Origin of the sequence: Mesorhizobium sp. M0571, assembly GCF_040320985.1 — a bacterium.
Taxonomy (GTDB): domain Bacteria; phylum Pseudomonadota; class Alphaproteobacteria; order Rhizobiales; family Rhizobiaceae; genus Mesorhizobium.
Genome location: NZ_JAMYQT010000030.1, coordinates 1 through 55,171 on the forward strand (window position 1 = coordinate 1; position 55,171 = coordinate 55,171).

The 55,171-nt window shown below is 60.3% G+C and carries 47 protein-coding genes and 2 pseudogenes; 14 read left to right on the forward strand and 35 right to left on the reverse strand.

Annotated features, from left to right (window positions below; translation table 11 throughout):
- Nucleotides 1-62 precede the first annotated feature (62 nt).
- Nucleotides 63-1,199 carry a serine/threonine-protein kinase gene (locus NKI85_RS26910; protein ID WP_502900730.1) on the reverse strand — a complete coding sequence of 379 codons (1,137 nt, stop codon included), beginning with the start codon at nt 1,197-1,199 and terminating at the stop codon, nt 63-65.
- 5 nt (nt 1,200-1,204) lie between these two features.
- Entirely contained in the window at nt 1,205-1,978 is a 774-nt protein-coding gene (locus tag NKI85_RS26915; protein WP_352778884.1) for a PP2C family protein-serine/threonine phosphatase, read from the reverse strand.
- A 265-nt stretch (nt 1,979-2,243) separates the two neighbouring features.
- Between NKI85_RS26915 and NKI85_RS26920 the strand changes: the two genes are divergently transcribed.
- Both NKI85_RS26920 and NKI85_RS26925 read left to right on the forward strand, forming a co-directional pair.
- Nucleotides 2,244-2,849 carry a helix-turn-helix domain-containing protein gene (locus NKI85_RS26920; protein WP_352778885.1) on the forward strand — a complete coding sequence of 202 codons (606 nt, stop codon included), beginning with the start codon at nt 2,244-2,246 and terminating at the stop codon, nt 2,847-2,849.
- A gap of 5 nt (nt 2,850-2,854) precedes the next feature.
- Nucleotides 2,855-3,490: an RES family NAD+ phosphorylase gene (locus NKI85_RS26925; RefSeq protein WP_352778978.1), complete on the forward strand. Its 636-nt coding sequence runs from the start codon at nt 2,855-2,857 to the stop codon at nt 3,488-3,490.
- 132 nt (nt 3,491-3,622) lie between these two features.
- On the opposite strand, the gene tssM (NKI85_RS26930) is transcribed toward NKI85_RS26925, so the two are convergent.
- The 3 genes from tssM (NKI85_RS26930) to tagH (NKI85_RS26940) all read right to left on the reverse strand — a co-directional run bounded on the left by tssM (NKI85_RS26930) (nt 3,623) and on the right by tagH (NKI85_RS26940) (nt 10,055).
- Nucleotides 3,623-7,183: a type VI secretion system membrane subunit TssM gene (tssM, locus tag NKI85_RS26930; RefSeq protein WP_352778887.1), complete on the reverse strand. Its 3,561-nt coding sequence runs from the start codon at nt 7,181-7,183 to the stop codon at nt 3,623-3,625.
- A 22-nt stretch (nt 7,184-7,205) separates the two neighbouring features.
- Nucleotides 7,206-8,711, reverse strand: a complete 1,506-nt coding sequence (gene tssL / locus NKI85_RS26935) for a type VI secretion system protein TssL, long form (RefSeq protein WP_352778890.1) — start codon at nt 8,709-8,711, stop codon at nt 7,206-7,208.
- A 300-nt stretch (nt 8,712-9,011) separates the two neighbouring features.
- Nucleotides 9,012-10,055, reverse strand: coding sequence for a type VI secretion system-associated FHA domain protein TagH (gene tagH / locus NKI85_RS26940; RefSeq protein ID WP_352778892.1), 1,044 nt, complete (start codon nt 10,053-10,055; stop codon nt 9,012-9,014).
- A 294-nt stretch (nt 10,056-10,349) separates the two neighbouring features.
- Here tagH (NKI85_RS26940) and NKI85_RS26945 point away from each other — a divergent pair, with 294 nt between their 5' ends.
- The 3 genes from NKI85_RS26945 to NKI85_RS26955 are packed head-to-tail and all read left to right on the forward strand — an operon-like array spanning nt 10,350 to nt 14,199.
- A complete protein-coding gene (locus NKI85_RS26945; RefSeq protein ID WP_352778894.1) occupies nt 10,350-12,677 on the forward strand; it encodes a type VI secretion system Vgr family protein in 2,328 nt (775 codons plus the stop codon).
- Between the two features lie 8 nt (nt 12,678-12,685).
- On the forward strand, nt 12,686-13,114 hold the full coding sequence (locus NKI85_RS26950) for a DUF6484 domain-containing protein (protein ID WP_352778896.1): 429 nt from the start codon (nt 12,686-12,688) through the stop codon (nt 13,112-13,114).
- A gap of 44 nt (nt 13,115-13,158) precedes the next feature.
- Nucleotides 13,159-14,199: a HEAT repeat domain-containing protein gene (locus NKI85_RS26955; protein WP_352778898.1), complete on the forward strand. Its 1,041-nt coding sequence runs from the start codon at nt 13,159-13,161 to the stop codon at nt 14,197-14,199.
- 28 nt (nt 14,200-14,227) lie between these two features.
- On the opposite strand, the gene NKI85_RS26960 is transcribed toward NKI85_RS26955, so the two are convergent.
- Genes NKI85_RS26960 through tssA form a run of 17 tightly spaced genes read right to left on the reverse strand, consistent with a single transcriptional unit; the run spans nt 14,228 to nt 34,395 of the window.
- The gene (locus tag NKI85_RS26960; RefSeq protein WP_352778900.1) at nt 14,228-15,097 is read right to left on the reverse strand and encodes a hypothetical protein; all 870 of its coding nucleotides are present in this window, start codon (nt 15,095-15,097) and stop codon (nt 14,228-14,230) included.
- 8 nt (nt 15,098-15,105) lie between these two features.
- Entirely contained in the window at nt 15,106-16,188 is a 1,083-nt protein-coding gene (locus tag NKI85_RS26965) for a DUF4150 domain-containing protein (protein WP_352778903.1), read from the reverse strand.
- Between the two features lie 13 nt (nt 16,189-16,201).
- The gene (locus NKI85_RS26970; RefSeq protein WP_352778905.1) at nt 16,202-17,209 is read right to left on the reverse strand and encodes a hypothetical protein; all 1,008 of its coding nucleotides are present in this window, start codon (nt 17,207-17,209) and stop codon (nt 16,202-16,204) included.
- Nucleotides 17,206-18,294 carry a DUF2169 family type VI secretion system accessory protein gene (locus tag NKI85_RS26975; RefSeq protein ID WP_352778907.1) on the reverse strand — a complete coding sequence of 363 codons (1,089 nt, stop codon included), beginning with the start codon at nt 18,292-18,294 and terminating at the stop codon, nt 17,206-17,208. The genes NKI85_RS26970 and NKI85_RS26975 overlap by 4 nt, the downstream gene beginning before the upstream one ends.
- Entirely contained in the window at nt 18,294-18,854 is a 561-nt protein-coding gene (tagF, locus tag NKI85_RS26980; protein ID WP_352778909.1) for a type VI secretion system-associated protein TagF, read from the reverse strand. The genes NKI85_RS26975 and tagF overlap by 1 nt, the downstream gene beginning before the upstream one ends.
- Nucleotides 18,836-22,372 (reverse strand): type VI secretion system membrane subunit TssM, encoded by a 3,537-nt coding sequence (gene tssM, locus NKI85_RS26985; RefSeq protein ID WP_352778911.1) that lies wholly within the window; start codon nt 22,370-22,372, stop codon nt 18,836-18,838. Before tssM (NKI85_RS26985) ends, tagF begins: the two co-directional genes overlap by 19 nt.
- Nucleotide 22,373: 1 nt before the next feature.
- The gene (gene icmH / locus NKI85_RS26990) at nt 22,374-23,696 is read right to left on the reverse strand and encodes a type IVB secretion system protein IcmH/DotU (protein ID WP_352778913.1); all 1,323 of its coding nucleotides are present in this window, start codon (nt 23,694-23,696) and stop codon (nt 22,374-22,376) included.
- 4 nt (nt 23,697-23,700) lie between these two features.
- Entirely contained in the window at nt 23,701-25,035 is a 1,335-nt protein-coding gene (tssK, locus tag NKI85_RS26995) for a type VI secretion system baseplate subunit TssK (RefSeq protein ID WP_352778915.1), read from the reverse strand.
- A gap of 39 nt (nt 25,036-25,074) precedes the next feature.
- Nucleotides 25,075-25,530 (reverse strand): type VI secretion system lipoprotein TssJ, encoded by a 456-nt coding sequence (gene tssJ / locus NKI85_RS27000; protein WP_352778917.1) that lies wholly within the window; start codon nt 25,528-25,530, stop codon nt 25,075-25,077.
- A gap of 3 nt (nt 25,531-25,533) precedes the next feature.
- Complete coding sequence (tagH, locus tag NKI85_RS27005; protein ID WP_352778920.1) at nt 25,534-27,009, reverse strand: type VI secretion system-associated FHA domain protein TagH; 1,476 nt, start codon at nt 27,007-27,009, stop codon at nt 25,534-25,536.
- Entirely contained in the window at nt 27,006-28,073 is a 1,068-nt protein-coding gene (tssG, locus tag NKI85_RS27010) for a type VI secretion system baseplate subunit TssG (protein WP_352778922.1), read from the reverse strand. The genes tagH (NKI85_RS27005) and tssG overlap by 4 nt, the downstream gene beginning before the upstream one ends.
- Nucleotides 28,037-29,911, reverse strand: coding sequence for a type VI secretion system baseplate subunit TssF (gene tssF / locus NKI85_RS27015; protein ID WP_352778924.1), 1,875 nt, complete (start codon nt 29,909-29,911; stop codon nt 28,037-28,039). Before tssF ends, tssG begins: the two co-directional genes overlap by 37 nt.
- Before the next feature lies 1 nt (nt 29,912).
- The gene (gene tssE, locus NKI85_RS27020) at nt 29,913-30,668 is read right to left on the reverse strand and encodes a type VI secretion system baseplate subunit TssE (RefSeq protein ID WP_352530219.1); all 756 of its coding nucleotides are present in this window, start codon (nt 30,666-30,668) and stop codon (nt 29,913-29,915) included.
- Complete coding sequence (locus tag NKI85_RS27025; RefSeq protein WP_352778926.1) at nt 30,655-31,116, reverse strand: Hcp family type VI secretion system effector; 462 nt, start codon at nt 31,114-31,116, stop codon at nt 30,655-30,657. Before NKI85_RS27025 ends, tssE begins: the two co-directional genes overlap by 14 nt.
- 46 nt (nt 31,117-31,162) lie before the next feature.
- On the reverse strand, nt 31,163-32,668 hold the full coding sequence (gene tssC / locus NKI85_RS27030) for a type VI secretion system contractile sheath large subunit (RefSeq protein WP_352530169.1): 1,506 nt from the start codon (nt 32,666-32,668) through the stop codon (nt 31,163-31,165).
- A 2-nt stretch (nt 32,669-32,670) separates the two neighbouring features.
- Nucleotides 32,671-33,210 (reverse strand): type VI secretion system contractile sheath small subunit, encoded by a 540-nt coding sequence (tssB, locus tag NKI85_RS27035; protein WP_352778929.1) that lies wholly within the window; start codon nt 33,208-33,210, stop codon nt 32,671-32,673.
- Between the two features lie 6 nt (nt 33,211-33,216).
- Complete coding sequence (gene tssA, locus NKI85_RS27040; RefSeq protein ID WP_352778931.1) at nt 33,217-34,395, reverse strand: type VI secretion system protein TssA; 1,179 nt, start codon at nt 34,393-34,395, stop codon at nt 33,217-33,219.
- A gap of 337 nt (nt 34,396-34,732) precedes the next feature.
- On the opposite strand from tssA, the gene tssH reads away from it, so the two are divergent.
- Nucleotides 34,733-37,486, forward strand: coding sequence for a type VI secretion system ATPase TssH (gene tssH / locus NKI85_RS27045; RefSeq protein WP_352778933.1), 2,754 nt, complete (start codon nt 34,733-34,735; stop codon nt 37,484-37,486).
- A 261-nt stretch (nt 37,487-37,747) separates the two neighbouring features.
- Nucleotides 37,748-38,043: pseudogene (locus NKI85_RS27055) on the forward strand (nucleotidyltransferase family protein).
- Between the two features lie 34 nt (nt 38,044-38,077).
- Here the strand turns inward: NKI85_RS27055 and NKI85_RS27060 are convergent.
- The 3 genes and pseudogenes from NKI85_RS27060 to NKI85_RS37970 all read right to left on the reverse strand — a co-directional run.
- Complete coding sequence (locus NKI85_RS27060; RefSeq protein ID WP_352778935.1) at nt 38,078-38,929, reverse strand: thermonuclease family protein; 852 nt, start codon at nt 38,927-38,929, stop codon at nt 38,078-38,080.
- Between the two features lie 839 nt (nt 38,930-39,768).
- Complete coding sequence (locus NKI85_RS27065; protein WP_352778937.1) at nt 39,769-40,407, reverse strand: ribbon-helix-helix domain-containing protein; 639 nt, start codon at nt 40,405-40,407, stop codon at nt 39,769-39,771.
- 10 nt (nt 40,408-40,417) lie between these two features.
- A pseudogene (locus NKI85_RS37970) lies at nt 40,418-40,700 on the reverse strand (beta-barrel domain-containing protein); the annotation flags it as partial.
- A 227-nt stretch (nt 40,701-40,927) separates the two neighbouring features.
- On the opposite strand from NKI85_RS37970, the gene NKI85_RS27075 reads away from it, so the two are divergent.
- A complete protein-coding gene (locus NKI85_RS27075; protein ID WP_352778941.1) occupies nt 40,928-41,353 on the forward strand; it encodes a hypothetical protein in 426 nt (141 codons plus the stop codon).
- Nucleotides 41,354-41,513: 160 nt separating this feature from the next.
- Here NKI85_RS27075 and NKI85_RS27080 read toward each other — a convergent pair whose 3' ends face one another.
- From NKI85_RS27080 to NKI85_RS27125, 10 genes are all read right to left on the reverse strand, one after another.
- Nucleotides 41,514-42,101, reverse strand: a complete 588-nt coding sequence (locus NKI85_RS27080; protein WP_352778943.1) for a hypothetical protein — start codon at nt 42,099-42,101, stop codon at nt 41,514-41,516.
- 2 nt (nt 42,102-42,103) lie between these two features.
- Nucleotides 42,104-42,688, reverse strand: coding sequence for a L,D-transpeptidase (locus tag NKI85_RS27085; RefSeq protein WP_352778946.1), 585 nt, complete (start codon nt 42,686-42,688; stop codon nt 42,104-42,106).
- Complete coding sequence (locus NKI85_RS27090; protein ID WP_352778948.1) at nt 42,672-43,835, reverse strand: CpaE/TadZ family protein; 1,164 nt, start codon at nt 43,833-43,835, stop codon at nt 42,672-42,674. The genes NKI85_RS27085 and NKI85_RS27090 overlap by 17 nt, the downstream gene beginning before the upstream one ends.
- The gene (locus tag NKI85_RS27095) at nt 43,832-44,491 is read right to left on the reverse strand and encodes a TadE/TadG family type IV pilus assembly protein (RefSeq protein WP_352778951.1); all 660 of its coding nucleotides are present in this window, start codon (nt 44,489-44,491) and stop codon (nt 43,832-43,834) included. The genes NKI85_RS27090 and NKI85_RS27095 overlap by 4 nt, the downstream gene beginning before the upstream one ends.
- Complete coding sequence (locus NKI85_RS27100; protein WP_352778953.1) at nt 44,478-45,050, reverse strand: TadE/TadG family type IV pilus assembly protein; 573 nt, start codon at nt 45,048-45,050, stop codon at nt 44,478-44,480. Before NKI85_RS27100 ends, NKI85_RS27095 begins: the two co-directional genes overlap by 14 nt.
- Complete coding sequence (locus NKI85_RS27105) at nt 45,025-46,506, reverse strand: pilus assembly protein TadG-related protein (RefSeq protein WP_352778956.1); 1,482 nt, start codon at nt 46,504-46,506, stop codon at nt 45,025-45,027. Before NKI85_RS27105 ends, NKI85_RS27100 begins: the two co-directional genes overlap by 26 nt.
- 71 nt (nt 46,507-46,577) lie before the next feature.
- Nucleotides 46,578-46,841, reverse strand: a complete 264-nt coding sequence (locus NKI85_RS27110; protein ID WP_352778958.1) for a hypothetical protein — start codon at nt 46,839-46,841, stop codon at nt 46,578-46,580.
- Nucleotides 46,842-46,845: 4 nt separating this feature from the next.
- Nucleotides 46,846-48,291, reverse strand: coding sequence for a type II and III secretion system protein family protein (locus NKI85_RS27115; RefSeq protein WP_352778960.1), 1,446 nt, complete (start codon nt 48,289-48,291; stop codon nt 46,846-46,848).
- A 45-nt stretch (nt 48,292-48,336) separates the two neighbouring features.
- On the reverse strand, nt 48,337-49,377 hold the full coding sequence (gene cpaB / locus NKI85_RS27120; protein WP_352778963.1) for a Flp pilus assembly protein CpaB: 1,041 nt from the start codon (nt 49,375-49,377) through the stop codon (nt 48,337-48,339).
- 94 nt (nt 49,378-49,471) lie between these two features.
- Entirely contained in the window at nt 49,472-49,684 is a 213-nt protein-coding gene (locus NKI85_RS27125; protein ID WP_352778965.1) for a Flp family type IVb pilin, read from the reverse strand.
- Between the two features lie 536 nt (nt 49,685-50,220).
- Here NKI85_RS27125 and NKI85_RS27130 point away from each other — a divergent pair.
- The 6 genes from NKI85_RS27130 to NKI85_RS27155 all read left to right on the forward strand — a co-directional run.
- The gene (locus NKI85_RS27130; protein WP_352778967.1) at nt 50,221-51,606 is read left to right on the forward strand and encodes a TadA family conjugal transfer-associated ATPase; all 1,386 of its coding nucleotides are present in this window, start codon (nt 50,221-50,223) and stop codon (nt 51,604-51,606) included.
- Nucleotides 51,606-52,577 carry a type II secretion system F family protein gene (locus tag NKI85_RS27135; RefSeq protein WP_352778970.1) on the forward strand — a complete coding sequence of 324 codons (972 nt, stop codon included), beginning with the start codon at nt 51,606-51,608 and terminating at the stop codon, nt 52,575-52,577. Before NKI85_RS27130 ends, NKI85_RS27135 begins: the two co-directional genes overlap by 1 nt.
- A gap of 12 nt (nt 52,578-52,589) precedes the next feature.
- Nucleotides 52,590-53,546 carry a type II secretion system F family protein gene (locus NKI85_RS27140; RefSeq protein ID WP_352778972.1) on the forward strand — a complete coding sequence of 319 codons (957 nt, stop codon included), beginning with the start codon at nt 52,590-52,592 and terminating at the stop codon, nt 53,544-53,546.
- Between the two features lie 55 nt (nt 53,547-53,601).
- The gene (locus NKI85_RS27145; RefSeq protein ID WP_352778974.1) at nt 53,602-54,153 is read left to right on the forward strand and encodes a tetratricopeptide repeat protein; all 552 of its coding nucleotides are present in this window, start codon (nt 53,602-53,604) and stop codon (nt 54,151-54,153) included.
- A 9-nt stretch (nt 54,154-54,162) separates the two neighbouring features.
- Nucleotides 54,163-54,672, forward strand: a complete 510-nt coding sequence (locus NKI85_RS27150; RefSeq protein WP_352778976.1) for an A24 family peptidase — start codon at nt 54,163-54,165, stop codon at nt 54,670-54,672.
- A 387-nt stretch (nt 54,673-55,059) separates the two neighbouring features.
- The coding region (locus NKI85_RS27155; RefSeq protein WP_352778981.1) for an RES domain-containing protein at nt 55,060-55,171 on the forward strand (112 nt) is incomplete at its 3' end.

Here is a 55,171-nt window from a genome sequence, read left to right on the forward strand (position 1 = left end):
GTCGTCTAAACACACCGTCCCATACCGCGGCGCCCCGCCGGGTTCCGCCGCGGCGGCCGATCCTAATCCCGTGTTTGGTGTGGTTTTTTGTTTTTTGCGCGGCCCCCCCCGCGGGGCGGGGGGGGGGGCGGGCTGGCGACTGCTGAAGGCCGCGGTTCGGACAACAGCGCGGGCCGGACATGCGGGACGAAGCGCTGCCCACCTGAACCTGCCGTCACAGGCGCGTCACGCCCCAAATCATAGGAAGGCTGGGCCTTGGGCTCAGGCGCAAGGGTTTGCCCCGCTCGTGGCAAACCCGGCCGATCGCGGGTCGGCATGAACGTTGGCGGCGTTGTCCCTTCGTCCTCGTCACGCGTCATTCTGGCGATTTCCGCCATGCTCGCCGGGCGGTCTCGCGGATCCGGCTGCAGCATGGCTTCAACAATGCCACGAAAATCGTCGTCGATGTCGGACAGGTCGGGCACGGTCCGGCGCTTTTCGATGATCTCGAATTGGGACCCGCTCATGTCGATCGGCTTCCCGCGCAGAGCGGCAACCAGCACCAGCCCCAGGCTGTAGATGTCGGATTGCTCGCTGACATCGCCGCTGTAGAGCCCAAGCTGTTCGGGCGAAACGTAGTTGTACTTTCCCGCGAATTTTCCGCCGATCAGGGTCTCCCCGCCGACGGTCGCCGATCGCGCAATACCGAAATCGATGATCTTGGCGCGGTCGACTCTACCCCCTGGCAAGATGATGTTATCGGGGGAGAGGTCGCGGTGAATTGCTCCCGCTTGATGCACGGCGCTCAGACCCGAAGTGAGGCGATGGCAGAGCTTGCGTACCTCTTCAGTCGGCATCGGGCCACGTCGCATGATGTCGTGCAGCGACTCGCCGTCGACAAATTCCATGGCAAGGTAGGGACGGCCGATCCCGGGATCGATGGTGAAGACGTGATATCGCACGACCGCATCGTGCGACAGGTGATTGAGGATTGACGCTTCCTTGCGGAACAAGGACAAGATCGTCGGGTCGCGGGCAAATTCGGGCAGGACGATCTTGATCGCGACGTGGTCGCCAGTCTGGATGTTGTGGCCACGGTAGACCTCGCCCATGCCACCGAATGCGATCCGCTCGTCAAGTTCGTAGATGCCGCTGAGTTGCGTGCCGACGGCGGTGTTGGCCAGCTGCGGCGATATTCGCGTCTTGTCGTCGGCGCTCATCAGCCTCAACCCTCCGCTCTGGACAGATCAGGGTAGGGGGGATGTCTGTTGTGCCCGTTTGCGAACTTCACCAGCACAATGGTGACATTGTCTGTTCCGCCCCGCGCCAGCACCATTTGCAGCAGATTTTCGCAAGCCGCCTGAGGCGTCGCGGACACCACCGCGGCTCCGATCTCGGCGTCGGTCAAATGCGCCGTCAGCCCATCTGTGCACAACACAAAGATGTCTCCCGGCATGATTTCGCCTTGCTGGAAATCGATGACGATTTCGTCGCTGACGCCTACCGCATGCGTGATGACATTGCGGCGCGGCCAGGTGAGCGCCTCGGCTGCGCTGATCATGCCGCGATCGAGAAGTTCCTGAACTTCGGTGTGGTCCCTCGAGATCTGCGAGATCGAGGCGTTGCGGACCAGATAAACCCGGCTGTCGCCCGCCCACAGGCAGGCAAATCGCCCATCCATCGCCAAGAGGGCGGCAACGGTGGAGCCGATGGTTATGCCGCGGGATTCGGAGATCCTGCGGATCTCGGCGTTGGCGCGGCTCAGCCTGTCCTCGAAGCGCGCCCGAAGATCTGGGGCGGAGCTGGCAATGCCGATCGTGGCCAGATGATCGACAATGCTGGCTGAAGCGACCTCTCCGGCTTCATGTCCACCCATTCCGTCGGCCACCACCCACAGGCCGGTTCGTGGCTCGACCAGATAGTTGTCTTCATTATGCTCACGGACACAGCCATTGTGGCTCACGCCGAAGCTTTCAAAGGAAAGGGCGACATCGCTCACCTTGCCACCAAGCGCTTCTCAAAGCGTCCTCTGCGGCGCACCTTCAGGCGCTCGCTGCCGCCACTTTGCCACAGGCTGGAATATTAAAGTATCGAAATTTCTGGAGGGCGTCACTGCAAGGAAAAACCCAAGAAATGGTTTTCACGACGCGACGCGGCTGTCAGCTGCCCCTACTGCGATCTCCCCGGATATCGCGGCGTCGCAAGCTGGTTGACTTAGGCAATACCGTATCTATATGTTCCTCATGTAAACCAATGAGGTCATCATGGCTCGGACAGTGCCAAACACAAGTGTTCTCCGGTCTGATAGCCTTCAGGCGATGTTTCTTCGACGCGCCACGTCAGCGCTGGAGCGCATAGCAGCCACTGCCTCTTCGAAGGTTCTCTCTGACGCTTTGTCAGCCCCGACCGATGCCGGTTCGCTCGCCCGGCTTCTCAGCCAGTCTGACGTCATCGGGTCAGCTGTCATAGAACTCGACCCACTCGTTCCCGCCCTTGCAAGGAAGGTCGAACACCGCAAGATTCTGATCGAGCGTGCGGGTGGCACCTTGTCGGCCGAGGATGCTGGACGGCTGCTCGGCATTTCGCGACAGGCAGTGGACAAGCGCCGGCGGGCCGGGTCGCTGCTTGCCGTTCGGGAGGGAAGCGACTGGCGATATCCTGCTTGTCAATTTGACGAAACAGATGTGGTCGCCGGCATCGCGGACGTTGTGCGGGCCTACACTTCAGCCGGACCGTGGATGGCGCTGGACTTCTTGCTCGCCCCAGACTCGGTGCTTGGAGGGCGCACGCCACTTGAGGCGTTGAGGGCCGGCGATCGAGATTCAGTGCTGCGCGTTTTACGCAGTGAGGCTGCGGATGGGTTTGCGTGATTTCCATGGAGCGGGCAGCACGCCGAGGTCCACTAGGTGTGGCGCCTGCTCCTCCCGTTTGGCTTGACGATATCTCGCTTCCTATTGATGAAATAGAAGCCGGTCAGGTGTTGCACCGTATTCACCGAACTTGGCTCGACCCGATTTTTTTCGGTCCGGGACGAGGCGTGCCGCCGACCAGTCGTTTTGACAGCGCGGGCGGGTGGTTCGGAGTCATTTATGCCGGGTTGACGCTTCGCGGCGCGCTGGCCGAAACACTGCTCCGCAATCCGCAACGCCTCATGGTCAGCATGGCAGATATACTGGAGCGCTCCGCATCGGGGTTGGTCTCGGACCGGCCGTTGCAGGTTGTGCGTTTGTATGGACCGGGACTTCAAGCCGTGGGCACGGACAACGCGATTTCGACCGCGCCTTATGAGTCTTGCGGACTTTGGTCTGACGCGCTGTGGCGTCATCGAGATCAGCCGGACGGATTGGCCTACCAATCGCGACACGATTCCAGCGAGATCTGCCTCGCTCTCTTTGAGAGACCTGACTTTCAACTTCTGCCGCAGGAAACCCGATCCTTGTCGAGCATGTTCGACGAAGTTGCAGCGGTGCTCGACAGTTATGGAAAATCCATTTCGCTACCCACCGGATAGGGCATCAGCTAGCGCTGCCAGCGACACACGCTTGTCGGGGGCCTGGCGCGGCGGTTGCTTGCCTGGATTGCTGGCGGACGGTCTGGGCATGCGCACAAACCAGGCGCTTTGGACTTTGAGCCGCTACCAATCTCAAAACGCCTTCGGACAGCTAAATGCCGAAAGTGCCGGAAGGAAGAAGGGAGTGGGACCGGAACCGGCCTGAATCGTGTAGGCCACGTCACGTCCGCCGATTACGAAGCGGGCTTCAACAGTGCTGTCCTTGGTGGTGATCGTGGCCTTGTCCAGCAACCGTTTCAGCGACCACGGCCCTTCGAACTTGATGGCGGATTCGCGGCCCGGCATTTCCGGGGTCAGTCTCAGACTGGCAGATCCCGCGGCCATGCCGTTCGGCCAGGACACAGTGCTTGGCGCATTACCCGCCTGCTTGCTCTGGACGATCTGGCCATCGACATCGAGCACCGCAGCATCGGCATCGCCGTGCAGCGAGAACGGGGTAAAGGTTAGGTCGACCGAGGGCACTGACCCGCCCGAGGGAAAAAATGCGCCGCGGATTTCCGCAGCCAGCTGGAAGTCTTTCAGCGTTGGCTTCGAGAGGTCGCGCCCGAAGCGCGCATCCTGTTTCCAGCTCCAGTCCTGGCCGCTCATGTCGATCAACGATGCGAGATTTTGTGCGAAGAACCGGTCCATCAGGCCGCCCGGAGCGAACAACTTTGCAAAATCCGCCATCGCAATATCCTCGGTGGCGTCGCTGGCGAAAGGATAGCGGCCGTTGACCGCCTCCTCGCAGGGCTGTGTGACGGCCTGGTCGAGCATCTGGTTCAAATTCGCCACCGAAATTTCGGCCGCGTTGCCCTCAAACTCGTCTGCCGTTGCATTGACCATTCTGCCGAGTTGCTTGGGCAGACGCGATACATTGGCGCGAAGGGTGGCTATCTGCAGCTGCAGGTTCGTGTTCACGCGTTCCGTCTGTGAAGGGACCTCCGTCGCCAGTTGCAGGCTCTGGTAGATATCACGAAAATTCTGGGTCAATGCATCGATCGGACGGTGTCCGACAGGACCGCTCACCAGAGCCTGGAACGACCTGAACTGCGCTTCGATGTTTGCCCCGGGACTCTGGCTTTGTGAGCTCGCCGACCCCGTACCGGCGCGGCTTTGCGATTTTGCGGTGCCGATTTGAATGCCGATGCGAGCCAGGCCTTTGGCCATGTGCGCAGCGTCCTGGGACGGGCTCTGGGCGATGCCTTCTGCCCCGGCGTCCGAGTCTCTGCCGGACACCGGGTCGCGCGTCAGAGCTGTTTCGTAGGCGATCGCCGTAAAAAGCTGTTCGATCGGCGAGGTTGGTGAGGCGACGGCGGAAAGCGCGACATAGTGCGGCTCGTCGTTGAGCATTGCTTTGAATTTCAAGCCGTCGAGAACGCTGTTCCACGCGGCTGCAAACTCCTTGCCGTAGCCATCGAGAAGTTCGGGGCCGAGCTTGAGCAAATCCTGATCGATACTGCCTTGCTCGCCGCCACCGCCCAGAACCCACTGATCGTCGACGAGCATCTGCGCAACGTCCGAAAGTTGTCCAAGATAGAAGTTGTTGAAGCCGGCATAGGTGTAGAGACCGGGAACACGAAGTTTCGACAGATCGCCGCCATCGACGCGCTCGAACACAAACTGCGCTTCCGGCCCACCTTTGAGGGAAACAGCAAAATCGTCCAGCGCAGCCGCGTACACCGCCGACTTGATCAATGCGGACGCACGATCGGCAAGGCTCATGCGCCCGAGTGAGCGTTGGGCCGCTTCGACAAGTGGCTGGTTGAGTTCGAAAACCGGATCATAGGCGTCGTCCAACGCAAGCATGGCGCGCAGGTGCTTTTCGAGCTGCGCGCGTCCTTCGCGGTTGCTCTCGCCCGGATACCGGTGCTGCTCCCAATCCTGCTTCATCCAGGAAATGATCAAGGCGTCATCGACCTTGGGTGCCTTGCCGCCGAGCATCAAATAAATCTTCAGCGGTTCATAGAGCTGGGCCGGGTCAGCCATCGTCGCTTGGACTGTCCGCTCAGCCTGAATCAGCAGACGCGATCGGAACATTCGTTCCAGTGCTTGCCGGTAAGCCGTTTTGGATGCTGAAAGAAGCCTTTCCCGCTGGCTTAGGCCGAACGCTTCCTCAATCGGCGTCGGTAAGTCACTGCTTTCGAAGCCGGCCGGCAGGTTGCGCAGATGATCGAGCGGCCCAATGACATTTTCGAGGTCGACATCGGTGACCGTGGTGCTTTTGAGCAGGGCGTCCGTCGTCTCGCGATACTGGCTCGTGGCCTGCATCGTAGAGGCGATCAGCGAGCGGTTGGCCGTAAAGCTCAAGCCGAGGGTGCCAAGCGCCGCCGCGGTGAGCAACGCTATGATGCCAAAGCCGCCATATCTGATGGCCGCTGCCCGCCTCTCAGCCGACCTGTCGTACGAAACCCATCCGGATTCGGCGAAAATGACCTTAGTCAGAAGATCATGCAAAAAAAAGCTTTTGCCGGTTCCTGACAGATGGTCGCGGGAATTGTTGCCGAAACTGCGGCCGATTGCGCCCAGCAGCTGATCAATCGGCGTTCCCTCTTGGGTGCCTGACGAAAAATAGAACCCACGCAAGCTGACATTCACCTGGCTGCGGACCGGATCGAACAGGCTGGTGACGAAACTGGCAATTCGGCCCCTCATCGCGCCAAACTGCGCCGGGAAGCCAAAGATCGATATCCGCGCGACCGGATCAGCCTCCTCCTGCAGACGGTCAGCCATCTCTTCCGCCAAACGTTTTGCCAGTGCATCGAATTCGGCCGGAGCCTCACCAGCCATATTCTTGTTGCGGTCTGTGGTCTGGAATGTCGCGCCCCAGACCTTGCGCCTGCGCGGCTCGTCGAAACCGCCGAAATAATCCATGAAGCCGGAAACAAGATCAGCCTTGGTGAAAAGCAGGTACACCGGAAACTGGATTTTCAGCGTTTCGTAGATTTCCCTCAGGCGACTGCGTATTTCCAGGACGTGGGCGTCGAGCTGCTGGTCGTCGAGACTGATGAGGTCGACAAGGCTGATGGCCAGGATGACCCCGTTTATCGGGTGCCTGGCGCGGTATTTCTTAAGCAGGGACAAGAAGGCGAGCCAGCTCTTGCTGTCGCTTCCGGCATTGGAATCCTGCGTCGTGTAGCGTCCTGCCGTATCGATCAGCACTGCCTCTTCGGTGAACCACCAGTCGCAGGAGCGGGTGCCGCCGACACCGGCCACCGGCTGGGCGTTTCCCGAACCGGCAAGCGGAAAATTCAGGCCCGAATTGACCAGTGCCGTCGTCTTGCCTGCGCCAGGCGGACCAATGATGACGTACCAGGGGATATCGTAGAGGAAATTGCGCTTGCCGCTCGACCGCTTCAACGCTGCGATGGCCTCATTCATGCGCGCCTCGAGCACCGGCGAATCGTCATTGCTGCCGTCGGCGCGAGCGACGACCGTCTCGAGCGCTTTTTGGGCCTTTCTCCTCTGCCAAAAGCGCACTCCGTAAAAGAGGGCCGCCATCGCCACGATCGTGCCGATGATTGTGGCGCGCAGCCAGACGGATCCCAGAGGCCGGGTATCGGCGAAGCGGATCAAAGGTCCGGCAAACCAGACCGCGGCCGCGAAACCGGCCAACGCGACCGTGCTGAATATCCGCAGCAGCCAGCGCGTCATGGGCGTTTCCGACCGGCGGTGTTCACAACGTTTCCTCCTTGGGGATCATCACGTCGACACGGCGGTTCTTGGCGCGGCCTTCGGGCGTCGCGTTGTCGGCAATTGGCTCGTCTTCGCCCTTGCCGTCGGTGGTTATTCGCGAGGGATTGCTGAATTTCGGGGCGATCATTGTTTCAACGGCCTTCGCCCGGGCGACGGAAAGGTCGAAGTTGGATTTGAACGGGCTCGATTTCCGTGGCTTCACATTGTCCGTGTGGCCGACGATCCTGATTGGCCCGGGCTCGCGCTCCAGGGCTGCGGCGATCTCTGCGGCTAGTGGCTGAAACTCAGGCTTCACTTCGGCCTTGCCAGGCTGGAACAACACGAGATTGTTGATCTCCACCACGATGAAGTCGCCCTTAGTGCCGATGGTCAGCCCGCCGCGCTCGATTTGCGTGACCAGCGCCGAACGGATGCGATCGATCTGCGTGGTTGCGGCCGGCGGGACGACTTTCGCCGGTTCGGCAAGCGGCGCCACGCTGGTGCGCTCGATGGTCAGCGGCGTCGATGGGTTGAGCGCCAGCAATTGGCTGGCGGCAGCATCGCCCTCGTCCGTCATGAAGACCCGCAACGTGAAGAACGCCGCCGTCAGCAGGGCCGACGCCGTTGCCGCAACGACCCAGAGCGGCAGGCGGGCCGAAGACGGCACCATCGTCGCCGCCATGCCTTGCCAGCGCGGTGAGATGTCCTCTCCGGCGCGGGCCCTGAAGTAGCGGAGCGTCTCATAGACATCGCCCCGGACACGTTCAAGACTGGTGTCTTCGCGCGCCAGGCCCCGATACTGGCCCTCAAATCCCAGGGACAGGCAGACATGCATCAGCTCGAGCAGATCGTAGTGCGGCTCCGGATTGGCCAATACCTTGTTCAGTGCTTCGAAGAAGCCCGCGCCAGTGGGCTCAACGTGAAAGAACTGTAATAGCATGCTGTGCTGCGCCCAGGCGTCTTTGCCGGCCCAGGGCAGGTTGCCGATAAGATCGTCGGCGGTTTCGCAAAGAGCGAATTTTGCGATGCGTGCGTCCTCTTCGGCAACGCCTGACTTTTCCAGTGTCCGGTCGAACCTCTCCAGCGCCTCGGCGATATGTTCCGCCAATGGCTCTGCTTGCCTTTCGACGGAGATAAGCCTGAGTTGGCCGAACAGCATGAGCAGCGGTGCTGACGCGGCGAGTATCGGATTTGCCGCAGAATATTTGACGCCGTCCGCGGCCTCGAGAAGGATCTCCTGCTGGATCGCCGGCCTTGATGCGACCGCCCCGGTCTTCGCCGCAGCACCGGATGGTGCTCCTAAATAAAGAACGGTTCCGGATGTCCAGCCCGGCGGCGCATGGCGGCCGATACCGGGATCGAAAACCGTCGAGTCCTTGACTTGCGAGGGACTGACACTGTCCGCAGTGGGCTCCTTTGGGGTTAGGCCTGGAGTCTGCGCGCGCCGGGGATTGGCGCGAATGACAGTCTTGCCCGCTGGGCCGAAAGGACCGTCCTTCGAGCTCATCGTCGGGGTTCCGTCGCCATGCGGTGTCGGCATCTGTGGGTGAGAGGCGCCAGACGTTTCCTGGCCGGACCGGGCAAGCAAGGGGCCTGCCGGCGAGAGTGTGCTCCGGACGAAGCCTGCCTACAGGATGCTATGCCGCCGTAACATGACATTTGCCGCGACCCCCAGGTCAATCAGGCTTACCCGCTTGGCGAACTGTCGTAGGTGATCGTAGTCTCAGATATTGCCGATTGGAACATGATGCGGCACGCCAACGATTTTTTCTTGGTCAGCTGCAGCGCCGCGGTCCCTTGGATTGTTTTATTTTTGCTTGTCGGCTTTGGCATAGGCCTCGCTGAAATGAGCCAGGAATATGTCCAGCATACCGTTTTCGTGGCCCTCCTCCATCGTCCGCCATGTCGTGACAAAGGCGTCCCATGCCTGACTTTTCTTGGAGGTAAACGATGACGGCGGGAGCTTTTTGCCGATCGCTTCCGGCGACAGGTCGTCAAGCAGTCGCGACAGCGCAGCTTGCATGGCGGCATAAGTCGCAAATTCGTGCGTCTTGAGATCGCGGAACGCGTCTTCGATACTGTTCCTGGCATTGAGATAGCCGGCTCTGCGCCGTGCAAACATGATTTCGAGTATGTCGTCGACTCCCGGCACGAACTTCAGGGGGTTGTTGTCGGCCGAGCTTATCATTGTTCGGTGTGGGCTCTTGGCCAATGTCTTTGCAGCCGCACGTGCCTTCAGCAGCAAGGCCAGTTGCTCGACCACGACCCGAAGGACCGAGCCGATTTCGGCCGCAACTTCGTGCGGGTCCCGCGACTGCAGCAGTTCCGGGGAAATACCCGCTCCAATCGCGATTTCCCGCAGCACCTCGTCTCTCGTCGAAGGAACGGACGCGGGCAGCGACGGTGCTTGTTGCCCGAGCCATCGCTCTGCCGAACCCAAGAAAGGCTCGCCTCCAGAGTCAAGCTGCCGATCGACCACGACGGGCATGTGTCGTTGCGTCGAACCTTGGTTGCCTTGCGGATGAGTTGGCGTGGCGCGCTCGTCAATCGATACAGAGATGACGTAGCGGCCGACCAGGAGCCTGTCGCCGTGGTCCAGCCGGTGCGGACCGGTGATGCGTTGGCTCGATCCGTTAATGAAAGTGCCATTGCGCGAGATATCGTGAAGCCAAAACGCGCCTGCCTCGTATCGGATCTGGCAATGCCGGCCGGAGATGAACTTGTCAGGGTCGGGTAAGATCCAGTCGCAATTTTCGCGCCCGATTTTGAAGCTGCGATCACGCGATCTGTAGCCGGGCGACACGCCAGCGGGCAGGGCATCGACATTGCTGATCTGCAGACTGATTAACATGCGAAATCGCCTGTGTGATCGCTGGCGGCCTTGTCGGCACGATACTCCATGTTTTTAGCGTGGCTAATCCAAATTCGCATCACTTTGGCGCAAGGCAGCGGGCGAACCCCGGATCTTGCAGATTCGCCCAGCTCTGCATGGGCTCTTGGGCCGGCGCAACAACATGTGGTACGCTCAACACGGACTAGCAACCCAGCGAGAATTGGTGTGGGCTTTGAGTTCCTGAACCTGATGTCGTTAATATAGCAGGACCTTCAAATCCACTGGCGGCCGGGTCCAGGAGGGGCACGACCAATGCCGAATGAACGTGCCACGGTTGTGCAGACGCCGCTTGGCGCCGAGCTGTTGACCTTCACGCATCTTGTCGGGCGCGATGAGATAAGCCGTTGTTTCGCCTATACGGTTGGGTTCGTAAGCACCGACCACGACATCGATCCGCTGAAGATGCTGGGTGGGGCTGTCTCGATCGAAGGTGAATCCGATCCGAAACGTTGGTTCAGCGGCCTTGTGTCCGAGTTCAGACTTACCCGGATCGAGGACCGATTGGCCTATTACGAAGCGGTCGCCAGACCATGGCTCTGGTTTCTCGGCAACACGACCGATTGCCGTATTTTTCAAAACATGAGCGTTGTCGAAATCGTCGAAGAAGTGTTTTCGAAATACAGCACGGCAAAATTCGAGAAGCGCCTGCAAGGCTCCTATTCATCGCGCGAATACTGCGTGCAATATGACGAGACCGATCTCGATTTCGTGCAGCGGCTGCTCGAGCACGAGGGCATCCTGTATTTCTTCGAGCATGGCGAGGGCAAGCACACGCTTGTGCTCGCCGATGCGATGAGCAAGCTGAAGCCGGCGCCAGGTTATGAGAAAGTGCCCTACCACTTTGAAGGGCAGGGCTCCCGGCGCGATGTCGAATATATCACCGAATGGATCCCGGGCAGTTCGGTGCGGCCCGGCGCCTACGTCCATACCGATTATGATTTCAAAAAGCCGGGCGCCGACCTGATGGCCAAGTCGGCCCAGCCCTTTGGTCACAAACTCGCAGCGGGTGAGAACTATCGCCAGCCCGGTGCGCATCTTGAGGTGGGACGTGGTGATAGTTTAGCGGCGATCCGGCGCGAGGAAATCCAGGCGGTACACCAGCGCATCGCCGCGGTCGGAACCGTGCGCGGCCTGTATTCAGGCTGCACGTTCAAGCTGGACGGTTTTCCGCGCGAGGACCAGAATCAGGAATATCTGGTGGTCAGCGCCGAATACAGGCTGTTCGATCCGGGCTACAGAGCCCATGCCGACGTCGAAAGCGAGAATTTCAAGGTGATCCTCGGCGTGGCACCGACTGCCTTGCCCTATCGTCCGCCGCGGGTCACGACACGGCCGATCATGCGCGGCCCGCAGACGGCGACGGTGGTCGGCCCATCCGGCGAGGAGATATTCACCGACAAATATGCACGGGTGAAAGTGCAGTTCCATTGGGATCGGCTGGGCAAGAAGGACCAGAACAGTTCCTGCTTCGTGCGGGTTTCGCAGACCTGGGCCGGCAGCGGCTGGGGTTTTATCCAGATACCCCGCATCGGGCAGGAGGTCATCGTCGACTTTATCGAAGGTGATCCTGACCTGCCGATCATTACCGGCAGGGTCTACAACGCCGCGCAGATGCCGCCCTACGGACTGCCCGGCAATGCCACGCAATCCGGCTGGAAATCCGATTCATCGAAAGGCGGCGGCGGCTACAACGAGCTGATGTTCGAGGACAAGGCCGGCTCCGAGCTGGTCAATTTCCAAGCGCAGAAGGACCACCACCTTCTGATCAAGCACGACCGCAACAAGCTGGTACAGCATGACCAGTCGGACCGCATCGATCACGACGCCAAGCACTCCGTCGGCCACAACCTCGACGAGGACGTCGGCAACAACAAGACGGTCAAGGTCGGCGTCGACCAGACAACGAATATCGGCTCGAACGACACCGAGACGGTGGGCGTGAACCGTTCGCTGACAGTCGAGGCCAACGAAACCATCCATGTAGTGTCGAACTCGACAGAGAATATCGACGCCAATCATTCGCAGACAGTAGGGATTGTGCAGACCATCACGGTGGGTGCTGCTCGCGTCGATACGGTCGGGGCGGCCGAGACGCGAAGCGTCGGCGGTCCGCAGGTGAATACAATCGGCGCGACAAGGTCGGTGACTGTTGGCTCCGCTCAAAGTCACAGTATCGGGGCCTCCGACACTTGGACCATTGCCGCCGATCAGAGCGTAAGCATCGGTGCCGGACAGACCATCGCAATAGCCGCCTCACAGGCAATCGACGTAGGGGCCTCGCGCATCTCGAACATCAAGTCCAATGACAGCACTGACGTCGGCGGCGGGTACATACTGAAAGTCGCCAAGGGAAGCTTGACGGACGTGAAGGAAAGCGGCGTCGTCAATATCGGGAAGGAATTTACGCTCGAGGCAGCGGATTCAATCACCTTTAAATGCGGCAGCGCCAAGATTGTCATGAAAAAAGATGGAACCATTACCATCGACGGCAAGGACATCTTCACGAAGGCGTCCGGCAAGATCAACACCAAAGCCTCGGGTGACATCGTCATGAAGGGCTCGAGCATTAATCAAAATTGAGGTTAGCTATGAGCAAGGTGAAGCAGAGCATCGACGGCGTCGTGATTGGTGTTTTTCTCGGCTACGGTGACGATGGCCCACTTGTCGTTTTTCCCGGCAATCCGCAAGAGCAGGCGCTTTCGGCGCGCGCTCTCGTTGAGCTGACCCTGGATATGGTCGGGTCCGAAGTGGCTCTTCTGTTCGAGGATGGCAATCTGCTGCGTCCTTTGATCATGGGGCGTATCGTCGATCCCGCGCGCAAAGCAGCTGCCTTTACGCAGGTCCTGAGCGATGGTGAATATGTTCGGGTGAAAGCCCAGAAACGAATCGAGCTTCGATGCGGCAAAGCAAGCATCATCATGGACAGCGACGGTCATATTGTCATTCGGGGGACTTACGTCGTTAGCCATGCCAGCGGTGCTAACAACATTCGCGGCGGCTCGATCAATCTGAATTAATGTCCGCCTCCGAGCATCGCACCAGGGCGTGGCCCAAGAGACGTGTGGCAACGGATATCGTTCGCCAGCATGCGGAGCGGGCTGCATTCCTCTGGGCGCAGCGTGACAATTTGTTGGCAAGTGATCCCCCGGACCCAAAAGCTATCGACAGCGTAGGTCAGCGTCTGGCAATCAACTTAGACGGATTGCGAATCGCAAGTGCGAGTGCCTGGCCGTTTTTGCTGAAGCAATATGAAGACTTCTCTGAAAAGGGCGAGCTGTTTGCCTTGGGCTGGGCTGCGCTCGAGCTGATGGACCACGGGCGTGTCGGCCAGGTGGTCGAATTTGGACGTCTCGCTCCAGACAGTACGCCTGGCCTGTTGGGAGCTCTCGCCTGGCATGATGCAATGACGATTGCTCCCTTTGTGCGCGAATGGATAGGCAGCGGCGATGCCTTCAAACGCCTGCTGGCCGTTTCGGCTTGCCAGGAACATAGCGTGGATCCTAAGCACATTCTTGTACGATTGGTTCGTGATTCAGATGCCAAGGTTCGTGCCACGAGCGCACGATTGGCCGGCACGCTGAAACGGACGGACCTCGCACGCGAGCTCTTCGATCGACTTGTCGATCGCGACGAATTCGTGCGTTTGTGGGCGGCTTGGGCTCTGACGGAACTTGGCTCCGGCGATGCCGCACGCGACAACCTCAAGAAGGCTGTGCCTACTGCTGGAGTAAATGCGCTAGTTGCTATGCGCGCCGTTGTGAAGGCAGGCCCCGAAAAGGAAGTTCGTGCATGGATGGGCCGAATGATGACTGCCCCCGTGACGGCACCGCTTGCGGTGCGCGGCATCGGAATGCTGGGCGACCGCAGAGTATTGAATTGGCTGGTTGATCGCATGCGCGAGCCGCAGCTGGCAATTGCTGCCGGCGCCGCGTTTCTCGAGCTGTTTCCCGAGGCGAGGGAAGATGGCGATCTCTTCACCATCGACGCCACAGAGGCCGGAAAGCCCTTTCTCGCATGCTTTGTCGACGGCATGGCGAAAGTGCCTTTAGCGGACAAGGTCGAAGCCTGGGGCAGGGCAGCCGGCCTGCTGGTCACGCGGTAGAGCACGGAGGGTCAACCCGCTGGAGTTTTCAGGTCGCAATCGGATGGCCGAAAAAGTAACGCTGACCTGATGCAAATTTGTGTACGTCATTGCTCTCGAGGAACGTCTCAAGAATGCCGGCGGCCTGAAGCGGATTCAGGTCGGCCTCCTCATTGAAGAAACCCGAGCAGTTGACGCCCGTCGTCGCTTCGAAGAGCAGTCGTTCGCGATAGAGCCGCCCCAATTGAAAGTCACCAATCCCCGAGCGTATTCTACCAAGCATGCTCTTTGCAATATTTACAATATCAAGTATTTCCCCCCCGAAGATGGGCACTTCGGGTGACGCAATCTTCTGGATCAGGTTGCCGCGCGAACTTGCAACGCGAGGAAAGTATGCCTCGCGATTGATCCTCTCCCCATCCTCGAGCTCCTCAGTGGCGCCAGCCATGATTGCGTTGTCATCTGCTTCGAGCAAATAGGAGAGTTCACGTTCTATCTGGCGCCTCGGCTCGATATCTAAGGCTCTATTGTGGAGGTCCAAGAGACGATCAATCGCCCTAATATTGGATGTAGCACCCAATGCCATCGCCAAAAAGTACAAGTAATTATCGGAGTCCTTGTTTTCTATATAGTTAAAAACGTCCAAAACGATTTCAATTGTTCCTGCATATCCAGAAAGTGTGGATGCGGCATGCCAAACCACGTATAGGGGATTTTCCCTTATTAGCGGCCCGAGTTTCGAGAGGTCTGTAAATCTTCCTCGTTCACAGGCGAGGAATTGGCCGGCAATTCTCTCCCAAAGCCTGTTGCTGGAGAGAAGTTCTGCCAAATCAAGTGATTGAAGATCGAGCTTGTTGATGTGAAATCCAACAGCCAGGTCCTGGAAGTCATAGTCAGAAATTTTCGGGTATTTAGCCATATGTACGCCTACGGAAGAAGATCATTTACTTTTTCGAGCTCACTCTGTAAGTTTTCGATCTCATTGCATTCCGGGTAGTCCATGAAATGCTGCGGAACGACATTGCCTTTGTTGTTGCAGCCGCCCGCCATCCTCGGGGTTTTGTGATTGAGTTTGCCCGGATTGGGTGTACCTGGCGGGCTTCCTGCTGGTGGGGCTGCCGGAACTGTTTGTTTCGTAACTCTTTCCCATGCTCTTGTGACCTGGGTTTTCTTAAGAGGCGTGAATGCATCATAAGCAGCCTGTGCGGGCGTCGGACCCGCCGGCTTGGCTGGGGTTGCAAGAGAAGGTATTCGCGCACCTTTGGGAATGTCAAAGTACAAGGCGCAACCTTGATTGTCTGCCTTGTGCACATTCGGACAACTGGGCTTTCCTTCTTTGGCCAGACGCCTGTTTTTCGCTTTCAGCCTATTCATCTTTTTAAGAACGCCTGATAAATGGGCCTGTTCGGTGGCCTTAGTTGGCTTGATACTCGCGACCTTCTTCTTCCAGAAGTCGTTTTCCTTCATCACAGGGTAGGCCTTGTTGGTTGCAGGGTCTTTCTGCCAGGAGTGGAGATTAAGACCACAGCAAGGGCACTTACCAGCCTCGACTGCCTTCTTCGCTTGCTTAAAATTCTGCGTCTCTCTTGAAGGCTGAGGCGGTGTGGCTCCAACATGTGATGCGTGGTTGCTCGTTGTCAGGTCGATGTGACGACAAACGTTCTTGTCCTCGAATTTCACGCTCATGCACCAGGATTGGAAGTAGGTCTTTCCTGTGATCTGGTGCGTAATGACCGATGCCCCGAACGTGCGGGTTGCGGCCTCGTTTCCGAGCGGGGATGTTTTGTAGTAAGATTTCTGTGCCAGCGCGACGGGCTTGCCTCCGATATAGACGGTTTCGGAGCCTTCCTTCAGGTCACTTGAAAAGGACGTGTTGGGGTAAGGAACGGGAATTGGACCCGCCGGCGGCGAGGGCGGTGACATGCAAACATCTGGGAACCGGGCGATGGACTGGTTCATGCCGTTCTTGCCGGCAATTTCCCATTTTTCCGCGAAGACGTCTTTCGTCACCTGTTGCCCCGCCCTACGCTGTCACAATGGCGGCGGCCCGGCCACCGAAGCTTGAGCTTCCATGCAGCGCTGCGATTGCTCCAGGAGCATAGTTTCTCTTATAGGCCTGCTCCGCCCAGGCAAACTGGATAAGGCCGGCAGCCGCCCCGCTGTCGCCGATACAGTCGGCCGCATGCCACACCGGTTGTTCAGGCCGGGTTTTTCGCATCGTTCTCATCTGGGCAAGAACGAGCTCTTCGAACGCATAAGACTCGCCCGCGACATCGGACAGGCGGAATGCCACGTCATGCATGTGCACGCCGGCCTCTTCCAAGGCGATCTTCAGCGCTGCGGTAAGGCCATTGGCGCGGAGAGGCTCCTCGTTGTAAATTGTTGCTGTTTCACGACCGAGCCCAAGACCCCTTACGATAACGTGGCTCTGGGTAATTGGCTGCCGGCTGACAACGGTTATGCAGGCACCTTCTCCGGGAATAAGACCGTCGGTCTCGATTGTGGTCTTTAAGCGTGCCCTGGCATCCAGCCAGCCGAGGGTGCGCGCATCGATGAGACTGTCCACGGCCAAAACGATGCAAGCGGGCACGTCACGGTTTTGCAGCAGGTCGCGGGCACGCGAAATTGCCGCGAAGGCTGAAATCGGGCCGGCTGCTATATGTCCCGATTTCGGACCGGCCAGCGGCGCTCCGTGCGGTAGCGTGATACCGCCGAGGATGCCGTTTATCCGGCCCCCGGGCATCTCGGGCTCCCGCGTGCACAGGATCAGCGGCATCTGCCCCCAAGGCAACGCCTCAGTAGCGTCGGGATCCAACTGATCAATTGCGAACTCTACCAGTGCGGAAAGTCGGTCTCGGCCCCGCAAATCAGGCGCAAATGCATTAACAACAGCACCAAGAATCGCCTCACCATTAGCGTCGCGGTATGGCAACTCACCAAAGGCCGCAATACCCGCGCGCATCGCCGCGACCGCACTAGCGGGAGAATAACCGACCGGAGAGACGAGGCTGAGACAGGAGATTGCGGTCACGACCAGCGCCGCATTTTCTTGAGTTCTTTGATGGCCACTGCCAAGCCGGCATAGTGCGGCTTGTCGCCGTCCTCCGGGATAAGGCTTACACCGACATGAACTTCTTGCAGCTTGGTCATCTTACGCGGCAACTTCGTCGCAACCCGTCCAACAAGCACGATTCGGTTCTCGTGGGGCACAAGGACCAGTGTGTCAGGGCGCAATGCCCTGGACTCGGTTATATCATTGAAAAGGAAACGCACCGGGATCGAGAGCGCAGGCAGTCTTACCTTGAACTTCCCGCTTTTGTTCATGTTCAGGCAGCCGAACATCAGACCTTCGGTGAGCTGATCCACCCATTGATCCTGCGGCGCCGCCTGGAAATAACGGTCGTCGAAGTCGTGCGGCAGGAAGGGCAAGACGTTGTCCATCCAATGCTTGTCGTATGTGCCAGCATATAGCGCTCTCTCCTTCGCGAAGCGCGGTACAGGGCCGAAGCCGATCGGGCGCGGTCGGTCGTTCCAGATGCGCATCCGCGAATGCGGGTGCTCGATACAAGGCAGTGTCGTTCCGTCGATGTTGCTCTGGCCGACCAGATAGCCGCTGCCAATCGGGTTGACAGCATCGCTGCTATGCTTGGCGGGATCAGGATTGGTGCGGTCGGTGCCGCCGAAAGCAAGATGCCAGGCGAGTGGCATCGATATGAACGGAGTCGGCGGCGACGCCTGAATGCCAAGGCCGCCCCGGAACCAACGCCGCTGCCCGGTTACGATTGCACGTTTTTGTAGGTTGGGTCCAAATAGTCCTACCTCGAGCGACTCAATGGGTCGCCCGCCCGGCGCCATTGCCGCTGCGTCGAGCAGAACCTCGCACTTCGGCTTGACAGGGACAAAGTCTGTCTCGACTCGAATTGAAGTCGTTTCCGGGTCACCATAGTGCGTATCGGAATAGACGAATGGCGACTGCTGTTTGCTGGGCGTGCATTTTCCGTCTGTATCGACATCGAATGTAGCGCGGACGACAGCCACACAGTGTCTTACGCAGTGCTTGTCCTGATAGGGAAAAGCTTCTGCCAAAAATGGCGTGGTATTGCCGCTAACAAACATCAGTGTTCGCCCCCGTATAAGCTGGTCTCCCAGCTCTCCGCAAAGATTTGTTCCAACGTCGTCTGCGGCGACAGCGGGTCGATGTCGAAAATGTCCGAACGCGCTGTCCACATCACCATATCGCTGATGAGCTCTTCGCCCGGCTCGACTGGCGGCGCCGGTAGTGTAGCCAGCGCGCCATCCAATTCGTCCGGCGTCAGCTCGCCATTTTGGGCAGCGATGGCCACCTTTTCGATCTCGGCAAACCATGCATCGGCATAGGCAAGCTCAACGCAGACTTCAGGAAGCTGGGCTACGACACTCAGAGGGAATTGCCTGCCGACCCTGTCGGCGCTCTGCAAAATGATCCCTGCCGATGCGCCGAACGAAGCCGGGCCGGCCAAAAAGCGCAGCGCGGTGGTGCGCGGCCAAGTTTCCCGGCCGAGCAGCGGGACCAGATGTTGCGCCAGCCATCGGTCCCAGTTGCGCACAAAATCCCCGGGCAGCCGCCGCGTCACGAAATCGCCGGTGGCGGGCATTTTGCCGTAGAAGCCGGGCAGGATCATATCTGCGGCGGACATGAGAATTTCTTGAACATCTGCAGGTTGTAAGGATTTTCGACGCTGGCAGCCTTGAGTTGGAAATCGGCGTACATGCCGTTCGTCCCCAGGCGCAGGCTGTAGACATCGGATAGGGAGGTGCCAGTGAAACGACCGCTGCGCAGCATTCTCAGCCAGGCCCAGCTGCCGGTCTCGTTGAGCATGATTTCGGGCGAGCCATCGATCGGCTGGAAGGCCAGCGAGATGACGCCTGTGCCGTCCTTGCCGGGCCACGTCATCGGCTGCGGCCTCGTTGCGTTGTTGTAGTAGACGAGGTTCTGGCCATCGAGGTTGAGCGTCACGCGCGTGACGTTGGGAGACAGGTCCTTCGGTTCGAGCGTGAAGCTCATCACCGGGCCCGTACCGCCTGGAAAGAGATCATCGCGGATCCGCCTTGCCTGTTCGAACGCAGCCAGCGCCGAAGGGTCAAGGCCGAAATCGGCGCGCCATTTCCATGGCTGCGCCGACGTGTCGACATAGCTGATCAGGTGGTCGTTGATGAAGGTGTCGATCAGCCCTGCCGGTCCGAACAGGCGGGCGAAGTCGCGAACATTGACGTCCACGGCGCTGTCAGGGCTGAACGGATAGCGGTCGTTGAGTGCGGCCTGGCAGAACGGCAGGATGTCGGCGCGCCAGATGGCGTTGAGCTCCGAGGTGACCGCCTTCTGTGTCAGGCCGCTGGTATCGCCGGCAATGCCCCCCAGCCAGTCGTCGATCGGATCTGGCAGGATCTGCGCCTGCCTGGCGACCGCTCCAGTCAGTTCGGCAAGGCCGCCCTGCTTTTTAATGGCGTCCTGCGGGTCCGGGTTTGCCGTCACCGTCTGCAGCACGTTGGACAGCGCAGTCAGTGCGACGATGGCGGCGTCGAGCGCCGGCGGCTGGCCGTCGACCTCGGCGATGGCGCCCTTGAGCGGCTTGAAGTGCTCGGCCACCAGACTGCCGGTAAGATCCACCTCGTCGGCGGAGCCGGCGCGCGGCAAAAGCTTTGCTCCGGTTTTTACGATCTTGCCAAGCTTGCCCAGCTTGCCGAGCAGTTTCGAGCCGCCTGACGCCGCGGCCTTGTCGTTTGCCGGCGCTTCATCGGATCGCGTAAGCTCAGTCTCCTGGACCACGGCCGTGACCAGTCGTTTGAGCGCGGAATCGGCGCTTGAGAGATCCTTGAGATTCTCGCTGGCGACGTTGAGGTCGGTCAATGGCGCCAGCCTCATGTCGCGCAGGAAGCTGTCCCATTGCGCGATATAGTCATCGTAATAGAGCTTCAGAATATCTTCGGATAGCGCCGAGACCGAGGTTTCTGAATTTTCCGAGCAACCGCCGGCGAACACCGCCCGGTCGAGCGCTGCCTGGGCGGCGACATCCTCGACCCGGTCGAGAATGGCGTCTTGGAAGCCGGCATAGGTGAACGCGCCCGAAATGCCGACGCGAAGCGTCTTGTCGGAGCGACGCGCAAACACCTTGGCGCCGTTGGGGCCGGCGAAGTTCGCCGGAACCCATTCCTTTAGCGCGGTCACCGCCGGGTCCGCCAGCAACTGCTTATAAGCACGCGCCGGCAACGAAATCGTACAGACGGTTTTCAGTGCCTCGGCAACCAGCGCCTGGTCCGGGGCGATATAGCTGGCGTCGACTGCCATGCGACGGATCGCGGCAAGCTGGTGCTCTTCCGCGTCAGCTGTCGGAAAGGGGGCAGCCGCCGCGAATTCAGGCAGACTGTTCACCCACCAGTTCTGGGCGAAGTCCGGATCCATCTGGGAAAGGCCGGTCATCATGCGATAGGTCTTCAGCGCGCCAAGCATGAAGTCCGGATCGCGGATCTGCCGCCACATCGTCGCCTCGAGCAGCGCCACCATGTGCGGCTCAAGTATGTTGCGCAAAGCGTGGTCGTAAGTGTCGGTCTGTGCTCGCACCAGCTCCGCCGACGCCGATGGTCCGAGCAGATCCTGCACAGCGCCAGGCGGCGTTGTCCGGGCATTGGCGACCTCATCCATCGCGCTGAGAGCGCCATCGATGGCAGGCTGTTCTACCGATGCCGGGGTTGCCGCGGCCGAGGTCAGCGGTGTTTGCAGCGCCTCGAACTGGCTAGCCTGGGCCGTGATCGCGTTGCGGTTGTCGTAATAGGACCAGGTGAACAGTGCCCCTGTCAGCAAAGCGGCCGCGGCACATGCGGCGGCCGCACCTCGCCAGATCCAGGCGCGGCGGCGTTGCGCCAGCGGATCGAATGTGCCGAGGCCCGCTTCCTTGAAGATGACTTCGGTAAGCAGATCCCTTAGGAAGAAGCTGCGTTTTTCGACGCGCGGCGCCGGCAACGCCCGGCGCGGCGGAAGTCCGAAGGAGGCAGACAGCGCCGCGGTCAGCCGATCGATCGGCGCCCCTTCCTGGGTCGCCGATGTCAGATAGAGGCCACGCAGCCAGGCGGCCTCCTCATACCGGCTTTCGCCGAACATCGCCTCGACCAGCACCTGGATCGGTTCGCACAGGCTGGCGAGCTGGGCGGGAAACCTGAAGATTTCGGCGCGGTTAGCAAGCTTGTCCTCATCCTCCAGCCGAGGCACCAGCCGCCGCTCGAGCTCGGTCGCTAGCGTCGCGATTTCGCGCTCGATGGTCTTTGTATCGACGCGTGCATCCAGCGCGAAGGTGGTCCCCCAGACCTGCTCGCGCGCAGCCGTGGACAAGCCGCCGAAGAACGCCTCGAACCCCTTGATCAGATCGGCTTTGGTCAGCATCAGATAGACCGGAAGGCGGATTTCGAGCCGATCGTTGAGCTCGGCCAGCCGACGGCGGATCTTGCGGCCATGCGCCTTGATGGCCTCGTCGCCCTCCGAAAGCACATCGATCGAAAGCGCGACGATCACACCGTTGAGCGCGCGGCGTCCCCTGTGCTTCTTCAAAAGGTCGAGGAAGCCCAGCCACTCCGCCGCGTCGACATCGGGCTGGCTTTCCTGCTGGACATAGCGGCCTGCAGTGTCGATCAGAACCGCGTTCTCCGAAAAGAACCAGTCGCAATTGCGTGTGCCGCCCACCCCTTGCAGGTCGTCGGTCAGGTCGATCGGAAAATTCAACCCTGACTGCCGCAAGGCTGTGGTCTTGCCGGTGGCCGGCGGACCGACGATCACGTACCAGGGCATCTCACGCAGGAACGTGCGCCCGCCGAGCTTCCGGCGCTTCAACTCGGCCATGACCTCGGCGAACTTGGCACCGACGGCAGCGACGTTTTCTTCGCCGGGGCTGAGCGGCTTTTCTACCGCCGGAGCGGCAATCTCGGCGACGAACATGCGATTGGCGCGGATCGCCCGGCGTTGGGCAACGATCAGCCAGACCAGCCAGAAGATGACCAGCAGCGCGATGATGACGATGCGCACATTGTCGGAGGCGAAAGGTTCGTAGGGACCGACCCTGACGATCGGGCCGAACACCCAGATCACCAGGGAAAGCAACGTGATGCCGATCAGCGTCCACAGCCAGCGCGATGTCAGGACCGCCCAGAGGAAGCGCAGGATGAACATCTCACAGCCTCTTTTCGACCAGCACCTCGACGCGGCGGTTCAAGGCCCGGCCCGCGCGCGTGCTGTCGTCAGCAACCGGATCTGTGGCTGCTCGGCCCTCGGAGTGAACGCGTTCCTGAGGCACTCCGTTCTGCACCAGCATGTCGGCAATGGTCTGGGCGCGGGCCTCGGACAGGCGCTGGTTGGTCGACAGCGGATTGGTTTTTTGCACAGGAACGCTGTCCGTATGTCCGACCACCGTGATGTTGCCGATCAGTTCCTGATTGGCGAGGATCACCTTGGCGATCGACCCGATCAGCGGCTCGAATCCTTTAGTCAGTGTTGGCCGCGACGATTGGAACAATTCAGGGTTGGAGGCCTGGATTACCAGCTTGGCCAGCGAAACGCTCTCGGTGCCGCTGAGAGCCGATTTGAGATCGGGCGGCGCCCCGGCTTCAAATTCGGGTAGCAGCGCGAAATCCACGGTCTGTGGCGGCGGCGCATCGACCGTTGGCGCCAAGCGGCTGATGTCGCCACGGGTCGGCGGCGGCAGCGCGCGCACCAGGGCGGAAAGCTCGACCGCCTGGCTGCTCAGGCCCCCTGAGAGCCCGATATAGGTCGCGGTGGCGATGACCACCGCGCCGAGGGCCATCACCCAGATCGGAACGATGAAGCGCTGCGGCTCGTCGGATGCGATTACGCCTTTCCAGTTCGGCGACAGCGGCGCGTTCTCGGCGTCGGCATCGCGCAGGAAGCGTGCCGCTGCCACCCGAACGGCATTGATCGAGCGATCGCCCGACCGGCCGGGCACGCGATACTTGCCGCGAAAACCGAGTGCCAGGCAGTCATACTGCAGTTCCAGCAATTCGCGATCGCGGTTCGGATGGCGTTCGAGTTCGTCGAGCCGGGTGAAGAACTGCGTGCCGGCATCGACATCGCCGCGCAGCATGACCACAAGCGGCTGGCGCGGCCATGCGCTGGCCCCGCCCCAGGGCGTGTTCAGGGCCAGATCATCGAGCAAGGCCGCCACCACCCAGGCTGCCTGATCGGCCCGTTCCATCGAGGATCCCGCCGCCATTACGGTGTCGCGTGCCCGAACCAGTTCTTCGAGCAGCCGAGTGCGCAACGCTTCTGGATTCTCCGGTGCCAGCGCGCTTTCAAGCTCTGGAGCAAACTCGAGCAAGGGCGCGAAGGCGTTGACAAGCCCGTTCGGGTGGGTGCGCGACCGCCTTATCGGCCCGCCCGGCAAGGGTGCCGCCATCGGTCGCGGCATCGGCGCGCCGGTCAGCCTTATGCGGGTGCGTTCGCGATCCTCCGACAGTCCGAAAGGATCATCCCGGCTCATGATCTCACCTGTTCACCGAATAGCAGTCAACCTGCGGCTCGCTCGGCAATACACCCGAAACACCGATGACAAAGCCCGGCGCATCAAGCAGCGATGCCCAGTGTTCGCTTTTCTGGTCCAGCTCAAGGCACAGCCGATCGCCGTCGTAAGGGATCTCGCGCGGCTGGGAATGGAGCGGCTTCAGCGGGATGCCGGGCAGGCGTGACTTCCACAGGCCCTCGAACTGATCGGCCGAGCCGACAGTCGCCTGGTTGACGAATATCTTGCGCAGCGCGTCCTCTGACAGCTCCGAACCGACCCGGATGACGATGCGGCTGGCCACCAGCAGCTTTGGGTTGTCGATGCGGACTTTCCAGACATTGGTCGAATGCCGCATGACAGGCAGCGCGCGCGATTTCGGCTCGATGTAGCGCAGGCTCAAGATGAGCGAGCGCAGCGCATCGGCCAGCGCCGAATAGGCCGGCCCGGGGGCCATGTGATCGTAAGCGGGCAACTCGCCCAGTCGCCGCGCGCTTGCGCCGTAGGTAGCCATCGAACCGGCGAGCCCGACGAGTTCTAGGTAAAGTTCGGCCGGATGGAAAACATCCTGCGCAAGCATGTGGGCCAGCCGCGGACGCGCCGCATTGGCGAGATTGAGCAGCAACAGGTCTTCAACGCTGCGCCCTGGCCCGCCCATGACCATCTTGCCATGCGCCTCGGCGATCTGGTCAAGGCCTGTGACCACTTCCAGAAGCAATTGCCGGTACCAGCCCACCGCGCCGGTAACCAGTGCCGGCGGCAGGAACGTCTCGTTCAGGGAAACGCCGCCATCGGCTCGAACCCCCTTTATGTCGGCGATCGGCAAGGCGGTGTAGCCGCCGACCGATTTGCCAGGTGCCAGCAGCAGGGCCTGCGGACGGGCGATTTCGATTTCTTCGGGATCTGAACCGCCCTGGACGGCATCGCGCACCGAAACAATCCGCCCATGATAGCGCGCGCCAGTGGGTGCCGCGTGTGCCGGATCGAAACCGATGCCGCCGGCAGGCTCGAGCGGCAACGCGACCAGCACCGGGCCGGCACCCGTGTCAGGGGTGACCGGCAGCGGACGCGGCGCATCCATCATTTCGGGAATGGAAAAGGGGGTCCCGTCCGGGAAAATGCCTCGTGCGGACAGGATCGAGATCTGGCCGGCATCGAGCAAGGACTGGTCCAGCATCAATTGCTGAAAGCCGAATGTATGCAGTTGGCCGGCCTGCAGCGCGCCGCGCACAGTCGCCTCAAAGAAACGATCCTGCTGCTGGAAATGCTGGGTCCTGAGAAAAAGGCCCTCGGACCACAGCACCCTGTTTGCATCGCTCATGCGGCTACTCTCTGCATCGAACTCCCCTTGCCTTGGCCGCTAGGCGGAAATGCCGCCGCTGCCAAGCGTGACATTGATCGTCAAGTTTGATCCCGGCGAGACCGATTTGGTCGTCCGCCAGTTTCGTCCACCAGGCTCACGAATCAGCGCAACGAAGCCCAGGGCCGTCGCTTCCGGTTCGACCGTAATCGTCTTGGACGCGGTCTTTCCCGGCCCCACCGCAATCTGGTCAGACCCGATCAGATCGCCTGCCAGTGCCGAGCCGGCATCCCCCTGCAAAGCAAAATAATCGGCGGAGTTGAATTTCCCGGTGCTGCGCAGCCGCATCACGAGCACCGTCACTGGCCGGTCGCCGCCGCCTGGTCCAGCATTCATACCGGCCGCACCAGTCAGTTTGACCGTGATGACCGACGGCTTTGGCGGTCCGGCACTCTGACATGCCGTAAGCAGCCCGGTTGCCCCCAGGGCAACGATAAAGTCGCGTCGATCGATCATGTCTTACTCCTCCTCATATGCATCCCGAAAATCGGCGCCGATTTCGCCGAGAAAGCTTTTTTCCGCGCTCTCGGCGATTTCACGATGGCGTTTCTGGTAGAGTTCCCACAGCTTGGCGCCGCGCCCGCCCGAAAGCAGCGTGCCGATCGCCGAACTTGATTTCAGCTCTTCTTCGATCGCTGCCGGCTCAAAACGGTCGACCATCCGCCGCAAGGCGGCCTGCACGCCACGCCAGGCGCGCACGTGATGTTGTGCGAGATCGCGAACCGCATCCGCGATTGCCGCTTCGCCGGCGAGAAATCCGGGGCTGCGCTCGGCAATCAGCGTCACGATCGCGTCGTCGACGGTCGGCAGAAACTTGAGTGGATTGACTTCGGAGGCTCCGACCATTGTCTGGGCAACGCGAGCATTCCCCTTTTCTTCGGCACGCTTGCGAAGCAGCTGCATCAGGCCTTCCATCATAAGCCGATATTCGCGGCCGAACTTCTCCATCTCAGCGATGGCGTCGCGGCCGGGAAAATCGGCCTCCGCGACGCCCATGCCGCGCAGGAATGCAGCGCGAAGCGCCATGTCGGCGTGCTGCGCCGCCGGCGGCGGACGGGCGGGGTTGGCAGCAGCGCCTGCCCGCACTGGGGGAGGGGCCTCTGCCGCCCGCACAGGCAGGTCCCAGGCATTGGCCGATTTTGGTCGTTGGGCGTTGCGCTGGCGCTGACTGGTCGAACCGGCGCCGCTTCCCGAACTGGGGGTCGCGGCTGGCTCAAAACCGAAGTCGTCATTGAATTCCGGCGGCTCTCCGGCCGTGGGCTCGGTTGCGCCGTTGCGGGACGGCGCCGGGTCAAGGCCGAAAGGGTCCGCCTGTTTGGGCGCGTCGGCTGGTTCTGGATAGCCGGCTGCGTCTTTGGATACCGGCGTTGAAACCGGATCGAGGCTGAACGGGTCATCGAAAGCAGGCGAGCTGCGCTGTCTGGAGTTGGCGCGCTCGAACGCACCCGGGATCGGCTGCTCAAAGGGATTCGGGAGGTCGGCTGGACGTGGCCGCCGCGGCTCTTCTTCCACGGTGGCTGAAAAGAAATCATCGCGGCCGATGCTGACCGGCGCCCGAGACGCCGGTGGCGAGCGCTCCGGGACTGGGCCGCTGGCTGCTGCTGTCGCTTGGACGGTCGACGTCTGCAGGTCGACATACACGATGTAGTCGCCCAGTCTCAGCCGCATGCCATTGCGAAGCCGCGTCGACTTGCCGGCGCCAAGCGGGCTGTCGGAGTCATCAATGAACAATCCGCTGCTCGAGGTATCGGTAACGAAATATCCGTCTCGCCCACCAGTGATCCTGCAATGAGCCCGCGAAACGAACATGTCGGGATCGTCGATCTGCCAGCCGGCGTCCGCGCTGCGGCCGATCACCAGCTCGCCTTCGTCAAGCCGGGTCTGTCGTACCGCCTGTGTGCGTGGCCCTTGCTCCAGCGTCAGCAGCAGACTCATGCCGCGACCTCCGCCCCTTCCTGCCGCCAGCCGACTATTGTCTGCAGCCGCATGTCGTCAGCATCGCCCCTTTCAGCGGGCCGCGCAAGCCACGCGGTCCGGGCGAGTTGCACGGCTCCAATGCGGGGCGGGGGAACGGCATCGCGCGCCAGCACGATGCGCAGATCGACGTCGAGCGATTCCCCGACCATCTCGCGGACGGCCTGCTTGAACAATTTGAGGCGCTGACCGCCCGGCAGGAACGCCTTGAAGTCCTCATACCCCAACGGGCCGACGCGGAGCTCAATCCTACTTTGGCGGTTGAAAACGCGCGGACCGATCGTCGCTCCCCGACCAAGCCCCGCATAGGCTTTGGCAAGGCGGGTCTGAAGCGCGGCTGGTATGGTTATCCAGGCAGCGATGAACTCGCTGATCCGGACTGGCACCTTGAAGGCCTCTGCCAGAAACAGCGTCAGCCGCTCAGGGCCGTCGATCTGATTGGCAAGCGAAGCGGCCTGGCGCAGCTTCACGGCGTCCAGGTCGGCGTTCTGGGTGCCGGGAAGCCCTATCCCTGCCATGGATTCAAGCATGGCGCGAACGCGCCCACCCACCGCGCGTTCGACCTGAACCGCCGGATGCGCATCCGCCCACGCCCTATAATACAGGGCGATCATACGGTGCTGAAGAATGTTGACGAAGTCCATGAATGTCGTATCGCTGGTCTGCTGTGAATCGGCGCCGGTGAACCAGCGCTGCGACAGACGATCGAGCACCCAGCGCGTCAAATGCAAAGGCATCGGGCCTTCAGGTCCCATCAGCCCGATGTTGGCGACTGTAACCCGGGCGGGGGCCTTGTCCTTCGCTTCGCGGAATTCTGCCAGGTCCTTGGCGGAAAAGCTGAGACGGATATGCTGCCCGAGCCTTGACGGCTCGCGCTCCGGCGGGCCGGAATAGCCGAACAGCCCGCCTCTGCGTTCGAGCCGGCGCAACAGCTCGAAGAAGTCGAACGCATCCGACAGCGCTTCGGCGCGGTGCAGGCCGGCCTCGTCTAGATCAGGTAGCGATTGCCGGGCGTCATCGGCCATGGCACATCCTCCTGCTTCTGCAGCAGCCGTGTGCGGGTTCGCACAAATCCGTTTATTCCGGCGTGACGGGCAAACAGCCGCGCCAGCAGGGCCGAAAGCAGCAATGTGCTTTGCCCCGCCAGGACAGACTGGTCGACATGCAATGTCACCTCCGTGCCTCGTCCGAAACACATCGGTCCGTCGATCTGCAGCCGTTCGATGACTGACCGAGAATCGATGCGCACGATCGAGTGCACATTGCGGGCGAGGCTCGGGTCGCCCCTATCGGCGTAAAGCTCAAGCAGCGCATGCAGCGGGTCGATACCGCGACCTTCCTTCGCAAGGCTGAGAAAGTTGAGCGCAAGCTGCGCTACAAGCCGCCAGGCGAGATTGTCGGCTCGCGATTCTCCCGCCGCACCCGTCGGCAGCGCTGCAGGGATGGCGGGGCGAGGCGGGCGCAATGCGCCGAGAAGCCGGATCGTTTCGACCGGGTCGCCGGCTTCGAGCGTCAGGGTAGGGTTGTCGTCAAGGATTGGTAGATCGCGGTTGGTGCAGAGCGCCACGACGTCGACACGCTTCAGCGGCCGGTTCGCCGGACTTTCCGCCGGACGTGAAATCGCCAGGAAAACGTCATCGCCGGTGTATGAGGTGCGGGTCAGGCCGTCGCGCCGTTCCTCCTCTGTCGGGCGGCGTGGGCGCCGTTCGGTGGAATAAACCCAACCGCTGCCCCGGTTCTGTCCCAGGCTGAAGAGCTCCGGAATTTCGGCGTCGTTGCCTTCGCTGTCGGCGTCCTCGACGCGGATGAACCGATAGATTTCGAAGTCCCGGGCTCGCGTGCGGTCGGCATGCAGCACCTGCCGCGTCTTGCGCGGATCGAGCTCGATGACATTGCACTCACGTTCAAAGAGATTGATGATCGGCGTTGCGAAAAGCTCGAAATCCGCAGGCGTCAGATCGGCGAGCTCAGGCACTGGACGCCTGAAGATGAAGATGATCTCGAGCCCGGTTGTGCATTTGCGCACGATGGGCTGCAGCCCGGAAAGCCGAGCATAGTGAAAGCGCTCCGGCATCATGAAATATTCCCGCAGAAGTCGGTAGCCTTCGAACGTCGGACGGGTACGAGGCATCAGCGCCTCGTCGTCGCTGATGCCGACCATTTCGGGTTGCGGCAAGGGCGATAGTGGGTTGGCCTTGCCTTCCGCCCGTGCGCCAACGGCCGAGCAGGCCCCGAAAATAGCGTCGAAAAGCAGTGGTGCTTTGGTGCGCCCGACAAAGTGGAAGTCAAGCCGATCGAGCGACAGTTCGTCGAGCTTGCCTTTGCCGGTCCGAGCCAACGTGACGCGAAGCGCCGCTTCGCCACCAACACCGCCGATCGGCCCTATGCCGGCTGCCCCCAAGGCGCTGCGATCCTGAAAATAGCCGACCGAGGTGATCGCAATCGGCCACAGCGTCATGTCCTGGGCGGTGGTGAACGTGGAACGCGTCGACAGGCCGGGCTGCAGGCTTGAAACCAGGCGCGTGCCGCGCTTGACAATATGGCCCGCAATCATTGTCTGGACCTGCTGGCCGGGTTTCAGCACCACCATTGCCGTTGCCGGCGCCGGCGTGACCAGATCGGGATAGAGCACGTCAAGGACGGCGCGTGAGAATCGCGAGCGCTCCGCATCGACCTTGAGCCGGGTGCGCGCGGCGAGGAAAGCAACGCCGTCAAGCAGCCGCTCGACATAGGGATCCGGACAGGGGACGGTATCGAGTGAAAGATTGCGCGCCACCGCCGGGTGCATGTCGGCAAATTCTGCCGCGAGCGCGCGGATATGGGTCAGTTCCTCCTCGTAATATTCTACGAAGACCCGATCCATCTCAGGCCTCCCTAAATTCGGTCCGAGCCAAGCCGTTATCGAGATTGATCGTGGTGCGCAGGCGCATGCGTTCTGGCGTCGGCGTCATGATCAACACCGCGTCTATCTCGATCTTCAGGCCCACGGTTTTGTCGCCAAGGGTTACCGTAACCTTTGTTGCGCTTTCCTTGAGACGCGGCTCGAACGTGGCAAGCACCGAGCGGATCTCGCGCGCCAGGGCCTCGCGATCAAAGTCTCGAGATGAACGGCCCGAGAAGGAAGGCACGCCGTAGTTGACCACGCTGCGACGCACCTCCGGAAAATCAGCGAGCGACGGCGGGTTGTCCGCGGCCTGCTCGCTTTCAAGATCGGAAAGAAGCGGAACGGCCTCGAAGCGCTCGGTGTTGAACAAGGCCTCGACGTCGCGCCGCACGGCCTCCTTGAGCACACGAGCCGACACCACCACGCCGCGGCTTTCGATTTCGGCGCGGTGCTGGCTCTGAAAGGCCAGGCGGTGCAGGCGCCGCTTCTGATCGGCCGTCAACTCCGCGTCGGCGTCGACGAGCCGCGCACTGGCTGCAACCAGATTGTCCAGTCGCTCCGCGCCAAGCTCGTCCTGCAAGGCCTGGCGCAGCCCGTCTATCTCGGAAGTCATACCCGGCAAATCGTTTACGAGGCGGTCCCAAAGAGAGGGCTGGACTGCTTCGCGTTTTGCTCGCGAACTGCCGCTGCCTTGCAACGTGTCCGCGCCGGGCCGCCGGGCCTCACTTGCCGACATAGACATCCATTTCGATTTCATCGTTGTCGTCGTAGACGAACTTGATCTTCTTGTAGGCGAAGCTGACCTCTTCCTCGATCAGGTCTTCCTCATCTTCGGCCTGCGACATGTCGTATTCCATGATCGAGGCGTCGGTGAGGGTGACGACCAGGTAATCCTTGGTCTCGCCATCAATGGTCCGCCGCGCCGAAAACACCACTTCGTCCAGCGCCTTGTTCTCAAACAGCGCCTTTTTCAGGTAGGGCGAGGATTTGTCATAGTGCTTGGTGAACTTGATCATGCCCAGGGAAACACGACCGCGACGAGACAGCGAATTGGGATCGTAGGGTGCGACCATCTTGTAATCGACCCCATGGATTTCGATTTCGTCCTCGTGGCCGTCTCGAATGCTTGGACCCTTGATATCCGGAACCTTCAGAAAGCCATCAATCTTCGTATTTGTGGGCATTTTCTTTCTCCACCGCTTTCAAAAACCAAGATGTTGTTTGTGCAAATCAAGTCTTTACAGACGGAAGTTCCGACACCAGCCGGAGCGAGGCATTGATGCCCTCCAGCTGATAATGCGGGCGCAGATAGAAGCGAGCATTGTAGTAGCCGGGCCGCCCCTCCACGCTGTCCACCTGAACCTCGGCGGCGGCAAGCGGGCGCTTGGCGCGCGCCTTGTCGTCGGCAAAGGCCGGGTTGGCCAGCACGTAGCGGTTGATCCATTCGGTCAGCCAGATCTGCATATCGGAGCGTTCCTTGAACGAACCGACCTTGTCGCGCGCGATAGCCTTGAGGTAGTGGGCAAAACGCGACACCGGAAAGAGATAGGGGAGGTTGGCGCTTAGCCGCTCGTTGGCCTGTGCATCGGGGTCGACCAGCCGTCCTGCCCTTGTCTCGTCGTCCTGTAGCGAATGCGCGCCAATAAAGGCCGCAAGATCGGTATTCTTTCGATGCAGGATGGGCATCAGGCCGAGCTTGGCCAGCTCAGCCTCGCGCCGGTCGTCGATGGCGACCTCCGTCGGACATTTCATCGCTATCGAGCCGTCATCGGTCGGGAAGCTGTGCACAGGCAGGTTGAGGACCGTGCCGCCATTTTCGACGCCGCGGATCTGCGTGCCCCAGCCATAGAGCTTGTGGCTGCGGTTGATATTCACGCCCATCGGGAAGGCTGCATTCATCCAGACATATTTGTTGTGATCGCCCTGCACTTCTTCCTCGAAGGTGAAGCTCTTCACCGGAACGGTATCCGTGCCATACGGCAGCCTTGCCAGAACGCGAGGCATGGTCAGGCCGATGTAGCGCGCGTCTTCGCTCTCGCGCAGCGACTGCCACGAGGCATAGGCCGGGTTTGAGACGATCTGCTGCAGGTCTTGCGGGTTCGGCAATTCCTGCCAGCTGTCCATCCGGAACAGGCGCGGCGAGGCAGCTGCGATGAACGGCGTGTGTGCAGAGGCGCAGATCCCGGAGATGTTGCGCAAAAGACCGACGTCGCGCGGGTGGTTCGAGAATTCGTAGGCGCCAATCACACAGCCGATAGGCTCGCCGCCAAGCATCGAATACTCGTCCGTATAGAGTTTCTTGAAAATCGGGCTCTGATCCCACATCTGGCCCTCATAATCTTCGAGCGTGTCGGCCAGCTGCTGCTTGGAAATGTTCATCACCCGGATCTTCAGCTTCTGATCCGTCTCGGTATTGTTGACGAGATACCAGAGGCCACGCCATGTGCCCTCGATTTCGCGCACTTCCGGCGCGTGCAGGATCTCGTTGACCTGTTCCGACAGCATCTTGTCGATCCCGGCGATCAGCGACTTGATCGACTTGATCGCATTGGACGAGATGGTGGTGGTATCGGAGCGCGTTTGCGCCGCAAGCGCGAGATTGCGTACGAGCTGCTGCAGCTTCTCGCTGTCGTCCTTCTTGACCTTGAAATCCTTCTCGAGGAGGCCGCTGAATTCTCCCAGGTCAATGGCTTCGGCCTCGGCGGTGACGGCGGCAGTCTTTTGCTGTTCGGCCATGGTCATTCCCCTGCCTTATCGTCGTCGGCCAGTGCCTGGCTGGCGATCTTGCCAAGAAGCGGTTGGTTATTGAGAAGTTGCGCAATGCGCTTTTCGGCGTCGACGCGACCGTCCATGAAGCCGAGAAGTTCCTCGAGCTGGCGACGCATTTTGAGGATTTCAGCCAATTGCGGAACTTGCTCGGCGATCTTGTCCGGTGCGAAATCGCCCATCTTGGTGAAGGTAAGATCAAGCGCCAGTTCCTCGTCCCGCTCGGCGCCCTCAGCCTGGGGCAGCGTATTCTTCACGCGGGCTTTCACGCGCGGTCCGAGCGCTTCCATGAAACGTGGGAACCGGTTCGCGTCGGTTTCGACAAAGGAGCGGTCCAGCACCGACTTCATCGCTTCCTTGGTCTGCGAAGCGCCCGAAAGGTCGGCCATCACGGCCATGACAAACGGCAGTTCGATTGTCGTCGGACTGCCGTAGGTTTCCACATCATAGGCGATCTGCACCCGCGGCGCTCGATTGCGTTCAATGACCTTCGCTTTGCTTTCGGCTGGCATGGCTTGCTACCTTTCATCCTTCTGGGCCGTCTTCTTGGCATCGGGAACGCCGGCAAGGAGCCGGAATTCCTTCAATCCCGACGGGGCGAGATCTTCCATCAGTTCAACAAAATCCATATGCACCATCCGGCGTACACGGCGGGCGAGATGCGGAATCGGGCTGGACGGTTCGGTGCGGTCATAAAAGGCAATGACGAGGTCCAGGCATTTCACCACATCGTCGCGCGAAGAAATCCGCTCGGGAAGTCCCGTGCTCGAGTCCGTGTAGCTTGCCATACTTGCCACAGTATCGGCTCCATGACCGTTTCGAGCAGGGATTGCCGCATCTGCAGGCGAGGGCGATGGCTTTGCCGAGCCATTCGTCATCGCGCTGGCAGCTGAGTTCCGCTCGAGGGTTGTCAGTAAACGCTGCAGAAATCGCCTTAATTCCGGAACGGCGGTGCCGCCACTGCCTTCAAGGCGAGCGTTGAGGGCTGCCTCGACTGCCTCCAGTGCTGCGATCGTGGCACGGGCATCGGCGATGAGCGACAGCATTTCCGCATTGGCTTGATCCGCCTGTGCCGTGCACCCGGCACGGACCCGGTTCAAGAGTTGTCCGTGTGCACTGACAAGCGCTGTCTTTTCGGCCGCATTCAATCCTGACGCTGCTTCTTGGAGCATGACACGATCGTCGAGCGCGCCTTGTTCCAGATCGCGTCCGCTGATCGGCCCGATCGAGCGTGGCGCAAAGAAAGTCATTTGCCGCAGGTTGGCCAGCAGCCCGTCCTGACCATTCTGAAGGTCGAGCAGCGCGTTGATGCGGCGCAAGGCGGCATCGCGAGGCGGTGTGTTGGGCCGCAGCGCCGGGTGCATGGTTTCCCAATGCTGGTCGAATGTCTGCGCAATAAGGGTCAGACCGTGCGCCAACCCGGCCAGCCCCTGCTCATTGGCCAGTGCGCGTGTGACAATGACAATCAAACGCAGGTCGCGGCCGTGCGCGCGCAATTCCTCCGCCTTGGCGAGCACTGCTGGCCAGTCGACAGGAATTGTACTTTGCGAGACCGGCCTGTTGTTGCCGTCATGGTCCACCTTGACCTGGGGCTCCGTCAGGCGCTCCAGCTCGTGAAACATCGGATCGTTGCGCAAATCTTCGCCGGACGGATTTTCACCGTCGAGCGGAGCAAGCCAGAGTGCGATATCTATCACACCGATCCCCCAGTGACTGGCCCTGAGGCCATGCCTGCCCTTACGTTATCACACGGCTGCACCTCACCACAATTCAGCGATCGCTGAAAAATTAACGAAAGCTAACTTAGCCGAGTCTTGAGTGCTGAAATCCTTGGCGTAACTGCCGAACTCAGCATCTGAAATGCATCGCATCGGGGCTCCGGTCGCGTGGTTGTTTGTAGCCGGTGAGACGAGACCTTTCACAAATAGCAGGACCCGGCGAAATCGGGCACCGAAGCCTTCGTTCATCACCCACTTTGTCAAGCGGCTGCTTATGTGGCAGGTTATCAACTTGCAGAATGCAGGAGCACGTTCGATGGAACAGCGCCGGTCATCGCAGAGCTTCAAGCGCAAGGAACTGGTCGGCAAGCTCAATCCTGTAGGCTTGCGTGCCTTCAAGGCTGCGGCAGACAGCGCCAAGCTGCGCGGCAACCCCTACGTCGAACTCGTCCACTTCATCGAGCAACTCGTGCTCTCCGACCGCTCGGATGTGCAGATGATGATCGCCGATGCGGGAGTGGATGCGAGCCGGGTTGCGGCCGATATGACTCGCGCGGTGGACAAGCTGCCTTATGGCGCAACCTCGATCGAGGAATTTTCAGACCATATCTTCCACGCCATTCAGGAAGCTTGGAATCTGGCAACACTGGAATTCGCAGTGGAGGAAGTCCGCAGCGCACATGTTCTCCTCGCTTGCCTGAAGACGCCGGTGCTGGAAGGACTGCTGTCGAAGATCAGCGGCGAATTCGACAAGATCGATGCCGACGCGGTCATGGCGCGCTTCGCCGATATCCTGAACGGCTCACTCGAAGCCGGCGCTTCGGCTTCGGTTCCCGCTGCAGAGGCGCGGCGGCGGGCTCCCGGCGGGGATTCGGCGCTGACCAAATATGCCACCGACCTGACGCAGCGCGCCCGCGACGGAAAGATCGATCCGGTCGTCGGTCGCGATCCGGAAATCAGGCAGATCGTCGACATTTTGATGCGGCGCCGGCAGAACAACCCGATCCTGACCGGCGAGGCGGGTGTCGGCAAGACGGCAGTCGTCGAGGGTTTTGCTCTCCGCATCGCCCAAGGCGATGTGCCGCCCACGCTGCAGGGGGTGAGCGTGCGCATGCTCGATGTCGGATTGATGCAAGCGGGTGCAAGCGTAAAGGGTGAATTCGAAAAGCGGCTGAAGGCCGTAATCGACGAGGTTCAATCGTCTGAAGCTCCGGTCATCCTCTTCATCGATGAAGCGCACACCCTGATCGGTGCCGGGGGCGCTGCCGGAACGGGCGACGCTGCCAATCTGCTCAAACCGGCGCTGGCGCGCGGCGAGCTTCGCACGATAGCGGCAACGACCTGGACGGAATACAAGCAGCACATCGAGAAGGACCCGGCGCTGACCCGCCGCTTCCAGGTGATAAAGATCGACGAGCCCTCGGAATCGGTAGCCGTCCTCATGTTGCGCGGAGTGGCCGGCGTTCTCGAGCAGCACCACAAGGTTCAGATATTGGATGAGGCGATCGACGCGGCGGTCGGCCTGTCACATCGCTACATCCCGGCGCGGCAGCTGCCGGACAAGGCGGTCAGCCTTCTCGACACCGCCTGCGCGCGTGTCGCCATATCGCAGTACGCCACGCCGGCCGAGGTCGAGGACATCATGCGCCGTCGCCAGGCGCTGGAGGTCGAGCGCGGCATTATCGGCCGCGAGGCTGCAATCGGCATCGAAGTAGCCGAGCGGCAGGCGCGGGTCGAGGCCGGGCTTGCCGAGACCGAACTCACGCTCGGCGCCGCGCAGCAGCGTTGGGAGCGCGAAAAGGCACTGGTGGCCGAGATACTCGAACTGCGCGCCAGGCTGCGCGGTGACGGCGTGCCCCTCGATGCGGTGGAAGCGCAGGGGGCTGCCGCCAAAACAAAGGGCAGGGGCGCGCCGGAGACCGAAAAGGCCGAGGCCGGCGCGAAGGCACCGGCGGCGGCGAGCGATATCCCTCCGACCGATCCGGCCGCCGATCTCGCCCGGCTGCGCGAACTGATGAGTGAACTGGCCGAGGCGCAAGGCGAAACACCGCTGATCCTGCCATCGGTCGACCGCAACGCTGTGGCAGCAGTGGTTCAGGACTGGACCGGTATCCCGACCGGACGGATGCTGTCGAGCCAGACCGAGAAGGCGCTGCGGCTCGCCGCTACGTTGTCCGAACGCGTGGTCGGCCAGGATCACGCCATGGAGATGATCGCCAACCGCGTGCAGACCAGCCGCGCCGGGCTCGGCGCGCCGGAAAAGCCGGTGGGCGTGTTCCTGCTCTGCGGCCCCTCGGGTGTCGGCAAGACCGAAACCGCCTTGGCACTTGCCGAAACCCTCTACGGCGGAGAGCAGAACCTGATCTCGATCAACATGTCCGAGTTCCAGGAGGCACATACGGTCTCTACCTTGAAGGGCGCGCCGCCCGGATATGTCGGCTACGGCAAGGGCGGAATTCTCACCGAGGCGGTGCGACGCAAGCCCTATTCGGTGATCCTGCTCGACGAGGTCGAGAAGGCGCACCCGGACGTGCACGAAATCTTCTTCCAGGTCTTTGACAAAGGGATGATGGACGACAGTGAAGGCCGACGGATCGATTTCAAGAACACGCTGATCCTGCTCACGTCGAATGTCGGCTCCGAAGTCATCATGGACCGGACAAGGAATGGCGCGGTCCGGGCAGGGCTCGACGAATTGGACACCGCGTTGCGCAGCCCGCTGCTGAAGGTCTTCCCTGCGGCCTTTCTCGGCCGGGTGGTGACCATCCCCTACTTTCCGCTTTCGGATTCGATGATCGAAGCGATCACCCGTCACCAATTTGCCAAGATTGCTCGTCGGCTGCGTGCAACCAACGATGCGGAATTGGTAATCGGCGACGGTGTCATGGCTCTGGTCAAGACCCGCTGCACGGAGATCGAATCCGGCGGCAGGATGATTGACGCCATCCTGACCAATACGCTTCTTCCGGAATTGAGCCGCGGCGTGCTGAACCGGTCGCTCGCTGGCGAAAAGATGACAAAGGTGACGGTTGGCGCCTCAGGCCAAGGGTTCACCTATTCCTTCGAATAAGGAGCGTGAGCGCCCCAGAGCAAGGTTGGCCCGCTCGATTAGTTCGGAAAATGGGTCTACGCCGCTTCTCGCTCGGCACTGGCCAAGTCCATCGGGCTCGGTCGCAAGCCGAAGGAAGTTGCGCCGGCGCGGCTCAAGCGCCCACGGAAGGCGCGCGCCTAGGACAAATATGTCCGTTCTCGCCATAACCGCGGCTTCTGATCTCAATCCGTTCAGGGCCAGTCAATGTCCAGCCCCGGACGAGGGAAATAGGTTAGGGCCATGAACAAAGTGGATGCCATCAACAGCTTGCACCGGACAGCTGATGCCGTGAAAGGCATGGGCGCGACCGCGCTTTGCCTGTTTGGGTCAACGGTTCGAGATGAAGCCGGCCAAGGAAGCGATCTTGACCTGTTCATCCACTATGATCCGAAGAGCCGTTTCAATGCCTTCGATCTTGTGGGCGTCAAGCTCCTTCTGGAGGATGAACTGCATGTCCCGGTCGACGTGACTACGCGGGATCGCCTGCACCCCCGTTGCGGCCGCAAGTCGAACAATCGGCCGTGCGCATCTTCTGAATGGCACGTGAATTCCGCTTCGAGGGCCAGTGAGTTACCGCCTTGCCTTTCGCCAGCCTGCAGCTTGAGCCTCTTGCTCGGAGCAGAACCAGCGCTCGCCGTATTGCGGGCTTATCTTCGTCTCTGAGTAATGCTCCTGACCGGGGACATGGTAGATTCGCTCCCCGCTGTTGATCGCAATGTTGCCCTTGATGCTGCAGCCACCGAAAAGGCCAAGGCCGATCGGTCGCTCGCTGATTGTGTCGACCTTGTCGGCGTTCGCTGCACGCCAATCCCAAGGCTGATCGAATCTACCCTGCCAAAGGCCACGGCGAGCCGCCTTGGCAGTGGCTTGCTCGGCGGCGTACGCGCCATTCGAATAGCGCGGCCAGTCGAGTGCCAGACCCTCCTCGACAAGCCAGTGTTGAACGCTGTGACCATCGGCGCGCTCGCAATTCCCGACGAGCCGATCGTACTGGTCGCGGTCCACAAAACTGCAATGCAATGGCCGCGATGCTGCCAGGAATTTGTCCAAGGCTTGGGCAGCGCGGCGCCCGCAGGAATATTCAAAGCCCTTGGCGTCTTCGCAGTACTGCCGGCTCTCAGGTGCGTCGATGCCGCTGAAACGGATCCGTTTGCCGGCGATTTCGACGGTGTCGCCATCAATAACCGACGCGCGGCCTTGCATGGCGTGAGGCAGCGGTTCTGTCCAATTCGTTATGGTGCTCCGGTGGCCAGCGGCGCTCTGGATGACGAATTGAGTGACTGCGGCAGCAAGCGTACCAACGCCTAGAAAGATGAAACCCAAGAGCTGTCGCGGCAGCTGCCGTGACGGCATTCTTCTGCCGGCGCGCTTTCGGCACCGGTCAGCCTGGTCGGCGCCTTGATGACGATGGACCTTGCCCACAACCCTCTCCCGGGGGACAGCTAGCGTCCATTGCGGAAAAAAGTCCAGATGCGGGGCGCAAGTGCGCAGGCGGCTTAACCGGACAAGGCCCAACCAATAGCTATTTCCCAGGCCTATCCGGCCCCCGTTTTGGCGCGGCGCGCTTCATATCGGTCACCGATCGAACAACGTCATCAAAACGAACGGCGACAATCTCAAAGAGTCAAGGCATGACCGGCGCAGTGGAATTTCGCGGGATCATATAGATGTGTTGGCTGGGACGTAGCGACAGGTCTGCCAAGGCCATTGCTGAGACTGAGCGTGCCGAACGTGCCGAAAAGACAGCAAGACTGAGATCGCTTCGCATGGAAGCTCAGAGTGACTTGAAGGATTTGTTCCCGGAGGAACTCGACTGCTCACTGCTCGTCGCGGCACTGACTCAAGGAGACATCGGCTCAAACCTTTCGAAGGCTTTTCGCTTGGGGATCGGCTCGGGGCCATAGGGAGCGATAAGGCGGTCGCTTGGCAACACACCGGCCGGGCAAGTCTGTTTCATAGCGCGGCGAACCAGCTTAAGCGCGCAGCCCAGCCGTTGTGGATGTTCTCTTGAGAGTCCGCGCCTTGTCGCGCAGCGATCTCCTGCCGCTAGCTGCCAGTGCTTGCCTGTCCTCCTGGATGGGCAACGGCGCTGTGGCACTTTGATTTGCCTCGTGACCGGCACATAACCCCTGGCAACAATATACGGTGAAGCATCAAAGGCAGCCTCGCGACCGTCGCACCCGGCGAAGGTCTGCAACCCTAAGCTTTCGGCAAGAAACCGCGAGGTTTCCCGGTCAGGAACCAACGCGGGGTTAGTAGTTTTAGCCGCCGTTGACGAACGCCATCAGCAACTCCGGTTCGGGTACGGGCGCCCGCACTAAATTTAATTGACCTCGGTAGCGACGTTCGCCGGCCCTAATGACAAAGCCGCTGGCGATTGGAACTTCACTATTGACGTCGAGCCGGGCGAAAATGTCGGCCACATTGAGATCCAGCGCCAGTTTGAGATCTTGTCGTGAATCATTGTTTGGTCCGATCGGCAACTGACGCATGACCAGTTGCTGGAACGGGGCATTGAAAGTCAGGATCTTCTTCGATGATGCCAAGGCAAAAGCGGGCGAGGGGCAGGCAAGCAATATAGCGTTGATCGTTCTGATCGAAGCAAGCTTGCGTAGGGTCAGGTTTTCACCCGCGAGCCGGTTTATGCAAGCCACTCGTATCGCCGAGGTCAGGTTACCAGTCTTGGTCGGACTTTCGGCGATCTCCTCGATCAGCATGCCGATTGTGCATTTCCTACTTTCAGCCATCTGCTTCAGAGACATCCAGAAAGCCTTTTCCAGACGAATGCCGCGGCGTATGCCGCCGCGCGTAACGACGCGGAACTCCAGCCCGAAATCCTCTCGAGTGATCGTTAAAAGTAGCCGATTACGATTGCCGGAAGGAGAGGCGCTATCGCTCACTCATCGCCTCCTAATGCGCCTTGTTGGTAGGTTTGAGCAGGTAATTCAGGATTGTCTTTCGACCGGTCTTGATGTCGACCGAGCAGATCAAACCCGGAATGATCGAGTAAGCCTTGCCGTCTCGTTCGAGCGTCGATCTGTCCGTCGCTACACGCACTGGGTAATAGGGTTCTCCGGTTCTGGTCGCCTAGGCTGTCTGCCGTGATGTTAGGTACCTTTCTCTCGATGCCGCCGAAAATAGAGACGTCGCAGGCGGTCACTTTGATCAGGGCTTCCTGATCGAGGCGGATGAATGTCTCCCCGAGCTTTGACAGATTATTCGATAATTCTTGAAAATATGTGAGTGGATATTGTTTTAGGGCCGGCTAAAGCTCTGATTGGGGGCGACAAGTTTCGAAAATGTAACAAAAATGGCACATAAACGGGCAGCTAGCTAAAGCTCGCTCGGCAGGAGCGCGCCTTCCGTTAAGTCTCAGGCAATCTTTTGCAGCTTATCCTGCTGGTCGATTGTCGAGGGGACATGAACCGCAAGCCGATCCTGCTTTTTGCCTTTCCGGCTCTCATGCTCCTGGTCCTGGCGGCGGAGAGAGGCGCGACCTTTTTGCTGGGGGTCTATCCGGCCAGTTCCCCAATGTGGCGGATCTGGCTGGAACTGCGTCCGCTTGCGACGATGTTCTGGCAGCAGGTCGACCTTTATCTTGGTGGCTCAATGCCCCTTGATGGCACTATCCTGGCTGCCGCGGCGGCCCTTTGCTGGATGGCTTGCCAGGCGAGAAGGTCAGCCGCTTTCTACTTTCTTGCTAATCACCTCGCCCTGCTTTTCGCAGGGCTGATGATGGCCGTCAGCAGTCACTCGGAGACCGCCAGCACGATTGCGGCATTCACCGCGCCTCGTGGCGCTCAATTTTCGCTGGTGCTCGATTCACCTGGGAGAACAGTGTGGTGATGCTTCTGGGTGCGGCAGCATGCGCGTACTGTCATTTTGCGTTCCTTCACGAAACCGGACAGCGTTCCGAAGGCCTGGCAACCAGCATCTTGGCTCTGCAACGGGATCTCTAGGCGGGCCGCCCTCGCAATAACGCAGAAATAGCTCCCTTGACGCCTGCTCAGTTGATTTTGCGGTAATAGACCTTGCCGTCGGGTTGCTCTATGCGCTGGTAGGAAGAGCTGGGGGCAGGGAGCAGCGCTGCCCCGATCCTCTTTTTGGGAGGGCGTGGCACTTCGACGATCCTGGGCTCGGTCGCTTCTTCACCGTCGACGTCGCTCGGCGCTTCCGCCATGGTGTTGGTCGCGATCACGGAAGGCTCCGCTACGCTCGACACGTTGTCATTGGCCAGGGGCAGGTTCTGTTCAAGTCGGGCAATACCGCCATTGATCTGCCTGAAGCTACTCTGCAGTTGACTGTCCAGCCTTTCAAACCGGCTTTGAAAACCGTTGTTGACCGTATCGAGCCGGCCTGCGATCCGCTGCTCGAAAGATCCGAGCTGTTCCAGCCGCCCTTCGACAAAGCGCAGGTCGTTGATGCCGCGGTAGAGATAGATGGCGGCTGTTATGTTCACCGCCGTGATCAGCAAGACCGCGGCGGCGACAACGCCGATCGTCCTTGCATTGCTGGCCTTGCCTATGACAGCTTGCTCTCGCGTGTGGGCTGCCGGCCCAATGGCGATCGCCGGTATATCCGGGTCGCTGATCATTGTCATTGAACCACCACCTTTGCGCCGACCGAGACGCGTTTGAAGAGATCGATGACATCGGTGTTGGTAAGCCGAAAACAACCCGATGTTCCATTGAAGCCGACGCCCGAAGGATCGTTGGTGCCGTGTATGCGGTAGAGCGTGTCGCGCCCGTCGCGCGACAGGTAGAGAGCCCTTGCGCCGAGCGGATTATAAGGACCGGCGGGCACCATTTCGGGCAGATCCGGCTGGCGGGCACGCATTTCCCTGGGCGGGCGCCACTGTGGCCACTCCGTCTTGGATCCCACCTTGACGATGCCCGTCCAGCCAAATCCGTCCCGCCCGACGCTGATCTGGTAGCGCAGCGCTTGGCCTTGTCGGGTCACCAGATAAAGTGCCTTCTCATCCTTGCGGATGATGATCGTTCCGGGCCGTTCCGTGGTTTTCAGGGCAACCGTCTTACGTAGACTGGGGCCCATCGCCGGCAGCGGCGGGCGCCCCAAGGCTCGGGATCGCGCATGGGCGAAATCCGAGGCCGACAGCGCAAGCACCAGCCCCAATGCGCAAACGCCGGTCGCAACGATGCGATATCTAGCGGGCAGCATCATCGAGCCGCTCTTTGAACATCCGCTTCAGATCCTTGTTGAAGCGCGCCCGCCCGTCCACTTCGGAAGGCAGGATGGCCCGGTTCAGCGCGTCGGTCAGCAGCGCATTGTCCAGGCTGACCGACTTGATGTGCGGCGCCTTGAATATCTTCTCGAGTTCGCTGCGCGAGAAATGGTTCCCGAACCATTTGCGCTTGTGCTTGTTGGCGACCAGGGTGATGCTCACCGCATTGCCGCGCAGCTCGCGGATCTTCTTGTAGAGCCGCTTGCCCTGCCGCAGCGAGGCGACGTTCAGTTCGAAGACGATGAAGATCTCGTCGCTCGTCGAAAGCACGGAATTCTGCCAGGGGGTTTCGATGTTCGGCAGGTCGATGACGATGTCGTCGAACCTATAGGCGACGAGGTCCAGTAGCCGAAACACGAAATCGGCGCCCTGCCGCTCGAACGGCAATTGCGGTCTCTCGAAGGCATAGAGCGTCAGGCCGGACGGACGCGAAAGCTTGATGACATCCATCAGCTCGACATCGAGCCTTTCCGGCTGGCCGATGATCCCAGCCAGGTCGAACTGGTTGAACAGGTTGAGATAAGCGCCGCAATTGGCGCTCTGGAAATCGAGGTCGACGAGGCAAGTCGAAGCCGCCCGTTCGGTGGATTTCGACGCCAGGAATTCCGCCGCCGACAGGGCAAGCGTCGTTGCACCGGCGCCGCCGCTGGCGCTGATGAAGGTGATGATCCGGCTCTTGGTGCCCTGGTTGCCGGTGTCGTGGAAGGTGACCGCGTTCAGCAGCTCCTTGGCGTCGAGCGGCTTGTGCAGCCAGTCCGAGGCGTTCATGCGGACCAGGATGCGCGTCTGCTCGGAGGTCAATTCGCCGGAGACCGCGATCAGCGGCACGGTTGCCCACAAGGCGCGCGCCGCGACTATTCCCACATTATCGAGCAGCTCGCCATTGCCAAGGTCCAGAATGACGATGCCTGGGCGCGTCTCGGGGGGCGGGCCCTTGAGGAAGTCACCCGTCTCCGAAACCCGGACATCGTAGATAGCCAGCGCGTCGAGCCGCGTTGCCACCTCGCGCTTGAACTGCGGATCCGACGAGAACAGTGCAACCTGCTTTCGTTTGGTCGGAGAAACCTTGGTGTTGATGGCGTTCATGGATAGGTGCTCTTCAGGTCTTCGCCCGTGACCGTGCTCAGCATGGAGGGCATGGTGATGTTTCCGAATCCGAGCAGCCCGCCGAGGAAGAAGAATTGGAAAGTCACGTTCTGCAAGCTGACGGTTATTGTCGGCACCGGTCCGCCCGGCCGGGTTAGGTAGCCAAGCCCGGTGGCTGTATATCTGACGACCACATTGGCGGGCTGAAGCATTGGAAAGAAATGACACATGCCCGGCCGTTGCCCCGCAGTAAGCGGCGGGCAGGTGCCGACGCCCGTCGCGTCGCCGCGAAAAATGCGATTGAAGTTCGCGGCAGTAAAAGTTCCGGCCACGCAACCAGTGCCGATGCAACTGCATGCGCTCGTGGCGCCGTTGCATGTGTAGTCGTAGTTGCCTGCAGGAATCGGATCGCCTGGCGTTGTCGCGGTTCCTGCTGCCGCAATCGTTGGCGCAATCGGCGCCGAAATCGAAGCCATGCGCGCCCCGATTTCGACGGCCTTGGTCGCGGCGTTCCATTGGTACCAGGCATATCCGAAGTCCACGAAGCCGAGAGTCAACGTCAGGAGCAGAGTCATGCAGATGGCAAACTCCACCATCACGGCGCCAGCCTGCTCTTTCCTGAATCTGCCCAACGCGCGCATCTCACCACCCGACATAGCGTTCTTCGTGGGCGGCGGAAAAGGTGATAGGCCCCAGGCCAAGGTAGTTGAGCAAGGACGCCCCGGTATAAGTGAAAGAGGTTTCCAGCCGGACCACCCGGACATTGGCTGTCGTGCTATGGTAGTTCGCCAAGCCACTATTAGGGTCGGTAATCACCGGTATGACGAGGTGATTGAGATCGACCGTGACAGTCCCCGGCAGCCAACCCATGACCCGGCTTGCAACATTGCAATTTCCATTGCAGTTGTAGGATCCTGTCGCGGCGATGTTCTGCGCATAGGCCGCACAGTCCACGTCCGGATTGACTATCGGATTATAAAATGGCGCATTGCAGCGCGCGGCGTAGCGAGCTCCGTCATTGAGGCCGGCTTCGATCAGCAGCTTCTGATGGAGAAGATTGCCAAACTCGAAGACGCCCGCCGAAAGGCTGATCATCAATGGAGTGATCAGCGTCATTTCGACGAGAACCGTGCCTCGCTCCTCGCGACCAAACTTGCGGAAAATCGACATCAACGCCGTCAACACCACATCACCTGTAAAGCTGCGGTTCGTCACGCACGAAATTGTCAAGTGTTCCCTGTCCGCCTGCGGCGATATCGACCAACTCGACCATGACGGAGGCATCGTCCGATGCCGATAAGACGGGCTCGGTCAGGAAGAAGCTGGCGAACGATTCAACGGGAAGATTCTCGCTATGGCCTGACAAATCATTCCCGGCATCTGTCAATGCTTTGCAGTTAAGAATTGCACCATAAATCAGGCGGCGATCGACAGTTGTTATGGGGGACTGGCATTGGGAGGGCGGTGTTCCCTTCTCCCCACCGGTCGACGCAGTCCCTGCCAGACCGGCCGATATTTCGTAGCGATAGACCTCATACCGTGTCGGCTTGGTCGTGGCCCATGCGGCCGGTTTCGAGGTCGTCCCGAAGTTGGTACTCCAGTAAGTGTTCAGATTCCAGTTGCCATCACCCACCCGGTTGTTTGTGTTCGGCGTAACACCGGCGTCTCGCGGTAGTCCCATTGTTCCAGGCAGGTTGAAGGTCAACTGGTTAAAGCTGGGACACTGGTTCGCACTCCCTTGGGTCTTTATCGCACCCTTTCGCACGTTGGCGGCAGGACCGTATTCGGGAGTGTTGAAGTGACCGCCGGTGGTCTTTATACCAAACCGGACGTTGAAGGCGTCCTGTACTGGGCCTGCGTTCTGCCCGGTTTTGGAGGTGACGTTGTTGTTTCCATAGCAACCTATCGGGTTTGAAGTCGCAATGGTTTGGGCAAGCGCCTGCGCACCGTTGCCGACGCCTTGGGGAGGCTCTAGGAAACCGAAATTACCCGGTCCCGCGGCGGCACCATTCCCGACTTTGCGGAGTTCGATCAGTCGGCGGCGCAGGTTCGGATCGGCTGCGGCTTGCTGCAGGGTTACGCCGCCCGGTGCGAGTTCGTATGGGTTGCACATAAATACCGGTGTGAAGTGGCAAACGGCACTCTTGAACCCTGCGATCGAAACCGCACCGACACTGAAGCCGTTTGTTGCGCTACCAACAAAAGTGGCGGGGAATATCGTCGCGAAACCGACCGGCGTGACGGTCACCTCAACAAACTTCGCGTCGGTAGCATCGCCAACCTCGTCGGTGATCACATCGCCTGCGGCTATCGGCAGGCTGTCGTCAGCCGGGATTGAACGGAGATACCGCCTTGTCACGCCGGCTGCTGCTAGCGCTTTCGCGCCAGGCGGATCGCCGGCAAGTGGCTGTGCGAAATGATAGGAATTGAAGACAAGCGTAGAAAGAGCGCGATCGCCTCGAATGATGGCGTCCGACTTGCCGTCAAGCTCCGCTGAGGTGGCCAGCGCGAAGGCATCGGCGCCCTTCTGCAGGTCGTTGTGCAGGCTGTTGGCCCGAGACATGTCGATCACCAGCAGAGCAAAGCCGACGATCACCGGCAGCATGATGGCGACGAGTATCATCGCTATTCCCCGCTCATCGCCCCAGAACGCACGAATGGTCCGCAACATGACCTTACTCTCTGTTCTATGGCGCTAGGTTTCCTCGTTTTGCCTGGCGCGCTGAAACCGCATCCTTCTGTTCATTTCCCGGTATTGCCGACATTGACCGTGATGGCCGGCGGCGGCGGCGGCGGTGGTGAAAATTTGTAGCTCTGGGCAACAGCGGCAGCGCGCGCGCCGTCGCCTTCGATGGTTGTATTTTTCGAGGCCGGATTGAGCGGATCGACGGTCTGCAGAAGCGAATTGTATTTCTGCGTGTTGCCGGCGGCCAAGGTCATCGTGTCGTACCGGTTCAGATAGTCGGCGCAGCCCGTCAGCGCGCCGGCACACAAAAAGAGGATCAAGGTTCTATTTCTTGACATAGAGCATCTTGTCCTTTGATTTCAGGTCGAGCATGTGGCCATAGGGCCCCACGACGCCTTCGCCCAGTTCATATTTGCGAACCATGTCCTTGGTTACTTCCAGCTGGCCAAGCACGAAAAACTCGGGGTCGTTGGCGGGCCGCGTCTTGTCGAGCGGCGTCGCCAGTTGCTCGCCGGGCTTTGTCGGGCGCACGATATGCGGTGTGACGATGACGACAAGCTCGGTCTCTTCTTTCTGGTTGCTCGAATTTCGGAAAATCGCGCCCACGATCGGCACCTGGGCGAGCCACGGCACCTGTCTCTGGATCTTGCTGTTCTTGCTCGACAAAAGCCCGCCGACGGCGAAGCTCTGGCCGTCGCGCAATTCGATGACGGTCGCGAGCTTGCGGTTGGTGAATATCGGGTCGCCAGCGGGGGTGAAGCCGGTTAGGTCGCTCACTTCCGGCGCAAGCTTGATATGGATTTTGTCGTCGGCGAGCACGATCGGCGTGAACAGCAGATTGACGCCGAACTGCTTGTACACGATGCTGATCTCGCCATCACTGTCGACGGTGCGGATGGGTACTTCACCGCCGGCGTTGAAGCTGGCCGGCTCGCCGGAAAGTGTGGTGAGATTGGGTTCGGCCAGCATGCGCACCACGCCCTTGGCTTCAAGCGCCTCGATGATCAGGTCGACCTTGATGTTGCTGTCGATGACGCGGGTGATCAACGCTGCGAACGGATTGGTGTTCGACAGGAGGCCGGTCAGCAGATTGCCTGGTCCAAGGACCACTCCGTCCTCATCGGCGGCGGCAATGCCGGTTCCGGTGCGGGTCGTTCCGCTGTTGTTGGTGCTCCTGATCGACACCCCAAGGTCGCGACCCGCATTGCGCTTGGCCTCCAGCACGCGCACTTCCAGGTTGACCTGCTGGCTATCGTCGACGATGACGGAGTTGATGATGGCGTCGGGTCCATATTGCTGCGCCACCTCGAGGACCGACGCCAGCGTCGCGCCATCCTTGACGTGACCGGCAAGCCTGACCTTACCGTTGACCGAGCCGATTTCGATCCGTGATCTGGGCGCCACTTGCCGGATCGCCTGCGCCATGTCGTTGACGTCGACGCCGACTTCGATCTGGATCACGCCGAGCGAGCGTTTGTCCTCGGAAAAGAGATTGACCGTTGTGGTGCCGGCGCCCTTGGCGATGACATAGAGCGTCTTGTCGGTCATCGGCTGGGCATCGGCGATCTTCTCGTCGGCGACGACGATATCGCCAAGGGTGGCATTCACCTGGATCGTCACCGACTGCGACATCGGAAGGAAGATACGGTGGACGCTGGGGTTCGACACGTCGATCCTGCGATCGGCCGCATGAGCCGCGGGGCTAAAAGGCAATAGCGCCGCAGAACAGGCCAGTGCGGCTGCCGCCAGTGGTCCCCAGAACATACGCATCTACGCTACCCCCCTTGCCGGCTGATTCGACGCCTAATAGCGGTGTTACTTTTGTCGCGGGACATCATATGTCTCGAGCTTCACGCCTCGAAACACACCGACCGTAGCCCGCGCAGGTGGCTCCGGCTGCACATATTTTATCACTTCCTTAACGACTTCTTGCACTTCGGGTGCTGAAGCCACGGCCGGGGCCGGCTTTACCTTGCCCAGTTCGTCAAGGCGGCTTCCCACCTTCTCCACGGCCTGGGTCAGCCCGTCGATCCTGTCGTCAGCACGTTTGCGTTCGGCTGCGGCAGCAGCCGCGACCGCCGCCTGCTTGGCGAGCTCGGCCTGCCTGGCCGCAACGTCGGCCGGCGTGTCGCCGGTCAGGTCCGAAAGCGTGACGCGTTCCGTCGTCTCGCCCTTGCTGGCGGCTGCCTGGCGAAGCGCCAGCGACAACTGGCCGGCGCCGGCAGCTAGGGTTAGCTTCTGCGCGTCCTTGGTGCTGACTTCAAGCGTCACCGCTTTCACCACCGTCGGGCTGTCTTTGGTCTCATCGGCGACCTGGTCGACAGCGAGCACCTTCATGCTCTGCAGGAGTACGTCGACAAAACTCTTGTCAGGACCTTCTTCGCTGCGCACCGTGCGCGTCAAAAGCACGTCGACCCGATCGCCGGGAAAGACAAATCCGGCAACGCCAAGCACGTCGTTGACCCTGATGGAAACAGCCTTCATGCCTTCGCCGAGCACTGCCGAAAGCGTTGCGCGCTGGCCGGGGCCGGTGATCTTGGTTGCGAGAACCGGCTCATTGGCGCCGATCGCCTGCAGCGCCTGCTTCGAGCCTTCGCCGGCCATTAAATCCTTTGTCGTCTTGAAAGCGCCGGACGGAACCGCGCCCGCCGGCCATGCGATTTCTCGCAGCTTGTCGGCGGTCAAAGTGTCGCCGAACTTCAGCCCCACCGCCGCCACCACGACCGTATCGCGCTGGACACCGTTCGCTTCTGCCATGGCGCTGCGCTGGCTGGCCAGCCAGATATTGATGAGAACCACCGCAAGCACACCGAACACGCCGGCGAGGATGATCATGACAAGTGTATTGGCGCGCATAGCCCAAGCCCCAAACCCCAACGGCGGGAATTCGCCCGCCGCGATTGGATTCAGGCCCGGATCGAAATCCGGACCTGAAAATTAAGCATTTTGATTAGCTTCCTACGCCCGCACCGCAGGTGCCGATGCCGCTGGCATTGAGAGTGGTACAGAGGCCAGTAAACCGGCCGTTCACCCACAGTCCTATGCCGACGATGATGAGAATCGCGGCGCCGGCGATGATGCCGACCAGGATGGAATATTCGACCATGGCAGCGCCGTTTTGGTCGTCGCGGAACTGCCGGGCCATCGTCATGAGCTTCTTCATGCCAATTTCTCCCTTTGGAGGCTCAAACCCGACGAGACGTGCCAAGGATGAAATCCATACCTGAGCATCCCCCGTCATCTCGATCAAAGTCCCGACGAAAACCAGAGTCAAATGGGATTAACGGTTCCTTAACTCTCATATACATTGCCGCTACATGGCCACGCCAGAATATTTCCGCTCGAACGCTAATCAAGACCTTGATTCGGCTGAATTTTCAACCCCTCTTAACCATTCGTTCACAATCTGGCCGCGGGTATGGCGGAAGTGAGGCAGCATTAGCGATAGTGCATATTCCTTTATGTCTAAAGCCTTAAGTGGGTTCCATGACGCCTTTGTGATAAAAACGCACTATGCATTGAAAAGCGAGTAGCTCGTGTTCCATTTAGGACAGCGCCGCTGACCAAATAAAGGTCGTGTTTCTGATCCTGGACCTTAACTACGTCTGAAGTATTAATTGCATGGTGCGCGGCTGGCGCTTGTGCCATCCGTGGTTAACGCTTAGTTTCACGATGGGGATCTAACGGGGAAGAAGCACCATGTTGGGCCGTTTCATGAAGGGGCCAAGCGAGCCGCGGGTCGAGCCAAGGGCCGAGCCGGTGGCCGTGTTGCCTATTGCCCCGGCGTCCCCAGCCTCCGATCTCGCGCCGCATGGCAACGATTTCCTCACACTCAAGGTCGATCTCCATCGTCACCTGATCGACCGTTTCAATCTCGCCGTCCTCGAAACAGCGTCCAAGGGCGAGATCCTGAATGAGATCCGGCCGATCGTGCGCGAATTCGTCCGCAGTCGAAACGTGCCCCTGAACGCGCGCGAACTCGATCAACTGACCAGCGACACCGCCGACGAGATGCTCGGGCTCGGGCCGATCGAACCGCTGCTCAAGGATGACTCGATTGCTGACATATTGATCAACACCCACAACCGCGTTTTCATCGAGCGGCGCGGCGTGCTTGAGGAAACCTCGATCCGCTTCCGTGACGAAACACATCTGCTGCGTGTCATCAACAAGATTGTTTCGGCCATCGGTCGGCGCGTCGATGAATCGGCGCCGATGGTGGACGCGCGCCTGGCAGATGGCTCGCGCGTCAACATTGCGGTGCGGCCGATCTCGGTCGACGGCCCGCTGGTGTCGATCCGGAAATTCTCCAAGAACCCCTATTCGCTCGAACGCCTGATGGCATTCAATTCGATCCGCCAGCCGATGATCGACCTGCTGCGGATCGCCGTGCAGGTACGCAAATCGATTCTGGTTTCGGGCGGCACCGGCAGCGGCAAGACGACCCTGCTCAATGCTCTGTCGAGCTACATCCCGGCCAAGGAGCGGCTGATCACCATCGAGGACGCGGCGGAACTGCAATTGCAGCAACCGCATGTTGGCCGTCTCGAGACGCGCCCGCCCAATGTCGAGGGCAAGGGCGAGGTCCGTCAACGCGAGTTGCTGAAGAATGCGCTTCGCATGCGGCCGGACCGCATCATAGTTGGCGAGGTTCGTGGCGAGGAAGCCTTCGACATGCTGCAGGCGATGAACACCGGCCATGAAGGTTCGATGACCACCATCCATGCCAACACGCCGCGCGATGCGATATCGCGGCTGGAACAGATGGTCGGCATGGCGGGCATGCCGATGACCCACGAATCCATCCGGGCCCAGATTGCGTCGGCCATCGACATCATTGTGCAGACGCAACGCCTCTCCGATGGCGGCAGGCGGGTCGTTTCCATCTCGGAACTCACCGGTATGGAAGGCAACGTCGTCCAGCTCCAGGAAATCTACCATTTCGTTCGCCGGGATTCGACAGCGGAAGGCCAGATCGTCGGCGACTTTCGCGCCACCGGTGTTCGCCCGCGCTTTGCCCAGGAAGCGGCGACGCTTGGCCACCACTTCGCCAAGGATGCCTTCAACCCGCAGGTTCCGCTTTGATGCCGACCGGTCAGACTTTGCTCTACTTCATCTATGTGCTTGCAGCAGCGTCGATGATCCTTGCCGCCGAATCCCTTTATATGTCTTACGCCTCCCGGCGCTTTCGAGCCGGTACGATCAACCGACGTCTGGCGCGCCTGGCGGAGGAGGCACCTGCCGAAAAGACCCTGCAAGGCTTGCTGCGCGAACGTGGGCTGACCGATTCGGGCGATTATATCTTTGGCATGGTCGTGTTGAACCGGCTCTACACACAATCCGGCATCACCGGTAATCCGCTGGCTTTCGCCGCTATGTACCTCCTTGCCGGGCTGGTGCTCGCGCTGGTGCTGCCATTGCTTCTTGGCTTTTCCATCGTCGTGGCGCTGATCGCTTTTCTGTTGGTAGGATTTGCGCTGCCGCTTCTCGTCCTTCGACGCGCACGCAATAAACGTATCTTGAAATTCGCTGCCCAGCTTCCCGATGCGCTCGACATGATCGTGCGTTCCTTGCGTGCCGGTCACCCGACGACAGTTGCCATCGCCCTTGTCGCGCGTGAAATGCCTGACCCGCTCGGCACCGAATTCGGTATTGTTTCCGACGAAATCACCTTTGGTCTCAGCCTTGAACAGGCAGTACGGAAGTTATCGCAACGTGTGGGGTTTGAAGGTCTCCATCTGCTTTCGGTATCGCTCTCCATCCAGGCCAAGACAGGCGGAAACCTCACTGAGATCCTGTCGAACCTCTCATCGGTGCTGCGCGAGAGGGGGAAATTACGGATGAAAATCAGGGCGCTCTCGGCCGAGGGACGAATGTCCGCATGGATCATTTCCCTCTTTCCGCTCGTCATGTTCGGTCTGCTCATGATCATTGCACCGAGCTATTACGGCGACATATGGAACAACCCGCTCGTCATGCCCGCATTCCTGATCTTCGGTCTGTGGGCGCTGTTGGGTGATATCATCATGTATCGCATGGTGAACTTCGATTTCTGACCGGAGCGGGACATGGGCCTGTTTTCGAACATTCAGGGTCTGGGCCTATTGGTTTCCGTCGCTGTTTTCCTGGCCACGGCAGCGCTATTCTTGTTCGGTGCGTTCACCTTTATGCCTGCGCTTCAGACCCGGAAACTGGTGGCGCAAAGCTTGCGTTCCGAGGGGATTGCCGACCGCCGGTCCCTTCTTGGGCAGGAACAGCTTGCCAAGATTGCGGCGCAACGTCCGGTCGATGCTTATTTCCGATCGATGGAAAAGGAACGCAGTGAGCCGGATGCTCTGGAAGCAAAGCTCTTTCGCGCAGGATTCTATCAAGCGAGCGCGCCTCTTATGTATACCTTGTCGCGTTTCGGCGCTGTCGCTATCGGCTTTCTGGGATCATACACCGGGTTGGTTGCAGTGGTGCCGCCGCAAATACCAGGTTTTCTGACATTCGCAGCTGCTGCATTGTTTGGCCTCGCTTGCCTCGTCGTTCCCAGCATCGCCCTGGATCGCTTCGAAAATGCGCAGAAGGAAACCTATCGTCGCGGCTTTCCCGACTTCATGGACATGATGATCACCTGCGCCGACGCAGGCATGAGCCTGGAAGCGGCAGTCGAGCGTGTCAGTCAGGAACTTGCCGGCACCCACAAATGGCTCGGCATCCAGCTTGCGATCATGAATCTGCAACTGCGCGCCGGCAAACCGCTGCGCGAGGGTCTTCGAGATCTCTCGGATCGTCTTGGCCTTGAGGAGGCGCGGGCGCTGTCGATACTGTTCCGGCAGTCGGAAGAACTTGGCACCAGCCTCACGGACGCTTTGCGCGTTTATAGCGACGAGATGCGTAGCAAGAGAATTCTTCGCGCTGAAGAGCGCGGCAACGCTTTGCCGGTCAAGATGATGATCCCGCTGGGGATTTGCGTTTTTCCGGTTGTCTTGATGATTGTGCTGCTGCCGATTATCGTCCGAATGAAAGGTGTTTTCTTCTAGGCAGGTATATGCTTTGGTCGAAATACTGAGTCGGAGAACTCGTTTGGGGGACGAAATGACAGGGCCAATTCGCCTTGCCGCCGCAGCCAGTCTGCTGGTCATTGTGCTTTCCGGCTGTCAGACGAATGGGGCGGACAGCACGGGTGTCGTTCGCACCAATGAGCCTGCGAAAGTCGAACTGACTGCCTTTGGAGACACCTTCGACGGACTGAAGACTGTCAGCAACGTCGAATATTATGCCTCGGACCAGGCTGTTGCCGAAGCCAAAAACCAGTTCCGCGCGGAAAATTACGGCAATGCCGGCGCCCTTTTCTACAAGGCGACGCAACTGGCGCCCAATGATGGTGGTGCCTGGATGGGTCTGGCCGCCTGTAGCGATCGCATCCGCCGCTTCGACCTCTCCGACCGAGCCTATAGCCAGGCCTTCCGGCTGGTCGGCGGGACGCCCGAGTATTACAACAATGTCGGCTATTCCTATCTGCTGCGCGGCAAGCTGCAGGACGCGCGCAGCAATTTCCTAAGGGCATACGAACTGGCGCCCAACGATCCGACGATCGCCAACAATCTGCGGCTGCTGTCGTCCAGCGTAAAGAATCTCGAGCGGTAAGGCGGTAGCATGTTGCTTGCCGCAGCGCTGCTGCTGAAGGGACTGGCCATTTCTTTGCTTGCAAGGATCGCCTGGCTCGACTTCACCACCCAGAAAATATCCAATCGTGACGTGGTGCTGCTTTTGTGCATTGGGCTGGGCTCGCTGCAGTTGCTGTCGATCCTGACCGGGTCATGGTGGGACATGGGTCTGAGCGCGCTTGCCGGCCTTCTGCTGTTTGTTGCGCTGTTCCCGTTCTGGGCTATGCGAAAGATCGGCGCCGGTGATGTCAAGCTGATGACGGCCGTCTCTTTCCTCATCGGCGGCAACGGGCTCGTCGTGTTTTCATTGCTGCTGCTGGTCTTCGCGCTCGCGACGGCGCTGATCGTGAAGAACCCCTTCATGCTACCCGCGGGCGCCTTCCGCCTCTACGTTCAGCATCTGGATCGCAAAGGCGTCGTGCCGTTTGGCGTGCCGATTTCGATCGCAGCTATCTGCACGATAGCGTTTCAGATTTGTAGTTATGTGATCACCCCGTGACGGATTACCAGCCTAGACTAGGGCGCAATGTGTAGATCGTTCCGATGCGTATTTCAGGCATTGCGGGGTCCGACGTGATCTTCAGCTACAATCGCAGCGATCCTGACAAGGACAGACCAGGTGTGCGTCGAATGGCACTCATCACACTTGCCAAGCCGACGCATGGCGTCAAAAGAATGTGGGGAAAGGTGGTCTCGGGGGCAGATTCGTAGCACCGGCGCGGGTTGAGGGCCGATCACGATCTTGGATGCCGGAATCATCCGTCGAAGGCTGGTTACCTGTCCGTTGAGTTCAACGGCTCATGGTCGGGAAGATAGTGATACAGCACCTCACTAACGTTTCGCTTGTCGAACGTCTGGCCACAAACGGGGCAGAACTCGAAATAGCCTGCTTCGTCGCCGAGGACGATTCGATCCGAAGGGCGTACCAGCGCTCTATTCCTCGCTATCGGTGGTGACGGCGCTGAGGGAAGCCAATCAGGCGGGCAGCCTTCAGCCGA

Bases quoted from the DNA above. Each gene is read 5' to 3' on its own strand.
- NKI85_RS26910 (WP_502900730.1), bottom strand. From the start codon at position 1,199: ATGAGCGCCGACGACAAGACGCGAATATCGCCGCAGCTGGCCAACACC.
- NKI85_RS26920 (WP_352778885.1), top strand. From the start codon at position 2,244: ATGGCTCGGACAGTGCCAAACACAAGTGTTCTCCGGTCTGATAGCCTT.
- NKI85_RS26925 (WP_352778978.1), top strand. From the start codon at position 2,855: ATGGAGCGGGCAGCACGCCGAGGTCCACTAGGTGTGGCGCCTGCTCCT.
- tssM (WP_352778887.1), bottom strand. From the start codon at position 7,183: ATGACGCGCTGGCTGCTGCGGATATTCAGCACGGTCGCGTTGGCCGGT.
- tssL (WP_352778890.1), bottom strand. From the start codon at position 8,711: ATGAGCTCGAAGGACGGTCCTTTCGGCCCAGCGGGCAAGACTGTCATT.
- tagH (WP_352778892.1), bottom strand. From the start codon at position 10,055: ATGTTAATCAGTCTGCAGATCAGCAATGTCGATGCCCTGCCCGCTGGC.
- NKI85_RS26945 (WP_352778894.1), top strand. From the start codon at position 10,350: ATGCCGAATGAACGTGCCACGGTTGTGCAGACGCCGCTTGGCGCCGAG.
- NKI85_RS26950 (WP_352778896.1), top strand. From the start codon at position 12,686: ATGAGCAAGGTGAAGCAGAGCATCGACGGCGTCGTGATTGGTGTTTTT.
- NKI85_RS26960 (WP_352778900.1), bottom strand. From the start codon at position 15,097: ATGGCTAAATACCCGAAAATTTCTGACTATGACTTCCAGGACCTGGCT.
- NKI85_RS26975 (WP_352778907.1), bottom strand. From the start codon at position 18,294: ATGTTTGTTAGCGGCAATACCACGCCATTTTTGGCAGAAGCTTTTCCC.
- tagF (WP_352778909.1), bottom strand. From the start codon at position 18,854: ATGTCCGCCGCAGATATGATCCTGCCCGGCTTCTACGGCAAAATGCCC.
- tssM (WP_352778911.1), bottom strand. From the start codon at position 22,372: ATGTTCATCCTGCGCTTCCTCTGGGCGGTCCTGACATCGCGCTGGCTG.
- icmH (WP_352778913.1), bottom strand. From the start codon at position 23,696: ATGAGCCGGGATGATCCTTTCGGACTGTCGGAGGATCGCGAACGCACC.
- tssK (WP_352778915.1), bottom strand. From the start codon at position 25,035: ATGAGCGATGCAAACAGGGTGCTGTGGTCCGAGGGCCTTTTTCTCAGG.
- tssJ (WP_352778917.1), bottom strand. From the start codon at position 25,530: ATGATCGATCGACGCGACTTTATCGTTGCCCTGGGGGCAACCGGGCTG.
- tagH (WP_352778920.1), bottom strand. From the start codon at position 27,009: ATGAGTCTGCTGCTGACGCTGGAGCAAGGGCCACGCACACAGGCGGTA.
- tssG (WP_352778922.1), bottom strand. From the start codon at position 28,073: ATGGCCGATGACGCCCGGCAATCGCTACCTGATCTAGACGAGGCCGGC.
- tssF (WP_352778924.1), bottom strand. From the start codon at position 29,911: ATGGATCGGGTCTTCGTAGAATATTACGAGGAGGAACTGACCCATATC.
- tssE (WP_352530219.1), bottom strand. From the start codon at position 30,668: ATGTCGGCAAGTGAGGCCCGGCGGCCCGGCGCGGACACGTTGCAAGGC.
- NKI85_RS27025 (WP_352778926.1), bottom strand. From the start codon at position 31,116: ATGCCCACAAATACGAAGATTGATGGCTTTCTGAAGGTTCCGGATATC.
- tssC (WP_352530169.1), bottom strand. From the start codon at position 32,668: ATGGCCGAACAGCAAAAGACTGCCGCCGTCACCGCCGAGGCCGAAGCC.
- tssB (WP_352778929.1), bottom strand. From the start codon at position 33,210: ATGCCAGCCGAAAGCAAAGCGAAGGTCATTGAACGCAATCGAGCGCCG.
- tssH (WP_352778933.1), top strand. From the start codon at position 34,733: ATGGAACAGCGCCGGTCATCGCAGAGCTTCAAGCGCAAGGAACTGGTC.
- NKI85_RS27075 (WP_352778941.1), top strand. From the start codon at position 40,928: ATGAACCGCAAGCCGATCCTGCTTTTTGCCTTTCCGGCTCTCATGCTC.
- NKI85_RS27080 (WP_352778943.1), bottom strand. From the start codon at position 42,101: ATGATCAGCGACCCGGATATACCGGCGATCGCCATTGGGCCGGCAGCC.
- NKI85_RS27085 (WP_352778946.1), bottom strand. From the start codon at position 42,688: ATGATGCTGCCCGCTAGATATCGCATCGTTGCGACCGGCGTTTGCGCA.
- NKI85_RS27090 (WP_352778948.1), bottom strand. From the start codon at position 43,835: ATGAACGCCATCAACACCAAGGTTTCTCCGACCAAACGAAAGCAGGTT.
- NKI85_RS27095 (WP_352778951.1), bottom strand. From the start codon at position 44,491: ATGTCGGGTGGTGAGATGCGCGCGTTGGGCAGATTCAGGAAAGAGCAG.
- NKI85_RS27105 (WP_352778956.1), bottom strand. From the start codon at position 46,506: ATGTTGCGGACCATTCGTGCGTTCTGGGGCGATGAGCGGGGAATAGCG.
- NKI85_RS27115 (WP_352778960.1), bottom strand. From the start codon at position 48,291: ATGCGTATGTTCTGGGGACCACTGGCGGCAGCCGCACTGGCCTGTTCT.
- cpaB (WP_352778963.1), bottom strand. From the start codon at position 49,377: ATGCGCGCCAATACACTTGTCATGATCATCCTCGCCGGCGTGTTCGGT.
- NKI85_RS27125 (WP_352778965.1), bottom strand. From the start codon at position 49,684: ATGAAGAAGCTCATGACGATGGCCCGGCAGTTCCGCGACGACCAAAAC.
- NKI85_RS27130 (WP_352778967.1), top strand. From the start codon at position 50,221: ATGTTGGGCCGTTTCATGAAGGGGCCAAGCGAGCCGCGGGTCGAGCCA.
- NKI85_RS27135 (WP_352778970.1), top strand. From the start codon at position 51,606: ATGCCGACCGGTCAGACTTTGCTCTACTTCATCTATGTGCTTGCAGCA.
- NKI85_RS27140 (WP_352778972.1), top strand. From the start codon at position 52,590: ATGGGCCTGTTTTCGAACATTCAGGGTCTGGGCCTATTGGTTTCCGTC.
- NKI85_RS27145 (WP_352778974.1), top strand. From the start codon at position 53,602: ATGACAGGGCCAATTCGCCTTGCCGCCGCAGCCAGTCTGCTGGTCATT.
- NKI85_RS27150 (WP_352778976.1), top strand. From the start codon at position 54,163: ATGTTGCTTGCCGCAGCGCTGCTGCTGAAGGGACTGGCCATTTCTTTG.